Below are 56,455 nucleotides of genomic sequence, written 5' to 3' on the forward strand. Positions count from 1 at the left end.
GGTTGGTGGAGATCTTGTAGCGGACGTTGTCGCCGCCGCCGAAGTATTCGTAGGTCATCATCCAGCGGCCGTCGGTGGTGGGCACGACGTTGGGCATGCCGGGGCGGCCGCCGCCGATCTGGGTGACGCCGCCGGTGTTGTGGGTGAGGCCGGCGACGTCGACGACGGGTGGGCTCCATGGGCTGGTGAGGGTGCCGTTCCAGGTGCGGTGGGCGATGACCTGGCCGTGGGAGTCGCCGGCCGTGGCGTTGTCGCCGCGTGGGATGAGCACGCCGGTGGAGGGGTGGTAGCCGGTGAAGTCGTTCTCGTCGGAGTAGTAGGCGATGAGCTGGTTGTCGTACACCATCAGGAACGGTTCCCAGACGGGGTCGACCTGGCGGTGGGTGTTGGCGTGGGCGATGCGCCCGCCGATGGCGCCGGCGCTGCCGCCCTGCCAGCCGCCGGTGGTGATGATGTTGCGGAAGGTCCAGCTCGCGCCTTGGTCGGTGCTGGAGTAGAGGGCGATCGCCATGTCGCGGCGGTCGCCGTCGTTGGTGGGTGTCCAGCCGGGGTTGGCGGCCTTCTGCTCGGTGTAGTAGACGTCCTCGCCGGTGACCACGGTGGCCAGCAGCAGCGTGCCCGCGGCCAGGTCGCCGACCCTTTGCGGCAGGACGTAGAAGAACGGGCTGGCCCAGTTGCTGGTGTATCGGGCGTGGGCCGGGTCGTTGGACAGGTAGGCCGGCGCCCGGACGTCGGACAGCCATTGCCAGGTGGTGCCGTCGTCGTCGCTCTTGTAGACCGGGATGACCTGCCCGGCCGCCGTGCCGGACGGGCCGATGGTGGCCTTTTCGAAGCCGGCGACCAGGCGGCCGCCCGGCAGCGCCTCGGCTTTCGGGACCGCCACGCAATTGCCGAAGCCCTTGGTGCACTGCGCGTCGCCGGGAAGCTGGTAGAGCGTGCGCGGCGTCGGGCTCACCGCCTCGGCGGGGGTGACCGGCAGGAGTAACAGCACGGTCCCGATCGCCGCGGCGAGGATCCGTCCAAGCCACTTTCTCTTGTTCATGGGCTCTCCTGCCGGGCGTCGCCCGGATCCCGGCCACGCTCTCCGACTTCGGATCACGATGACCCCTCTCGTATGGGTTCGAAGTGGCCTGTGGCCACCGGCTCTGCGCTGGTGCTCCTGTCCGGGTGGCGTGGCACGCCGACGGCGGCGGTCGGCGGCGTGCGCCCGTGGTCGCCGGGCAGGTGGTGTCCGCCGACCGCAGAGACGTCGACGGGACGATCGGTCATCAGCGCGCCTCGGAAGCGCGCGAAGGGACGGTAATGGGCCGTGGGGATGTGAAACCTGCCATATGACCGCGTGGTCATAGTGCGCGGCCGGGGGCTGCCGTCAAGACCCAGGTCCGCAAACCTGGCGCTCCCGGCGGGACGACCAGCGCCGACCCTGGGGTAGGCCGCGCGGCTCCGGCTCTTGACGGCGACTGCTCTAGGGCGTCAACATGACCACGCGGTCATACGGCGAGCAGGATGATCCAGCCGACGGGAGACACCATGACGCGACCGGTGGGACGGACCGGAGCCCCCGTGCCGAGCAGCGCGGACGTCGCCCGGCTTGCCGGGGTCTCCAGAAAGACCGTCTCCCGGGTCTTCAACGACGAGCCCTACGTGACCCCCGAGGTTCGCCGGCGAGTCCTCGAGGCGGCGCAGATGCTCGGCTATCGGCCCAACCACGCCGCCCGGACCCTCGCCTCCGGACGGACCCGCACGATCGGTGTGGTGACGCTGGGGACGGCGGGCTTCGGGCCCGCATCCCTGCTCGTGAGCATCGAGCGGGCGGTGCGGGACACGGGCTACGCCCTGCGCGTGGTCAGCACGGTCGACGGTGACCCGGCCGGCGTCGCAGGCGCGGTGCAGTCTCTGCTGGAGCAGGGCGTGGACGGGATCGTCATCTCCGAACCGGTCGACGAGGGGAAGGCCCCGATCCACGTCGACGTCCCGGTGCTCTTCGTCGAAGCGCCACCGCTCTTCACCGGCCCGCGGACGGTGACCACGGGAGTCGGCGCCTACCAGCTGGCACGGGTGGCGACCGAACACCTGCTTGACCTGGGACACGCCACCGTCCACCACGTCGCCGGCCCCCAACGGTGGTACGCCGCAAGAGAACGCCTCGCGGGATGGCGAGCGGCGTTGGCCGCGCACGGCCGGAGCGCACCGCCGGCACTCGACGGTGACTGGTCCGCCGATTCCGGGTACAGAGCCGGCCGGGCGCTGGCCGCGAACGACGACGTGACCGCGGTGTTCGCCGCGGGCGACGAGATGGCGATCGGCGTGATCCACGCCCTGCTCGAAGCCGGCCGCCGCGTGCCGGCGGACGTCAGCGTCGTCGGCTTCGACGACATGCCGATCGCCGCGCACGTGACGCCGCCGTTGACCACCGTCCGCCAGCCGTTCGACCCGGTGGCGCGCGAAGGGCTGAAGCTCCTCGTCCAAGCCATCGAAAAGCCGGACGCGGACCTCCCGCCGGCACTCGACCCACCGGTCGAGCTCGTCGTCCGTGCCTCCACCGCACCCCCGCCCCCGTAGACCCCGGAAGGTGACGCCACGTAGGCGGCCCCGTCGGGCCGAGGATCTCCGTCGGCGGGGCGGGGCCGGCGCAGTCCCCCGGATCGGCATGGCGACCGGCCGCAGCCAGGCATCGTTCCGCATGCCGGACGATCACGAGAACCGACCTCACGAGAGGTGGCAAGCCATGACGACACATCCCTTCGCCCCCGGCCCGCCGGCCGGCCCCATCCCGTCGTCACCCCGGTCGGCGCTGCGCAGGGCGGCCGCCTGCCTGGCCGCCACGGTGCTGGCAACGACGGTGGCCCTGTTCGGCGTGCCCGGCACGGCGGCGCACGCGGACAACCCCATCGTGACCCGGTTCGCGGCCGACCCGTCGATGCTCGTGTCGGGCAACCGGATGTACATCTACGCCACCGACGACGCCATCAACAGCGGCACCTACTGGGACTCCACCGCGTGGCGGGTGTACTCCTCGACCGACCTGGTCAGCTGGACCGACCACGGCGCGCCGCTGTCCCTCGGCGCGTTCGGCTGGGCCCGCCAGTACGCGTGGGCGCCGGCGGCCGTGCAGCGCAACGGGTTCTTCTACCTCTACCTGCCGGTCGACCGGACGAAGATCGGTGTCGCCCGGAGCACCTCGCCCGTCAGCGGGTTCACCGACGCCCGCGGAAACCCGCTGATCGAGACAGGACGCGACGCCAACACCGGCGGGGAGCCCATCGATCCGGCGGTGTTCGTCGACGATGACGGGCAGGCCTACCTGTACTTCGGCGCCGGGGCACCGAAGGTGGTCCGGCTGAACCCCGACATGATCTCCACGTCGGGTGGCATCCAGAACGTCACGATCTCCGGCCCGACCACGTATGGCGAGGCCCCGCACCTTCACAAACGCAACGGCATCTACTACTTGTCCTACTCCACCGGCTGGCCAGGACAGATCCACTACGCCACGGCCGCCAACCCCTTGGGGCCCTTCACCTACCGCGGCGTCATCCTCGACTACACCAACGTCTCCACCAACCACCAGTCGATCGCCCAGTACAACGGCCAGTGGTACATCGCCTACCACCGCAACGGCCTGCCCGGCGGCGGCGACTTCCGCCGTTCCCTGGCGATGGAGTACCTCTCCTACAACGCCGACGGCACCATCGCGCGGGTGCCCCAGACCGCCGCCGGCGTGAGCAGTCCCGCAACCGGCGTCAGCCGGCTGCAGTCCTACAACTTCCCGGACCGGTACGTGCGCCACGCCAACTTCGACATGCGTATCGACCCGAATGTCAGCCCCGCCCAGGACGGGCAGTTCCGGCTGGTGCCCGGGCTGGCCAACACCTCCGGGTACCTGTCGTTGGAATCGGTCAACTACCCCGGCTACTACCTGCGCCACCGGGGGTTCGACTTCGTGCTGGCCGCCAACGACGGCACCGCCGCGTTCGCCGCCGATGCCACGTTCCGGCGGGTGCCCGGCCTCTCCGAGCCTTCTGCCGCCTCGTTCCAGTCGTACAACTACCCGGACCGGTACATCCGCCACTACGACTACCTGCTCCGCCTGGACCCGATCACGGACGCGGTGGGGCGCGCCGACGCGACCTTCCGCGTGCTGTGACACCGGCGACAGGTGCGCCGCGGCGAGCAGAGCGGTCACAGCCCACGCGACGACGGGCACGTCCGGCGGCCCCTCGATCGGGAGGCTGGCGATCAGGCGGCCACCGCTCCGGCGGCGCCGTGCCGCTTGCCCTGCCCGGCCCCTCGGCCGGCGCGTGGTGCCGGCTCCGATGTCGTTTCCGTTCAAGACGGTTGTCGGGGCCGTGGTCTACGGTGTAGCTGGCAATTCGCCCGAGTATGAGGAGACACGCCAGTGCGCAAGTTGGTCTACACCGGTTTCATGTCGCTCGACGGCGTCGTGGACTCGCCCGGCGGCGGGCCGGGGGAGGAGCACCGCAGCGGCGGGTGGGTGTTCAAGGACCTCGAGTTCGTCCCCGAAGCGTGGACGCTGAAGGGGGAGGAGCTCGCCGAGACGACGGCGCTGATGTTCGGCCGGCGCAGCTACGAGGCGTTCGCGGCGGTCTGGCCCGGCTCGCAGGACCACGCCGACTACAAGGAGCTGCCCAAATACGTGGTGTCGGGCACGCTGTCCGAGGACGCGATCGTGGGCGGGTGGGGGCCGACCACGATCCTGCGCTCGACCGAGGACGTCGCCGCGCTCAAGGAGAGCGAGGGCGGCGCGATCTTCATCCACGGCAGCGCGGAGCTGGCGCGGCGGCTGTCGGACGCGGGCCTGATCGACCAGTACAACCTGCTCGTCTTCCCCGTGCTGCTCGGGGCCGGGAAGAGCCTGTTCGGCCGGGCCGACCGGGACAAGTACCTGCTGACGCTGCGGGAGTCGGAGAGCTACTCGAACGGCATCCTGAAGCTGGTCTACGACGTCCGGCGCTGACCCGGGGGACTGACCCGGGGGGAGGGCGATCGCGCCGCCGTCGACCGGCGCCGGGGTGGGCACGGCCCGCAACGAGGTGCCCACGGCGAGTCCGGCTCGCGTGTCATGAACCGCAGCTCCACCGGACGGACGATACGTCGCCGCGCGGTCCGTCCGCACGCGGTCCGGCTGGGGAGGAAGGCGCCCGCTTCGTGAACCGCGCGCGTACCCACAGGTAGCCGAGCAGCAGGAGCCCGGCACACCCGGCGATCGCCAGGACGGCCGCGACCGGCGACGGCGGGCCGGTCAGCAGGCCGCGCAGGGTGTCGATGAGCGGGGTGAGCGACAGGTGCCGAGGTGACGGCCCCGTCCCCGGGCCCTTCCTGCCGGCGGGCACGAGCCCGATGGCGATCCCGATGGCGACGAGCTTTCCGAGCATGACGTCGTAGCGGGCCAGCGGGCCCCGCAGCGCGTGGCGGAAGCCGGCGCCGGTCAGGATGATCTCGCCCTCGTCCGCCCTGTGCGGCGTCGCGGCCGCGATCACTGATCCGTTCATGGTCGTTACGGTCGCGCACCGCTCTGACACCCGGCCGGTGTCGCGCTGACACGGCCGCTGACACGGCCACTGATACGGCCACGGCACGGCCACGGCACGGCCCGACACGGCCCGGCACGGCGGCGCGGACGCGGACCCCGGCCGCTCCCGGCGCGGGCACGGGCCTCGCCCCGGAGAGAACCGTCCTTTGCCGTTACCAGATCGGTGTGCTGAGCTTGATCGATAGCTGCTTCACCGCAGATCCCGGCAGACGGAGGACATGTTCGTGAAGGACACCGGCACCCGTCCGTTACCCCGCAGGACCTGGCGTCTCCGGCTGGCCGCGCTCGGCAGCGCGCTGGCCGTGGCCGTCACCGGCACCGTGGTGGCCGCGCCGCAGCCGGCCGCCGCGGCGGCGCCGAACTACGACGGCGATCCCACCCAGTACTGGAACCAGGTGCTGGTGGACATCTTCCGCCGGCTCAACGGCCCCGACGCGGCCCCCGGCAGGCTGGCCAGGGCCGCGGCGATGATGAACGCCGCGCTCTTCGACGCCGAGACGATGTACCGCGACCAGTGGCGTACCCGGCTCTACCAGCCCTACCTGCAGGCGGGCCGCTACTTCTCCCTCGGCGAGACCGACAACGAGGAGGAGCGGGTCATCGGCCGGACCGCCTACAACATCCTGCTCGACCTGTACGGCACCGCCACCCCGCACAGCCCGAGCATGACGAGCCTGCTCAACCAGCGTTTCACCCACCGCTTCGGCACCAGCCCCACCGACTTCGACTACCTCGACCTGCAGGTGGTCAGCTCGGTGGTGCAGCGGATGCGGCAGTTCCGCAGCGGCGACCGCTCCAACGACACCACCGTCTACACGCCCAGCACCGAGCGAGGCGCCTGGCGGCCCACCGGCGACCCGAACTGCACCGCCAACCAGCACGCGGTGACGCCGAACTGGGGCCTGGTCAAGCCGTTCTCGATGACGTCCGGCTCCCAGTTCAGGCGCCCCACGCCGCAGCAGGCCATCCGCTACGACCAGCTGCTGCAGACCGCCGAGTATCAGCGCCAGGTCGATCTGGTACGCCGTTTCGGCGGCGCGGCCGACACCGCCGCCACCCGGATCGAGCGCACCACCGAGCAGACCGCGGCGGCCCTGTTCTGGGCCAACGACGTGGACGACACCTATCGCCCGGTCGGCCAGTTGCTGGTGCACACCGGGCAGGTGGCGCGGCAGCTCAACATCGTCGACCGCTACGACAACGCCCGCCTGTACACGCTGGTCTCCCTCGCCCTGGCCGACGCCGCCATCGCGGCGTGGGACACCAAGTACCAGACGGTCATCGACCTGTGGCGGCCCGAGAGCGCCATCAGGGAGATCGATCCCGCCTGGCGGCCCTTGTCGGTGGACCGCGACGGCAACCGCTTCTCGCCCTGTTTCCCCTCCTGGGTGTCGGGCCACGCCACCTTCGCCGGAGCCTGGGCGGGCATCATGACCCGCTACTTCGGCGGTGACGCCACCTTCACGGTGGACACCGAGGACCCGACCAGCCCGGTCAAGAGCAAGACGTTCACCTCCTTCGAGCAGGCGGCCCAGGAGAACGCGCAGAGCCGTCTGTGGCTGGGCGTCCACTATCCGTGGGACGCCGATGACGGCATCGCCATCGGCGACGCCATCGCCGGGCATGTCTTCACCAACGAGCTGACCGAACTGCCCGCCACGCCCCGATGAGCGGCCGCGCGCCGGAGGCGGCTCCAGGCCGTGCCTCCGGTGCGCGACGGGCTCCCGGCTTCGGGGAACGCACGCTCCGTCCCGGCCCCGCCGGCGCCGGGACGGACGAAGCCGGACATGGTCATTCCGGCAGCAGGTGTGACACGAGGCCGCGTGCCCATTCGGGGGAGAGGGCCTGGTCGGTGAAGACGGCCCGGTAGTAGAGGGGGGCGAGCAGGGCCTCTACGGCGCGGTCGACGGTCGGAACCCGATTGCCCCGCGCCTGCTCCCGCTCGATGATGGCTTCGAGCTGTCGCTGGCGCTCCATGCGGCACACGCCGGCGCCTTCCCCGCCCGTGCCGACGATGGCGCGTACCAGCGCGAGGGTGTCCGGGTCGCTGAGGTCCTTGGCGAGGTCGTAGGCATAGCGTTCCAGGTCCTCGCGGAGGCTTCCGGTGTCGGGGACCACGACATCGCCGGAGAAGCGGCTGGTCGCGACGTCGGCGAGCAGCTCGCCGACGGAGCCCCAGCGGCGATAGACGGTGGTGGCGTGCACACCCGCGCGCGCGGCGATGACCGGGATCGTCAGCGCATCGCCGGCCTCGTCGGTGAGCAGTTCCTTGACCGCCTGGTGGACGGCCGCCCGGACCCGGGCCGAGCGGCCTCCGGGCCGGGTGTCGGTGCGCGGCGGGGAGCTCTGAGCTGGCATGTCTCCATTATTGCATCGATCACTGCTTTTAATTCGCAGTGATCGCTGCTTTTGTGGTACGTTCGCAGCCACTAACGCAACGATCACTGCGAGGTTTCCGTGTCTGCTGAATCCTCCGGTGCCGCGTCCTCCGGCACCGCACCACCTGTCGCCGGTGCGCACCGCCGGCCGTGGAGGGGCGCCTTCCCGGCCGTGGCCGCCGTCCTGGTGCTCTTCCTGGCCGCCTCCAGCGCGCCGTCACCGATCTACGTGATCTACCAGCAGCAGTGGCGGTTCACGGCCTGGGTGCTGACTGTGGTCTTCGCTCTCTACGTGGTCGGCCTGCTGGCCTCGTTGCTCGTCGTGGGAGCGCTGTCGGATCATCTCGGCCGCCGGCCGGTGCTCGCCGCGGCGATCGGGCTGGAGGCGGTCGCGCTGGTGCTGTTCCTGGTCGCGGGGGACGTGCTGGTGCTGTCCGCGGCCCGGGTGCTGCAGGGCGTCGCGACGGGGGCGGCGACGACCGCGCTGAGCGCCACCCTGGTCGATCTCGAACCGCGGCAGGCCCGCGTCCGGGCGGGCGTGGTCACGTCGGTGGCGCCCTTGACCGGGCTGGCTCTGGGCGCCGTCGGCAGCGGTGTGCTGGTGGAGTTCGGCCCGGCGCCGACCCGGCTGGTCTACGCGCTGCTGCTCGGAGGCGTGGCGCTGGCGGCGGTGGTCGTCGCCCTCCTGCCGGAGACGTCGCCGCGCCGGCCGGGAGCGCTGGCCTCCCTTCGCCCGCGGGTGGCGATGCCCGCACACCTGCGCGCGGACATCGTCCCGCTGGTGCCGGTGATGATCGCCACCTGGGCGCTGGCCGGCATGTATCTCTCCCTCGGCCCGTCGGTCGCCGCGGAGCTGCTGGGGCTGCGCAGCCATCTCATCGGCGGTGTCGTCGTGACGTCGCTGGCGGGCACCGCGGCGTTCGCGGTCGCCCTGCTCCGCTCCCGCCCGGCGTCCTCGCTGCTCGCCCCCGCCACGGCGATGCTCGGGCTGGGCACTTCGACGTCGCTCGCCGGGGTGGCGGGCGGGCTCGTCTGGCTCGCCGCGGCCGGCACCGTCGTCGCGGGCATCGGTTTCGGCGCGTCGGTGCTGGCCACGTTCGGCACCTTCGCCAGGATCGCCAGGCCGCACGAGCGCGGCGCGGTCTTCGCCCTGGCGAACATCATCAGCTATCTGGGCAACAGCGTGCCCGCCGTGCTCGGCGGCATCGCCGTCACCGCCCTGGGATTGAGGTCCGCCACCATGATCTACGCGCTGGTGATCGCGGTGATCACCTTCTCCGCCCTCGTCCTGCGCCTGAACCGGCCGCGGCCCCGGTGCCGCATGGCCGCGGTCGCCTGTGACTGAGGCCCCGGCGAAGACCTCCCTTCAGATGTCGAAATGAGGACTAATCATGGCAACTAACGGCAGGATCCGGCGGAACCGGGAGGTCCGGCGACCCGGCGGCACGACGATCCGCTACACGGCCAGCGGTCCGGCGGGAGGGCCGGCTCTGGCTCTCATCCATGGCTGGGCGTGCGACCGCGGCGACTTCGACGCGGTGACCGGCCATCTGCCCGACGGCCACCGCGTGCTGGCGATCGACCTCGCCGAGCACGGCGAGTCGCGGTCGGCGCGGGAGGCCTGGACCATCGAAGAGTTCGCCCGCGACGTGGCCGCGGTGCTGGCGGCCGAGTCGGTGGAGAAGGTGGTCGTGGCCGGGCACTCCCTCGGCGGGGCGGTCGCCGTCGAGGTGGGCCGGCTGCTGCCCGGCAGGGTCTCGCACGTGGTCGCGCTCGACGCCCTGCACTACCTGTCCCTGTTCCCGGCGATGAGCGAGGAGCAGGCCGAGGCGATGCTGCGGGTGTTCAGGGAGGACTTCGCCGCGGGGGTGCGGGGCCTGGTGGAGGCAGGCTCGCCGGCCGGGACCGACCCCGCCCGCAAGGATGCCTACGTCGAGAAGATGGCCGCCGTGCGACAGCCCGCCGGACTGCGTTCCCTCGAGGGCCTGCTGCGCTGGGACATGGACGCGGCGCTGCGCGAGACGAAGCAGCCGATCACCGTGTTCGCGATCCGGGACCTCATCACGCAGGAGGCGATCGACCGCTACGGCGACCGGCTCGGCATCGTGCTCGTCGACCTGGGCAGCCACCACTTCCCGGTGGAGTCGCCGGAGGAAACGGCGAAGCTCCTGGCCGGCGTCGCTCCCTGATCAGGCCTGCGGGCAGTCGGCGGGGCTCGTTCCGGTGGCGCGCCGGGGCCGCCGGTCGGCCCGGGTCTGCCCGAAGGCGTGCCTGTTGTCCTCGCACCACTCGCGGAAGGTCCGTGGCCCGGTGCCGGTGAGGTTGGCGATGTCCTGGGCGACCACCGCGGCGCGGCCGGTGCGCCGGAGCTCGTCGAGGCCGCGCATCGTCCGGGCCAGGTCCTCCGGGGTTCCGTACGCGACGCTGCGCCGGGCGAGCTGCCCGGGCGTGACCGGCACGAACTCGATGTCCCGCCCGAGCACGCCGGCGAGGATGCCCACCTGATCCCGCGCGGAGAGCGGGTGCGGGCCGTTGAGGATGTAGCTGTGGCCGGCGTGCCCGTCGTGGGTGAGGGCGAGCGCGGCGACCCGGGCGACGTCGTAGGGATCGACGGGCACGGCCAGGCCGGGGTCGCTCGCGTCGTAGACCCGGCCCTGATCGCGGATGGCGGGCAGCCACCACAGCGCGTCCGACATCAGGATGTTGGCGTGCAGGTAGGTGACCTCCAGCCCGGACCGGCGGAAGACGTCGTCGCGCGCGGCGGTCCGGGCCCCGATCGCGGGCTTGGGCTCCAGGACGGCGCCGATCGAGGAGAGCAGCACGATCCTGCTCACGCCGGCGGACCGGGCGGCATCCACCATCTTCCCGGCCTGCGCCGGCAGCGGGGTGATCTGCCGGTAGAAGACGCCTTTGACGCCGTAGGCGGCCGCGACGAGGCACTCGGTCTCGTCCAGGTCGCCGACGGCGACGTCGACGCCCGCCGGGAGCCGCTCGGCGCCGGAGGCGTCGCCGACCAGCGCGCGGACCTTGCGGCCCTGCTCCAGAAGCTGGGGTACGAGGGCGCCGCCGACGTCGCCCGTGGCTCCGATGACGAGGTAGCACATGAGAGGTTCCTGTCTCGAGAGGTTGAACGCCGGCTGTCTGTCATCAGGGTCGTCCAGCGGCGGCCGGCGGGCGTCGGCAGGAATCGCCTACTCGCCTACGTAAGAAGGCGACGGTTCACCCGCGAACCGCCCGGCCCGAAGTGACGCGGTCCGTGTAGCTTTGTCGTTGATCAAGGGACCGGCGGGCCAGGCCCGCGGCCCGTCGACGCCCTCGGGGGAGCCGGTGATGATTCGAGGTCGGCAGGCCGAGTACGTGACCGTTCAGCGGCTGCTCACGCGGGCGCGCGGCGGAGAGAGCGGCGCGCTCGTCGTGCGCGGCGAGGCCGGCATCGGCAAGACCGAGCTGCTGAGGCACGCCCGCGCCACCGCGTCGGGCTTCCGGGTGGTGAACACGGCCGGCGTGGAGTCCGAGATCGGCTTCGCGTTCGCCGGGCTGCACCAGCTCTGCGCGCCGCTGATGGATCGCCTCGCCGCCCTGCCCGAACCCCAGCAGGCCGCCCTGGCCGTGGCGTTCGGGCAGCGTTCCGGCGCGGCGCCGGACCCGTTCCTGGTCGGGGTGGCCACGCTCGGCCTGCTGGCCGAGGCCGCGGAGGACGAGCCGCTGCTGTGCCTGGTGGACGACGCGCACTGGCTGGACCTGGTCTCCGCGCAGGTCTTCGCCTTCGTGGCGCGGCGGGTGCAGGCCGAGCGGCTGGCGCTGGTGTTCGGGCTGCGCGACCAGGTGCCCGCCTTCGAGGCCGCCAAGGTCTTCGCCGGCCTGACCGAGTTACGCCTGGACGGGCTCACGGACGCCGACGCGCGGGCCCTGCTGGACTCGGCGGTCCACGCCCCGCTTGACGACAGGGTGCGCGAGCGGATCCTCGCCGAAGCGCGGGGCAACCCGCTGGCCCTGCTGGAGCTGTCCCGGCACGCCGCGCCGGCGGGGCTGGCGGGCGGGTTCGGAATGCCGGACGCGCGGAGCGTGCCCGGCCGGATCGAGGAGAGCTTCCGGCGCAGGGCGGCCGGCCTTCCCCCGTCCGCACAGACGATGATGCTGATCGCGGCCGCCGATCCGGTCGGCGACGCGGCGCTGCTGTGGCGGGCGGCCGAGCACCTCGGCATCGACGCCGGTGCGATCGCGCCGGCCGAAGCGGCGGGGCTGCTCGAAGTCGGCGCCACGGTGCGCTTCTCTCATCCGCTGGTGCGTTCGGCCGTCTACCGGGCCGCCACGCCGGCCGAGCGCCGCCGCGCGCACGGCGCGCTGGCCGAGGCCACCGACGAGCGGGCCGACCCCGACCGCCGGGCCTGGCACCGAGCGCGGGCGGCGCTGGGCACCGACGAGACGGTCGCGCTGGAGCTGGAGCGCTCGGCCGGGCGGGCCAGAGCCCGCGGTGGCCTGGGCGCCGCGGCGGCGTTCCTGGAACGGGCGGCCGCCCTCACTCCCGACCCCGCCGACCGGGCCTGCCGGGCGCTGTCCGCCGCGCAGGCCAAGCACGAGGCGGGCGCGTCCGACGCCGCCTTCGAGCTGCTGACCATCGCGGTGGCCGGCCCGCTGGACGGCCTGCATCGGGCCCGTGCCGAGCGGCTGCGCGCCCAGATCGAGTTCGCCCGGACGCGAAGCAGCGACGTGCCGGGGATGCTGCTCCACGCCGCCAAGACGCTCGCCCCGCTGGACCCCGCCCAGTCCAGGGACACCTACCTCCAGGCCCTCGAGGCGGCCATCCACGCAGGCCCGTTCGGGCACGGCCGCGGCGTGGTGGAGGTCGCCGAGGCGGCGCGCGACGCTCCCGCGCCGGCCGGACCGCCGAGCCCGGCCGATCTCCTGCTCGACGGGCTGGTGACCAGGTTCACCCGCGGGTACGAGGCGAGCGTGCCGGGCCTGCGGCGGGCGCTGCGGGCGTACCGCGACCACCTGGGCACCGACGACGCCAGCCGGCGGGGGCTGTGGGCGGCCTGCCGCGCCGCGTACATGCTGTGGGACGACGAGACCCTCTACGAGCTGACCACCCGCTTCATCCGGCTGGCCCGCGACGCCGGGGCGCTGTCCACGCTCGCCACGGCGCTCAACTTCCACTCGACCATCCTGGTGCAGATCGGCGACCTGGCCCAGGCCGCCGGCCTGGTCGCCGACGTGGCCGCGATCTCGCAGTCGACCGGAGCCCCGCCGCTGCCGCACGACATCGTCCTGCGCGCGTATGTCGGCCGGCGGGCCGAAGCGATGGAGCTGTTCGACGACATGGTCCAGGAGGCGACCCGGCGAGGCGAGGGCACGGTGGTCACCCTCGCCCACTCCTCGCTGTCCGTCCTGCACAACGGGCTGAGCGACTACCGCGCCGCACTGCTGGCCGCCTCGGTGACGTGCGACGCCGACGAGCTGACGCACAGCAGCGCCGCCCTGCCCGAGCTGGTCGAGGCCGCCGTCCGCGCCGGCGAGCCGTCGCGCGCCGCCGCCGCGCTGGAACGGCTCAGCTCCCGTGCCCGTGCCAGCGGCACCCCCCTGGCGCTCGGGGTGGAGGCCCGCTCACGCGCGCTGACCACCACCGGGCCCGCCGCCGAGGACCTGTACCGCGAGGCGATCGACCAGCTGTCCCGATGCCGGTACGCGACCTTTCTCGGCCGCGCCCACCTGCTCTACGGCGAGTGGCTGCGCCGTGAGGGCCGGCGCCAGGACGCCCGGGAACAGCTCCGCACCGCCTACGAGATGCTGTCGGGCATGGGCATGGAGGCGTTCGCCGGCCGCGCCGCCCGCGAGCTGCGGGCCACCGGCGAGCAGCCGCGCAAGCGGGTGACGCAGCCGGCCGACGCCCTGACGCCCCAGGAGCTGCGCATCGCGCGGCTCGTGGCCGCCGGGGCGACCTCCAGGGAGGCCGCGGCGCAACTCTTCCTGAGCCCGCGCACCATCGACGCGCACCTGCGCAACATCTTCGGCAAGCTGGGCATCGCCTCCCGCCGCGAGCTCAGGTCCGTGCGCCTGTCGTAGCCGGGCGGCCCTACTCGAACAGCCGCCGCGGGTTCGCGACGAGCAGCGTGTCCACGTCGTCGTCGGACAGCCCGCGCGCCTTCAGCGCCGGCAGGACGTCCTCGCTGATGTGCCGGAAGTGCCAGCGCGGAGCCACTCTCGCTGCGTCCTGCGGGGTGTACCAGTCGATGTGGCACGAGGCGTCGTGCGCGATCACCAGGTGGTCGCCGTACCCGCGCTCGAACAGCCGCACGATCGTGTCCACCCGCTGTTCGAACGGCAGCAGCTCGTCGAGCCCGAAGCGGTCCATGCCCAGCAGCGAGCCGGCGTCGGCGAGCTCGGCGAGGTGGTCGACGTCGGTCGAGTCGCCGCAGTGCGCGAGCAGCACCTTCGACGGATCCACGCCCTCCTCGGCGAGCACCCGCTGGACCACCAGCCCGGACTGCGTGTGCGGGTTGGTGTGCACCATGACCGGAGCGCCGGTGCGCACATGCGCCTGGCCCACCGCCCGCAGGACGCGCTCCACCCCGGGCGTCAGGCCGGGCGTGTCGATCGCGCACTTGAGGAACGCGGCCCTGACCCCCGTGTCCCCGATCCCCTCGGTCAGGTCCCTGACGAACAGCTCGGTGAGCGGTTCGGGCATGTCGAACAGCAGGCCGGGACCGTTGTAGTGGAACTGGAACGGCAGGTCGCAGAAGGTGTAGAGCCCGGTCGCGACCACGATGTTGAGGTCAACCTGCTCGGCGATGCGCCGCACGCGCGGCACGTACCGCCCGAGCCCCAGCACCGTCGGGTCGAGGATGCTGTCGATGCCGAGCGACTTCAGCTCGGCCAGGGCCGTGACGGCCTCGGCCACCCGAGTTTCCTCGTCCCAGTCCTGATAGTTCTGCTGATACTCGGTCCCGAGCACGAACACGTGCTCGTGGGCGAGGGTCCTGCCCAGCTCGGAGCTGTCGATGGTGCCGGCCGCGGTGGGAATCGTGGCCACGGTGCCTCCTCGCGTCGTTCAGCGATCAAGAGTGAATGAGGGCCCACGTCCTGTCAAGGTCCGGGCCCGGCGACCTCGCGCCGGTCGAGGACGCCGCGAGGTCGCCCGCGGGGCGGGGTCCGGGCCGGCCTGCCCGGCCGCCCGGCGCGCCCGCGTCACGGGCCGCCGCCGCGAAAGCCGGTCATCCGGAGTTCGGCCGTCTGCGCAAGGGGCGCGAGCTCGCGTCCGGCCCCGTCGGCGCTCAGGCGTCGACGAAGGCGCCCAGGGTGTCGGCGCCGAGGCGCCAGGTGAGGGTCAGGTGCTGCTTGAGCACCCGCCAGCCCTCGGAGGTGCGGACGAACTCCCAGTCGTAGAACCCGCCCATGTCGAAGTGATCTCCGGTCGCCGTCCCGTCGGGGACGCCGACGAAGAGCATGTAGCCGACACCGGTGGCGCGGTCGCCGTCGATCTCGAAGTGCGTGTTGTGCACGTAGTGCATCATCGCCGCGTACGGCGACTCCGCGTCCCGGACCGTCCGGAGGATCGCCTCGCGCCCCCGCAGCGGCTCCCAGGGGCCGAAGGCCAGCTCGGCCTCGGGGTGCCAGCAGCCGATCCAGGTCTGCCAGTCCTTCCGGTCGAGCGCGCGCCAGCCCTTGATGAGCAGGCCGCGGATGGCGTCCTTGTCCTCCAGGGTCTGGAGCCGGGTCTCGATGTCGTTCCTCGTGTTCATCACCACTCCCCGTGAAGGAGAAACCGTTCGTGCGCGCTGGTGTCGCGCTGCCGTCAACAGTGGCGCACATCGTGGATCTCCGGCAGGGCGCGGTTCACCCAGGAGCGGCGCTCCCAGGCTTACCGCGCCCGCGTCGATCAGCTCGGTGGACGCCCGCCTCCGGCTGCTGCCCGCCGCCGGGTGCCGGTCAGAGCGTGACGACGGCCTTGAAGCGCACCTCGCCGGCGGCGGCCCTGCGATAGGCGTCGTCGACGCGCTCCAGGGGGAACAGCTCGACCATCGGCTTGACCTGGCCGCGTGCCACGATGTCGAGGGCTTCGGCGAGGTACTCCAGGCCGTTGTGGGCCGAGCCGATGATCTGGTGGCTGTGCGTGGTCAGCGGCAGTGCCGGCAGGATCATCTCGTCCTCGGCCAGGCCCATCAGCACGAGCTTGCCCCAGGGCCGCAGGCCCGTCATCGCGTCGATGGCGGCGGCGTGCGAGCTGCTGGTGTGCAGCAGGACGTCGGCCCCGCCGATCTCCTTGAGCCCCGCGCCGTCGGTGACGACGTCGGCGGCGCCGAGCTCGCGGGCCAGATCGTGCTTGCCGGGCCGGGTCACCGCGATGACGTGGTAGCCGGCGGCCCTGGCGAACTGGATCGCGAAGTGGCCGATGCCGCCGACGCCGACGACGGCGACGCGGGCCCCCGGCCTGGCGTCGGCCCGGCGGATGCCGGCCCACGTCGTGTAGCCGGCGCACACCGTGGGCGCGGCGTCCTCGTAGGAGATCCCGTCCGGGAGCAGGACCGTCCCCCCGACGTCGGCGACGGCGTACTCGGCCAGGGCGCCGTCGACGTTGACGCCGGTCAGCGTCGGGCTCGCGCAGTTGCCGGCGGTGACGAAGCTGTTCGGGTGCTCCTCGCGGCAGAAGTCGCAGGCGCCGCAGCGCTTCTGCATCATCGGCAGCCCGACCCGGTCGCCGATCTTGCGCTCGGTGACGCCCGCGCCCAGCGCCACCACCTCGCCGACGCCCTCGTGCCCCATCAGCAGCGGGAACTCCCGGAACGACAGCACCCCGTGGGCCATCCACAGGTCGGTGCCGCAGATCCCGCACGCGTGGACGCGCACCAGCACCTCGCCCGGCCCCGGCTCCGGGACGGGCCGCTCCCGCACCTCCCAAGCGGCCTTCACGTCGGGGACGATGACGGCCTTCATCTGCTTCGTCATTGGCGAAACTCCTTCCAGGGGATCGGCGGAGCGGGTGGGAGAACAGCGGACCATCCCGCTCGGCCGTGTGGGGTGTCGCGGCCCGTCTCGGAACGCGTCTTCATCGTCACAGCCCGCGCACCGCCGACGCGTCGGCGAACATCGCCTAGGAACATCGCCTAGGAACATCACCTAGGACCACCGCCTAGGACCACCATCTGGACCCCCGAGCGCACCGGACGGGATCCGGCGTGAAGAAAACCTGCCGAGCGGCGAACACTGGGCGACAGTTGCCTTCGGAAGGACGCCATGACTGCACCACCTGACGCCAACGATGTGATGGAAGACGTCACGGTGGTCGAGCGGTCACTGGACAGTCCCGAACTTTTCGCCCTCCTGTACGACCGGTACTTCACGGAGGTCTACCGCTATCTGGCCGCCCGGCTCGGCAGCGAGCAGGCCGAGGACCTGGTCGCCGACGCCTTCCTGCTCGCGTTCAACGGCAGGCACGGCTTCGACCCGCAGCGGGGCACCGTGCGGTCGTGGTTGTTCGGCATCGCCACGAACGTGGTGGCCCGCCACCGCCGCAGGGAGGGCCGCCGCCTGAACGCGCTCAGCAAGGTGACGGCCGAGGACGCCGTCGACGGGCACGAGGATCGGGTCACCTCGCAGCTCGCGGCGCAGGCCAGCCGGCCGGAGCTCGTACGGGGGCTGAAGGGCCTGGCGAAGGGCGATCGCGACGTGGTGTTCCTGCTCGTCTTCGGCGGGCTGGGCTATGAGGAGATCGCCACCGCTCTGGACATACCGGTGGGGACCGTCGGGTCCCGGATCAACAGGGCGCGCAAGAAGCTGCGCAAGGCCCTGGGCGACGTCAACCCGATCGGGGAGTGGTGATGGACGAGCTGAAGCTGATCGAAGCCGTGTTCGCGGAGCCCGAGCCCTCGCCGGAGGCGGCGGCGAAGGGGCGTGACCGCCTCCTCCGCCTGACCCGGGCGTCCCGGCCGGATCGTCCGCGCCGCAGGTGGCTCGCCGCGCTGTCGATCCGGCGCGTGGCCCTGGCCGGCGCCATGGCGGTGCTGCTCACCGGCGGCATCATCGCCGCCCAGGTGAGCCTGGGCGGCTCCGACCCGGGTACCTCCGGGCATCTGCTCGCCGCCCCTCCGGCCGACGCCGAGGCGCTGCTCACCCTGGCCGCCCGGGCCGCCGCCGGCCGGCCCGACACGGTGCCGGCCCGCGGCCAGTACGTGCACACCAAGACGCTGGCCCAGCACAGCCTGCACACCAAGGACGAGTCGGGCCGGACGCTGGCCACCAAGGTGATGGTCAGCCAGGAGCGGTGGGAGGCCGCCGACGTGGGCAGGCCCTGGCTGAGCCGCAGCCGGAACCTGTCGGCCACGGGACCGGCGCCCCGCAAGTACTGGGACCGCGGCGTCGAGGACATCGTGTACGAGCCGGGAGCCTGTCCCGGCCGGCCGGCCTACGCGCGGCTGGGCGCCTGGCCGACGGACCCCGCCCGGGTGCGCGCGAAGATCGTGGCCGGCACGGGGGAGGAGCCGCTGCGCGTCTGGCACTCCCTGCAGAGCCTGGTCCGCGAGTCCGTGGTACGGCCCAGCCTGGGCGCCGCGCTGTACCAGGTCGCCGCCGGGCTGGACGGCATCACGCTCATCGGCGACGCCGTGGACGCCGCCGGCCGCCCCGGCCTGGCCGTCGCCATGGACGAGGGCAACGGCACCCGGTCGGAGCTGATCTTCGACCGGACGACCTACCACTATCTGGGCGAGCGCACCGTGACCACCAGGGACCGCACGGTGGAAACGCCCACCGGCGGCGACTACACCGAGAAGAAGGGCACGGTGACCGGCACCGCGGTGCTCACCGTCGATCTCGCCCCCGCCCTGCCCGAGGTGTCGCCTAAGGCGTCCCGGATGAAGATCCCCTGCTGAGACTTTCCCCCTGATCCGGCCTTTCCGGCCGTGAGTTCTGTTTCGCATGCCCTCGGCTCGATCGGCATGCCCTCAAGGAAGAAGGAGCACATCCATGTTCATCGCCAAGGCGATCGCGGCCACCCTGCTCGCCGGCTCGTTCGGCGGCCTCACCGCGCCGCCGTCGGGGGACGCCGCCGCGTACGAGAAGCAGACGCGGCTGGAGGCCGGGCGCGTCGCCTGCATGACGGAGCGGGGCTTGGCGTACGTGGCCTCCCCGGAGCCTCGGTACACGTGGCAGCCCGGGGAGAAGGAGCGGCTCGCGGGTGATCTGGAGGCGCTGCGGGCGTACCGGGCCAAGTACGGCTTCGGCGTCTGGTCGGCGAACGTCTATCCGAAGGACGAGGTCGTCAACCCGGTCCGGCACGAGAACCCGAACGACAAGACGCTGAGGTCGCTGCCGGCCGGCGAGCTGAAGAAGTGGCGCGCCGCCGACGAGTCCTGCTTCTCCCGGGCGGTCAAGGAGGTGCTGGGCAAGACCGTCACCTCCCAGGAGGACTACCACGACCGGCTCGAAGCGGCGGTGCGCAAGGCGCTGGGCGTCCTCGACCGGGACGAGCGGCTCGTCCGGTTGGGCAGGCAGTTCGCCGCGTGCCTGGGCGTCGGCCGGACCGAGCCGACCGCGCTGGACGGCCTGAGCCATGCGAAGGTCGTGCGGCAGGCTTCGGACGTCGCCAGGAAGGAGTGGAAGGGCGAGCTGCCCAAGGGCGAGACCGTCGTCCTCCGGCCGGACCTGAAGCCCGCGCAGGCCAGGCCGTACCTGGACAAGGAGATCAAGGCGGCGCTGAAGGACCTGGAGTGCGGTAAGGACTTCTACCCCGCCTACGCTCCCAAGGCCATGGAGATCACCTCGCGGGTCTACCAGGAGTTCGGCCGGGAGGGCGCGGCCCAGGCGATCCCGTCGCGGATCTACCGCAAGCTCGCCTGACCCCGGCACCCCGGCGCCGGCCCGTCGATCCCGGCCGGCGCCGGGCGCCGCGATGGTCCTCCTGTCAGGATCGGCTCGTGTAGCGCAGGATGTGCACGCCCTGGTTCTTGTCGGAGATGTAGATGTAGCCGCGCCGGTCCACCACGACGTCCTCCGTCTGCGTCACGAGCCGGCCTTCGGGCATGGGGCCGTACCTGCGGGTGGGGTCCGGTGGCAGGAACCAGCCCACCTCGCGCGGCAGCCGGGGGTTGGACACGTCGTAGATCCGCAGGCCGGCGTTGAAGTGCGCGATGTAGAACAGGTCGCCCTGGCGCTGCACGTCGGGATGGTGCTGGTGGTGGTTGATGTTGTGCGGCCCGCTCCAGCCGCCCCTGCTCGGGAAGTCCGGGTACGGCGCCCCGGGCGGCGGCTCGGGCGTGGGGAACAGGGACACCAGCCAGGGCCGGGCCGGGTCGGAGATGTCCACGATCGAGGCGTGCGGCGCGGGCCCCTTGCCGTAGGAGACGTCCTCGGAGTTGGCGAAGGCGAGGTTCCTGCCCGGGATCGGCAGCACGCCGTGCACGCCGAACCGGGAATGGAAGGGCGGGCTGAAGTTCAGGCCGCCGACGGGCCGGGGCGCGCTGACGTCGGAGATGTCGAGCACGACGAGCCCGGCCGCGCCGTACGGCAGGTAGACCAGGTCGCCCGCGACGTACGGCGGGCCGTGCAGGGACACGTCGGCGCCGTTGGCGCAGCAGAAGCCGTGCGTGTGCGGCCGCTCGGACGGCGGCGGGCGATCCTCGCCGTCACGCTGGCCCGGGACCCACCAGCGGCCCGCCTCCCTGGGCCGGGCCGGGTCCGCGATGTCGACGATGACGTAGATGTTGCCGCGGAATCCCGGCGCGCCCGCCGCCGCGTGCACGTAGCGCCCGCCGGGGTAGAGGTTGCGGTGGGTGCCCGTCCCGCCGGTCCGGTAGTGGCCGAGGCGGCGGGGGCGTACGGGGTCCTTGATGTCCCAGATGTAGAAGCCTTCCTCGAAGGCGGCCTGCGGGTCGCCGCCGAAGTTCGGGAAGATCTGCTCCAGTGCCGTGACCATGATGTCGCCGTGCAGGTCGACCTGGAGCGTCCAGGTGTCCGCCGGGCCCGGCACGAACGCCACCACCTCCGGCCGGCGGGGGTCGGTGACCTCCACGACACTCCAGCCCGAGTCCCAGAAGTGGCCGGTGTAGAGGAACCACCGGTCACCCACGCGCCGGACCGCCATCTTGAAGGCCGGCCGGTGGTCCAGGTCGGTGTAGCCGACGAGTTCGACGTTGTGGGCGTGCTGGCCCCTCGGGCCCGGCCGCGGGACGTCCGCCCGGGCCGGGGTGGCGGCCGCGTGAGCCGCCGCCAGCGCGGAGGCCGCGGTCAGCGAGGTGCGCAACGCCTGCCGCCGTGACGGGTGCCGGTCTTCCACGTCTCTCCTCACGTAGACGATCAAGAGCATGACCAGCCAAACGAACCGGGCGCAAAAGCACGCGAAAGATCATCTTTACGCGGGCGTCACAGGGATGACCCTCGCTCTGGCGCGCAGGTCCCGGCGCTGCCCCGGCCATGGAAATCTGCATTGTAAAGGCGTCGGCCTTGTATGCCCCGATCGTGCCTGTTGTCCATGACCGATGACGAAAGTCAACTTCCTCTGTCCAGGGCATTGAGCCTGTCCGGCCGGATGGGTGAGAGTGAAGGAAGAGATCACCTTGCACTGACGGCCGGCGCGTCCGCCGACGGACCCGGCCGTGGAATCAGTTCATCCCTCAGAGAGGAACTCGATCCATGAAAGTGCGCAGTGTCCTGCTCGTGAACGCCGGCAGTGACGCGGACGTCTCCTCCATCGCCAACGACGGCACGTTCCCGGCCCTGGGGGTGGTCTCGCTGGCGACGGTGCTCAAGCGCGACCACCCCGACGTGGACGTGATCGCCGTCGACGGGCAGATCACGCCGATGGAGGAGATCGAGCGGCTGCTCGCGGACTTCGACCCGGACGTGCTGGGCGTGGGGGTCCTGGCCACCTCGTACGGAAACGCGCTCCGCCTGGCCGAACTCGGCAAGCAGGCCGGCGCGGTCACGGTCTTCGGCAACGACCAGGCCACCGCCATGGGCGAGCGGATCCTCCGGCACCGCGAGGCCGTCGACTACGTCTGCGCCGCCGATGTCGGCGAGTTCGCGCTGTCGGCCCTGGTCGGCGCCCTGGACGGGGAGCGCCCGATCGAGTCGGTGCCGGAGCTGCTGTACCGCACGCCCGGCGGCATCGCCCGCAACCACCTCCCGGAGATCCCTCCCGAGGAGATCAAGGGCAGCGGGGGAGCGCTGCGCGCCGGGGTCCTGGACGCCATCCCGGTGCCCGACCGTACGCTGATGCCCGGCGCCAACTGGAGCAGCTACCTGGACAACTACCTCGGCCGCTACGGCGCCTTCCACGCCGGTGAGACCGTCACGGGCGTCACCACGATGAACCGCGCCCGTGGCTGCGCGCGGGTGAAGTCGCCGTGCCACTTCTGCGGCATCATGGACCTGAGCCTGCGCTTCTCCTCCCCGGAGATGTTCTGGGCCGACGTGCGCGCCGCGCAGGAGCAGATCTCCGCCTCGATCTTCTACGAGGCGTTCGACAGCATGAGCAGCTCTCCGCGCTGGGTGCAGGCCGTGGTCGAGGCCAGGCCGGACGACATCGGCGAGCCGAAGTTCTTCGTCTACACCCAGGCCGCGGAGACCACGCCCCGGCTGGTCGAGCTGTATCGCCGGCTCGGCGTCTACCGGGTCAACATGGGCCTGGAGGCGGGCGACACCCGCATGCTCAAGGTGCTCAAGGGGCCGCGCGACAGCCTGGAGAACAACCGGCGGGCCTGCCGCCTGTTCAAGGAGGCCGGCATCCTGATCCACGGCTCGCTGGTGCTGGGCGGCCCGGGGGAGACGCCGGAGAGCCTGGACAACACGGTCCGCTTCGGCCGGTGGCTGATCGACAACGAGATGATGGCCTCGCTGGAGGCCCAGCCGCTCTACCCGGACTTCGGCGCGCTGACCGGCACGTGGCTGATGAACCCCGACCTGGCCCGGCAGGTGGCCAAGGAGCGGGGGTTCGAGATCCTCGACGAGGAGCTGCTCGACCGCATGCCGGACAAGTACGGCTCGACCGACCTGGTGGACTTCGACGAGGTCTCCAAGGACTGGTGCACGATCTTCAGTCACGCGGGCTGGGACGAGCTGATCGACGCCACCCACGCGATCCGCTCCTACGCCGAACGGTGCGGCACCGTCACCGGGTCGGGCCGCATCACACAGAGCACGCTCGGCTCGCAGTAGTGCTCTCGCTCCTGGCCGCCACCGTCCTGTCCTGCGCCCTGGTCGTCCTGACCCCGGGGCCGGGCGTGCTGATGGTGCTGCACCTGGGAGCCGGCGGCGGCCGGCGCAGCAGTCTCGGCTTCGTGCTGGGACATCTGGCCGGCGACCTGCTCTGGGCCGCGCTCGCGCTGGTGGCGCTGCGCTGGGTGCAGCTCGTCTCGCCGGTGTTCTTCACCGCGCTGACCGTGGCGAGCGCCGGCTACCTGAGCTACCTGGGCGGGCGGGCGCTGGCGTCCGCGCGCGCCCCGCAGCGGGCCGCGATCCCGGACGGCCGGCGCGCGGTCCTGCGCGGCGCCGTGTTCGGCGTGACCAACCCGAAGAGCTACCCGGTCACCCTCGCGATCTTCACCGCGCTGCTCGGCGAGCGGATCGAGGTGCTGACGCCCGCCACGATCCCGCTGTTCCTCGCCGCGGCCCTCCTCGGCAGCCTCGCGTCGGGAGTGCTGCTGTCCTGGTTGTCGGGTCTGGGGATGGTACGGGAGACGTACCGGAGAGCGGCCCCGGTGATCAGCCGGATCGTCGCCGTGGTCTTCTTCGGCTTCGCGGCCTGGTCCCTGCTCCAGCTCCTCACGGCCCGGTAGCCGCGGGCCTCGAAGATCCGGCCGCGGCCTCGCTCCGGCCTTCCCGGTCCGCGGCTCGCCGGGTGGCGAGGACCCGGCGCCGGCCGATGGCCTTGGAGATCGACGCCGGGCTCGCCTGGACGCGCCGGACCAGCTCGGCGGCGGTGAGGCTGCCGCTGTCGGTGGCGTAGAGGCAGGCCAGCACCCTGGCCGTCATGCGGGAGAGCCCCGTCCTGACCATCAGCGTGGCGAAGCGCTCCTCGAAGTCGTGAACCGCTGCGGCGCCGCACCATGGGGCTGACCGGTATTCGGCAAGTCAGTGAAGCGTTACTTTCCTGGCGGGGGATGCCGGAAGAGGCTGGAGGTGCACGCATCGACGCAGGTGCGAATTCCGCAGGAGGATGGCGTGGCGACACACGCAGCCCCGAATGTCCCGTTCCTCGACGTCCTGGACCCCGCGTTCGACTTCGAGGCCCCCGAGGTCTACGCCGCGCAGGCGGAGAGCTGGTACGCCGACAGCCCCTTCGGCCTGCTCGTGCTCCGCTACGAGGAGGCCGGCGACCTGCTGCGCGACCGCCGGATGATCCACGACGGCCGGCGCTACATGGAGACGCACGGCATCACCGGCGGCCCGGTCTACGACTGGTTCGTGCCGATGATCGTCAACCATGACGGCGACGTGCACCGCCGCCTGCGCGGCCTGATGAACAAGGCGTTCACCGCCCGCCGGGTGGACCGGTTGCGGCCGTTCGTCCGGGAGCGGGCCGAGCGGCTCACCGACCCGCTGGACGACGGCGGCACGCACGACTTCGTCGCCGAGTTCGGCATCCGGCTGCCGCTCGCGGTCATGTGCCGGCTGCTCGGCGTGCGGCCCGAGGACTACGACCACTTCGGCACCTGGACCGCCGACCTCGGCCTGGTCTTCAGCCTGTCCGGCGGCGACGACGTCGTGGCCCGGCTGGAGAACGCGGTCAACGGCCTGAACGACTACGCCGACCACCTGATCGACGACAAGCTGGCGCGGCCGGGCGACGACCTCAGCTCCGACCTGGTCGCCGCCTACCGGGCCGGTGACGGCCAGGTCAGCCGGGACGAGCTGCGCAACCTCCTGGTCACCCTCGTGTTCGCCGCCCACGACACGACGCGCCACCAGCTCGCCAACGCCATGATCGCCTTCGCGGGGCATCCCGGGCAGTGGACGCTGCTCGGCCGGCAGCCGGAGCTCGCGAGCCAGGCCGTCGAGGAGGTGATGCGCTGGCAGCCCTCCTCGGGCAGCGTCTACCGCTTCGCCGGCGAGGACTTCGACTACAAGGGGCTGGCGATCGAGAAGGGGGCGTACCTCACCATGTGCGTCAAGGCCGCGCAGCGCGACCCCCGCGCGTACAAGAACGCCGACCGGTTCGACATCACCGTGGCCAGGGAGGCGCCTCCGCTGCAGTTCGGCGCGGGCCCGCACCACTGCCTGGGCGCCGCGCTGGCCCGCGTCGAGGTGGGCGAGGCGCTGTCCGTCCTCGCCACCCGGCTGGGCCCGCCGTCCGTGGCGGGAGCGGTGCCCCGGCCGGGGCCGCTCGGGATCCAGGGGCCGGAGACGCTCCCGCTGCGCTTCGGCTGACCCGGCCACGCGACGGCGGCCCCCGCTGCACTCACCCGGCCGGTCCGCTCGCCGCCCCGGTCCGCGGCGCCGGCTCGCGTACGTCCGCGCGCTCGCCCGGCCGGCGGGGCCGGGACGGCCACCAGTTGGCCCCGCCGAGCAGCCGCATCGCGGCGGGCACGACGATCGCGCGGACCAGGGTGGCGTCGATCACCACGGCGAAGGTGAGCCCGACCCCGATGGTGATCAGGAACAGCGAGGTCGCGGTGAAGCCCATCGTGGCCAGGACGACGACCATCAGCAGCCCGGCGCGGGTGATGAGGGAGCCGGTGCCGCGCAGGCCCGCGATGATCGCGTGCCGGTTGTCGCCGGTGGCCAGGTACTCCTCGCTGATGCGGCTCACCAGGAACATCTCGTAGTCGGTGACCAGGCCGAAGGCGATGGTGACGATGAGGCCCAGCGCCCACACGTCGGTGGTGCCCACCACGGGGAAGCCCATCAGCCCGGCCAGGCCGCCCTCCTGGAAGCCCCAGACGATGAGGCCGCAGGAGGCGGCCAGGGACAGGAAGGCGACGGCGACGGCCTTGAGCGGTACGAGCACGGACCGGAAGGCGAGGAAGAGCAGCACCAGGGTCGACAGGCCGATGAAGGCCAGCGCCCACGGCAGCGCCCTCGTGGTGGCGTCGCTGTTGTCGAGGCTGACCGCGGGCCCGCCGGGGCCGCCCACGAGGACCCCGGTGGCGCCGGCCGGGGGGTCGAGCGCCCTGATCCGCCGGACCAGCTCCAGGTTGGCCGCGTCGTCGGCCTCGCCCCGGTAGGCGACGGTGGCCCAGGTCAGCCCGGCGTCGGCGAGATGGACGCCGGCCGTACCCGCACCCTCAAGCGCTTCGACGGAGCGCAGGTAGCCGTCGAGGGCCGCCCGGTCCACCGGCCCCGCGACGGCGAGGTCCAGCCGCGTGCCGGCGGGGCCGTTCTGGGGGAAGTCCTCGCGCAGCATCGCGGGGACCACCTGGCCCTCGTTGCCGGCGGGCAGGTAGCGGTGGTTGGTCAGGCCCTGCTGGAGCGAGAGCAGCGGGGCGGCGGCGATCAGCAGCGCCAGCAGGCCGCCGGTCAGCCAGGGCAGCGGCCTTCGGGTGACGGAGGTGGCCAGCCACCGCCACGCCCGGTCCTCCCGGGTGACGGCACGGGCCCGGCGGCGCGGCCAGGGCAGGCTCAGCGCGTTGATCCGGGGGCCGAGCACCGCCAATACGGCGGGCAGCACGACGAGCGCGGCCAGCAGGTCGAACAGGACGACCGCGATGCCGCCGAAGCCGAACGCGCGGGAGATCGGCTGCGGGAAGAACAGCAGCCCGCACAGCCCGATGACGACGGTCAGGCCGGAGAAGGCGACCGTGTGCCCGGCCGTGTTCATCGTCGCCACCAGCGACCGCCGCACGTCACCGGCGGTGCGCGCCAGCTCCTCCCGGAACCGGCTGACCATGAAGAGCCCGTAGTCGATGGCCAGGCCCAGACCGAGCAGCATCGAGATCTCCATGGCGAAGATCGAGATGTCGGTGACGTACGTCAGGGCGCGCAGCAGCACCAGCGAGCCGAGGACGGCCACGATGCCCAGGGCGAGCGGGACGGCGGCGGCCACCACGCCCCGGAAGACGACCAGCAGCAGGAGCAGCAGGATCGGCAGCGAGATCATGTTGGCGGTGGCCAGGTTCTCGGTGGCGAGCCGCTGCAGGTGGAACACGCTGGTGGAGCCGCCGGCGACGTGGGTCTCCAGCCCCTGGGCGCGGACCTGCCGCTCGATCTCGCCGTACGCCGCCAGGCGCTCCTCGCTGTCCGCGCCGCGCAGCACGATCGTCGCCAGCGTGGCGTGCCGGTCCTTGGAGACGTAGCCGGCGCGCTGCTCCTCGGTGAGCCCCGCGCTCCAGTAACTGGTCCAGGAGGCGACCTTGGCCGCCGGCAGGCTGCCGAGCGCCGCCGTCACCGCCCGCTCGAAGGCCGGGTCGTCCACCGACAGCCTGCCGGTGGGGTCGCTGTAGACCGCCACCGCGTCCGCCTGCGCCGGCCGGTGCCCGAAGTGGCCCTCCAGCAGCTCGGTGGCCCGGTACGACTCCGCTTCCGGGGACTCCAGCCCGCCGGTGCTCAGGACGCCGAAGACGCCGCCTCCCCAGACCCCGGCGAGCACCACGAACAGGGCGGCCCCGGCGAGCAACGCGCGCCTGCGCGCGTAGCCGACGCGTCCCAGCCACGAGAACACGGCGCTTCCTCCCGCGCGCTCCCGGACCGGCCGCGCCTCCCCGGCGCTCGCGGGCCGCCTGTCCTGCCCGCTCATCTCAGGCCGCCGTCCCGGATGCCCTCCGGGCCGTAGGTGGCGGCGCCGATGCCGCGGCTCGCGCCGGTGACGAAGGCGACCTTGCCGGCCAGCAGGCCCGTTCTCGTGTCATCAGTCATGGCGCCGAGCCTGGTGCCGGAGCGCGAGGCTCAGCCAGGCACCGGCGGTACCTGGCTGGGCCCGGCGCCGGCCCCGCATAGTGGAAGGGTGGACAGACAGGAACTGGCCGCCTTCCTGCGCAGCAGGCGAGAGCGGATCTCTTTCGCCGACGTGGGCCTGCCGGCCGGGCGGCGGCGCCGTACGCCCGGGTTGCGCCGCGAGGAGGTGGCCCAGCTCGCCTACATCTCGACCGAGTACTACACGCGCCTGGAGCAGGCCCGCGCCCCGCGCCCGTCCCGCGAGGTGCTGAGCGGGCTCGCCCGGGCGCTGCGCCTGTCGGACGCCGAGCGCGAGCACCTGCACCACCTGGCCGGCGAGCCGCCAGGACCGCCGCCGGGCCCGTGCCGTGAGGTGCGCCGCGACATCCTCGACCTGCTGGAGCGGCTGCCGCGGGCCGCCGCGTTCGTGCTGTCGGCCACCTACGAGGTGATCGCCTGGAACGACCTGGCGGCCGCCCTCATGGCGGACTTCTCCGCGCTGCCCCCGCGCGAGCGCAACCTGATCCGGTACGCCTTCCTGAACGGGTCCGGGCCGGTCCTGGCGGAATCGGACCGGGCCGGGTTCGCCCACGAGGCGGCCCGGCGGCTGCGCGCCGCCTCCGCCCGCTACCCCGGCGCCCGCGAGGTGACGGAGCTGGTGGCCGAGCTCCTGGCCGGCAGCGCGGAGTTCGCCCGCCTGTGGAGCTCCCACGACGTGTCCCCTGGGCCGAGCCTGCGCAAGACCCTGCACCACCCCCTGGTCGGCCCCATCACCCTGAACTGCCACGTGCTGGACATCGCCGACCGGGACCAGCAGATGGTGATCTACACGGCCGACCCCGGCTCCCCGGCTGAGGAGGCGCTGCGGCTGGTCTCGGTGATCGGCACCCAGCGGATGAACGTGCCCGGCTGACCGCCGCGCCCGCGTCCGGGGGAGCGCGGTTAGGGTGAGCCCGTGCGGTTCTTGGTGATCTTCTTGGCGGTGGCCGCCGGTGTGCTCGTCATCGCCCGGCGCCGGTTGGTGATCGTGCGGGTGACCGGGCCGAGCATGCTGCCGGTGTACCGATCCGGGGATCGGGTGCTCGTCCGCCGGGTGGCCGGGGCGAGGGTCAGGCGGGGGCAGGGGGTGCGGCCGCCGGTGCGTACGGCCCGCGCGATTCCCGCGCTGAACGCCAGCAGCACGGCGCCGGCCAGCACGAAGCCGGCCGGTGCCGCCGGCCGGACCGCCAGCAGCACGATGACGGACGCCTCGGAGAGGATCACCGCGGCGCTCACCACGGTGGCCCCGCCGGCCGGGATCGCCACCATGCCGAGCGGCCATGCCCCGGCGGCCCTGGGGTTTCCAGTGCGTCCCGCAGCCTTGTGCAACTGTCTTCTATTAGTAAAATTAACTAATAGTTACTGGTGAATCCGCAGGTGAGGAGAGTCATGAGGAGAGCAGTCTTACGTCTCGCGGTCGCGGGCCTCGGCCTGGCCGCGCTGTTCGGCACCACGACCCCGGCCGGCGCCACCGCTCCGGCCGCCACCGCCACCGCCACGTCCGCCATGGCCAGTATCTACGGCTATTACCCCAGCTCCGAGAGCTGCCACTCCGTCGGCCGGCGGGGCGTGAGCACCGGTCTGTGGCCCTGGTACACCTGCTTCCCGTCCAATCAGCTCTGGGCCCTGCAGATTCCCTGGTGAACGCGCTGTGAGCGACGAGCCCGGATGCCGTCGCACGCGGCTGCCCCGGTTCCGGAATCCCGAAATTCCGGAACCGTGAGGTAGACTGGAGACACCGAGGACTTTTCGAGCGCCGGCAGCCAGGTCGCGTCGCCCCCGGCGAACCACCGCTACCGGCCCCGTTCGGAGGGGCCCGGACAGGCCAGGCGACATGACGCCGACAGCTCTTCCTCAACCGGCACCCCACAACCCCGCGACCTCTCGATCCGATGCCACGCCGCGACTGAGCCTGCACCCGGCGCGGGATCTGCGGGCCGTGGTGGACGGCGCCTGGTGGCCCGGCTCCCGCGACGCCGCGGCGGAACTGCCGGCCCTCGTCGCCGCCGTCGACCAGCGGCTGGGCCGCACCACGTTACGGGTGGGCGTGCACCAGGACGCCTGGCGGCGCATTCCGCGCCGGCTCCCGGCACGGGGGCGGCAGGTCCGCGTCGGCTGGTTCCGCCACACCGACCCGCGCGTGATCACTCTCAGCTTCGCCGGGGGCGAGCCGGTCGTCCTGCTGGTCATCCCGCCGGGCACCGCCGCCGGCGCCGCCGAGGCCGCGCTCAGGCTCACCGTCCAGGACACCGCCGGCCTGACGCCCGAGGGCATCCTGACCCTGGCGAGCCTGCCGGCGCATCCGCCGCGGCGAGCGCCGGCAGCCCGGCCCGCCGGATGAACCGGGACGATCCCGGCCGCCGGAGGGCAGGGGCCTCTCACGTGTCGGCCGGCAGGCGACCTCGTCACGTACCGGACGGTCCGCGCCGGCGTGACCCGCTTACCGCCTGCCGGCCGGATCGAGCGGCCCAGACGCCACCCTCACTGGTGGCGGGCCGATCTCCGGCCGGCAGGCCTCTCATCACCGTTCAGCTTCTCCCTTAAGGAGACTTCCATGACCGTCATCGGCAACGCCCCGCTCAGCGGGACGAGCGCCCGCGCGCCCACCGTCGTGCGCCTGTCGGGAGACATCGACCTCTTCACCACGCCCCGGCTCCGCCGGCGGCTGACCAGCGCGCTGGCCTTCAGCACCGGCCTGCTCGTGCTGGACCTGTCGCGGGTCACCTTCTGCGGCGCCGACGGGCTCGGCGTGCTGGTCGGCGTGCAGGAACGCGCGAGGATCCGGGGCATCACGCTGGCCCTGACCGGCGTTCCCCCGCGCGTGGCCCGGTTGCTGCGCGTCAGCGGCCTGGACCACCGATTCCCGATCATGGCGTGACCGGCCTTCCCCCGCGCGTCCACCCTGGTCAGCACGCCTGGAAGAAGCGCGTTGCGCGGGGGCGACGACCTAGTGTGAGGGGGAGGGCGTCAAGGTGACGGGTGATGGTGAGCGGATGCTGGGCGGCCTGCTGGACGGCACCCGGTTGTCGGCGATGGAGGGTCTGCCCGGCCTGGTCGCCCGGTACGGCCGGTCGGCCGGCTGACCTGGGTCAACCGGGGGCACCACCCGCCCCTGGTCCTCCGGGGAGGCCGGCAGGTCGCCAGCTTGACCGGCGTGCCCGGCCCGCCGATGGCGCTCGGCTGCGGGATGTCCACTTCGTCATCCGCCGCGAGGCCGACGGCGTGCCGGCCCCGGAGACGCTGCGCCGCCTGATCCAGCGCATCCTGGAGCACCGGCGCGGCCGGCTGCAGGACGACGCGACCGTGCTGACCGTCGAGTGGCGCGCCAAGCAGCAGGAGCCCCTCAATCCGGCCGGGCGGCCAGGTCGGTGACCTCTCCGGTGGTGCTGGTGGCCGCCAGCGCGGTGGCGAACAGGATGAGCTGATTGAGCACCTTGAGGAAGAGCAGCATCGCCACCGCCCCGGTGACGACCTGGTAGGCGGGGTTGGCGGCGGTGAGGTTGAGCAGGGCCTGGCCGAGGGTCTTGAGCAGTTCCAGGCCGATCGTGATGACGAGCGCCGGGCCGATGACCCGGCGCAGCGGCAGACGCAGCCGTGGCGGCGCGGTCAGCAGCGCCATGGCCAGCAAGGTGTTGACCGCGATCCTGAGCACGAAGGCCGCCACTAAGAGCATCCAGCGGGTGGGGGTGGCGTCCACGCCCATGGTGTGCACCGCGAGCCAGGTCAGCGTCCACTCGGCGGCGAAGGCGACGGTGAGCGACAGGGAGAGCAGCACCCCGAGGCCGGCCACGATGCCCAGGTCGATGAGCTGGCGCAGGAAGAAGGAGCCCGGATACTCCTCCAGCCGCCAGATCGCCCTGGTCGCCGAGCGGAGCGTGTCCATCCAGAACAGGCCGGTCAGCGGGAGCGCCACACAGGCCACCAGCCCGGCCGTCCCGCCGGCGTCACGGAGCGCCTGCACGTCCAGGCGCGGGAAGGTGTCGCTCAGGTAGCGTTGCATCTCCGTCAGCACCGCCGGATTGCCCAGCACGCGGCTGAGGATGGCGAACCCCAGCAGGGCCAGGGCGAAGGTGGCGAAGAAGGCGTAGTAGGTGAGGGCGGCCGACAGCCGGCCGCCGTCGGCCTGGTCGTAGCGGACCAGGGCGCGCACCGCGTGGTCCAGCCAGCCGTGCCGGTTCCTCGCGTTCTTCCAGCCCGCCGTCATCCGGCCGGCCCAGCGCCGGGCGGCGCTCATGACCGGGCCCGGTACGCCGGCGGAAGGTGGTCGGGATCGCGCGCCGCAGTCGTTCCACAGAAAATGGCTCACCGTGCCGTCGTGAGAAGCTGGTCGGGCGGACGACCTACCCGTGGTGCGAAGTTTATTCTTCCTTGTCCCTGCCTCGAAGCCTGAACCCGCGCCTATTTCCGGCGGGTGGGGCAGGCTTCGTACATGAACCCACCTCAGGAGCGCCTGTTGCGGTTAGTGCCTGCCACCTTGGCGAGGATGGCCGCGTGGTGCGCCTGCCTGATCGTCATCGGCATCGTGGCCAACTACGTGTTCGGCTTCGTGGCGGCGATGCGCATCGTCGCCCTGCCGGTCGCGGTCGCCCTGCTGCTGACCGCGCTGCTGTTCCCGCTCACCCGCCGCCTGCGCGCGTCGGGCCTGCGGCCGATCTACGCCACCTGGGTCACCATGCTCGTCGCGCTGGCCGTGCTGAGCGGGACGGGCTGGATCATCGGCGTCCGGGCCGGCGCGGAGTTCCCCGGCCTGGTGACACAGGTAAGGAAGACGGCCGAGACGGTGGAGAACTGGCTCTACACCGGCCCGCTGCACCTGGAGCCCCTCCAGCTCAGCCGCTGGGTGGACGAGATCGCCAAGCTGATCAGCGAGCGGCAGCAGCAGATCACCTCGACCGTTCTCGCGGGCACCGTGGTGGTGGTGGAGGTCCTGGCCTCGATCGTGCTCCTGCTGTTCGTGACGTTCTTCCTGCTCAAGGACGGTGACCGGATCTGGTCCTGGTTCCTCAAGGGGTTCGGCCGGATGGCGCCGCGGGTGGACCGCGCCGGCCGCACAGCCTGGGCCACGTTGTCCCACTATGTGCACGGCACTGTGGCCGTGGCCGCGGTGCACGGCGTGCTCATGGGTCTGGTGCTGGCCGTCATGGGCGTCCCGCTCTGGGCGGCGCTGGCCGTGCTGATCTTCCTGGCGAGCTTCATCCCGATCGTCGGCATCCTGTTCGCCGGTGCGGTCGCGACGCTGGTCACACTCGGCGCGAAGGGCCCGATCTACGCGCTGATCTTCGTCGGCATCCTGGTCGTCGAGCAGCAGCTGGAGAACCACGTGCTCCAGCCGCTGATCGTCGGCCGGGTGCTGCACTTCCACCCGCTGGCGATCATCATCGTGCTGGCCGTCGGGGGCATCCTGGCCGGGATCGCGGGCGCCGTCGTGGCCGTGCCGATCACCGCCATCCTCTACCGGGCCGTGCCCGAGCTCTTCAAGGACGATCCGATCCCCCTCCCGGCAGGGCCGGCCCGGGAACCACGGGCGGGGGCCGTACCGGCTGGGAAGGAGCCCGAGCAGAATCCCGGACGGTGATTCACCGGCGGTGACGCGGACCCGAATGCCGGCGCTGGAAATCCTCGGTGTCGCGAACCGCCGGTCCAGACACCGTCCGGCAGGCCGGGAACGGGCGGCTGCCGTTTCCCTGATCAATGATCTGCGGGGGAGCGGCGGCCGGCATCGAGGCCCGAATGACGTCCGGGCTAGTAACGGTGCGGTCCGACGTGCCCTTCGAACAGCAGGCACGGCGCCGGTTCGTCACCGTAGGGGGAGCGTGGGTCGGGGTCGGGGTCGGCGCGTTCGGCCGGGCAGGGCGGCAGCGTGACCAGTTCGCGGGCGCGGATGTCCCAGCGGATCCAGATGAACCGGTCCGGCCCGGGCAGCACCTGGACGTGCGCCGCGTGCGGGCCCGGGTGGCCGGGCTGCAGCTCGCACCCGTAGACGGCCCTGCGCCCGTGCCGGCCTCCATCGGCCAGCGGAGCCCACTCCGCGTCGGTGAGCACGTTGTAGTGGGGACAGTCCTGCTCGCCGGTGTGCCGTTGCAGCCCGGTGGCGAGCGCGCCCGCCAGCCCCGCCGCGGTGAAGACCTGATGCACCGCACCGTGGACCCGCTCGACGTCGTCGTCGCTCAACTCCACCGCACCGAGCTGGTCGGCCAGCAACCGGACGTGGGTGGCGAAGTGGCGGCAGGCGTCGACGAGCGCGGTCACCGGAGCCACCGCCTCATGCGGCGGGCCGGCCGGCACATCACGATCCGTCACGACTCCCACACTACGCCGCCCGCCGGCCAGGCACGGCGGCGGCCCCGTAGCGGAAGCATGACCACCGACACGCCGACGCTGACCGGACGCGTGGCCCTGGTCGCCGGAGGCGCGGTGGCGGCGGGCGCGGCCTCGCGGTCGAGCTGAGGCCGTACGGGATCGCGGCCGTCGCCATCACGCCCGGCTTCCTGCGCTCGGAGGCCGTGCCGGACCGCTTCGGCGTCACCGAGGCGGGGCGGGGACTGCGCGCCGGTCGCGAGCGGGGTACCGTACACGTTCATGATCGACCTCGCTGGGGGGCGGCGACTCGCATGGTGTCCGGGCTCATGAGGAAGGCGTCTCCTCTCGTCATCGCCCTCGCCGGGTGGGCCGCGGTGCCCGTCATGGCGGTTCTCGCCTTCGCCGGGCAGTCGCGGCGGCTCGCCCCCACCGACGTGTTCGGCGACCCCGTGTCCGGGGTGACGGGCGGGCGTGGGCCCTGGCCACGGTGGCGATGACCGCCGTGACCGGGGCCATGATGGTGGCGGCCGCGCTCGACCTCCGGCGTGCCCGGCACGCCGGCGGCCCGGAGCGTGCACGGTCGCAGGAGAACGCCCATGTGGCCGGCGTCCTGGCCGGCGCGTTCGTGTGGTTCTTCGGCGGGTTGGTGACCATCGGCCTGCTCATCAACATCGGGGACTGCGGCGTGGGCGCCGCCGCGCCCTGCCTGGACCGTCCCGGCTGGACGCTCTCCGCGCTCTCCACCGTGTGCCTGCTGTCGCCGGCCGTGCTGCTGGTGGCGGTGCTCTGGCTGGGGCGGCGCTCGCGGGTGTGCGCGCTGCTCGCGCCGCCCCTGCTGTGCTGCCTGTATCTGCTGGGGATTCATCTGCGGCTGCCGCACGTGGGTCTCGGCTGAGCCGCACGCCGTCCGTTCGCGGTGGGAAGCCTCAGACCGGGCGGGCGGAGCAGCCCAGGCGGCGTCCCACCCGGGCGAGCCTGTCGGCGAACGCCGCGCGGGTGTCCCCGGCCAGGCCGAGGAACAGGCGGTTGGCCAGCGGTACGGCCCAGCGCCCCCGCCGCGCCACGTTGAAGACGCGGTGGACCAGCAGCGCGCCCTTGGCGTGCGGGACGACGCTCCACTCGCCCCGGTACCACCAGCCGCCCTGGATGGCGATGGTGTGACCGGCCACCTCCACGGTGGAGGTGTGGCCGGGGGCGTCCTGGATGGTGAAACGGCCCGAGCGCCCGCCCTCCGGCAGCAGCTCCTCGGCCAGCGCGTTCCAGACCGCGGCGACGGGCGCCTCCAGGACGCCCGCGACCTCGGCCAGCGGCTTCTTCCTCATCGCGGCGACACCCGGGTGTTCTGGAAGGAGGCCAGGCGCCACCCCTCCGGGGTGCGGACGGCGGTGAAGGAGACGGTCGAGTCGCGCTGCCGGCCGTCGACGGCGGTGCCGCCCGCCGAGATCACCAGCACGGCGCCGTCGGCCAGCCTCTTGAACCGGGTGCCGGCCGGGGCGGACATGGTGGAGCCCTTGAGCGGCCCCTCGAAGAGCCATCGGTGCGAGGACTCGATGCTCTCGCGGCCCTGGCTGTGGGCGCCGTCGAAGGAGATGTAGTCGGCGTCCTCGGTGAAGACGGCGGCGTAGGCGGCGGCGTCGCCCGCGTTCCACGCCTCGGCCAGGCGGGTGAGCAGGGCGGAGACCTCCGCGTTCTCGGACGCGGTGCGGTCGTCGGACATGGCGCGACTCCTCGTCGTTGTTATTGCAGTTTGCACTATAGCGCGACCGCACTCCTTTAGTGCAAACTGCAGTATAGCTGGTCGCCTGAGAAGTGCTGGCCGCCCGAGTCGGCCCGGCCGTGGTTGAGGCCTGTCGGGGGCGGCGGGCCGTCGCCGGCCGTTTCCCGCGATGCCGTCAATGCCGTCTCCGGGCCTGGCCGGCGACGGCGTCACCGTGCCACCGGGCGGGCCGGCCGGGTCAGTGGGAGGAGAAGAAGAGGCGCTGCTGGATCTCCCTGCGGTAGTCGTCGAGGGTGTTGTCGATGTGGGCGGCCGCGGCCCGGGCGGCCGCCTCGGGGTCGCCGGCGCGGATGGCCTGGTAGATGGCGTCGTGCTCCTCCACGGCCTGGGCGGCGTGCCCGCCGACGGAGCCGCGCAGGCCGATGAGGCTCGACTGGGCCTGCAGCCTGCGGGCCTCCCGCACGGCGACCTGGAGGAACATGTTGTGCGAGGCGGCGGCGACGGCGGTGTGGAAGGCGTCGTCGCCCTCGTTGAACAGCTCCTCGCGTCCGCTCTCGTAGCCCTGGCGGCACAGGCCGGCCGCTTCCTCGACGGCCCTCAGCTCGGCCGGGGTGGCGCGGCGGGCGGCCAGCCGGCTGGTCTCCATCTCCTGCGCCCGGCGGAACTCGAACAGCATGTAGACGTGGTCGAGGTCGGCCGGCAGGAAGAAGGGCCCCCAGCGCCCGGCGCCGAACATGCCCTCGCCGTCGGCCACGTACAGGCCGCGGCCCTTCTGGGCGCGCACCCGGCCGAGCGCGGACAGGATCTTCACGGCCTCGCGCACGACGGTGCGGCTGGTGCCCAGCTGCCGGGCCAGTTCGTGCTCGGTCGGCATGCGGTCGCCCGGACGCAGCCCGAGCCTGACGATCAACTCCAGCACCTGCTCGGCCGCCACCTCGTAGCCCGGCCGGTATCCGCTCTCGCGCGGGGCGTCGGTCACCGTGCTTCCTCCTCGCCGTTGCCCAGAGTATGACGGACGTGCCGTCTTCCCGGCCTGATGAGTACGACTCATGTGAAAGGTTCATCGGTCCGAGGCTGACCCGAACATGGGCGGAGTCCGACATCGCCCCAGCTCGCTCCGGAGAATTCCGGGCACCACGCCAGCGCCTCCAGGGGCGAATGACGAAATAAGCAGGCTTACATTCTTGACGGTCATTCATACTCCACGGGTAATGGGGGCGAGGCCGGCGCCCCTACCTCCCGAAGGAACGACTGTGCCCTTACCTTCGCCCGTCACGATGCCGAGACCGTTCCTGGCCGGTGTCGCCGCCGCCACGCTGGCCGCGGCGTCCGTCCTCGCCGCCCCCACCCCCGCCACCGCGGCGTCCGCCCCCGCCACCGCGGCCCGGGCGGCCACCACGACCCTGTACGCCGCCCCCGCCGGCACCGGCACCGCCTGCACCGCCGCCCAGCCGTGCTCGCTGGCCGCGGCCCAGACCGCGGTGCGGTCGCTGAACGACGCGATGTCCGGCGACATCGTCGTGGAGCTGGCCGGCGGGGTCTACCGGTTGCCGGCGCCGCTCCGGCTGACCGCCGCCGACTCCGGCGGCGACGGCCACTTCGTCAGATGGCAGGCCGCGCCGGGGGCCACCCCGGTCATCAGCGGAGCCAGGGCGGTCACCGGGTGGACCCTGGCCGACGCGGGCAAGAACATCTGGCGCGCCCACGTCCCCGCCGGGACCGACACCCGGCAGCTGTACGTCGATGGCGCGCTCGCCACCCGGGCCCGCACCACCGTCAACCGGTCCGACTTCACCGCGAGCGGCACCGGGATGAGGTTCACCAGCGGCGCGCTGAGCTACCTGAACGACCTCGCCGACCCGGGCAGGGTGGAGATGGAGAGCGTCGGCTCCTTCACCGACCGGTACGCCCCGGTGCGCGGCATCAGCGGCAACCTCATCACGATGCGGCAGCCCGCCTGGAGCAACAACAACTTCGGCTACGACACCTTCACCAGCCCCCACCGGGCGGGGCCGCTCTACCTGGTCAACGCCTACGAGTTCCTCGACGCGCCGGGGGAGTGGCACCTCGCCCCGGCGACCGGCGCCCTGTCCTACATCCCGCTGCCCGGGCAGGACATGGGCAAGGCCGGCGTGGAGCTGCCGGTGCTCCAGTCGCTGGTGCACGTGGGAGGCACCTATGACGCGCCCGCGCACCACATCTCGTTCAGCGGGATCACCTTCACCGGCACGAGCTGGCTCGGCCCCGGCGGCGACCAGGGCTACGTGGACCAGCAGACCGGCGCGTACATCGCCGGCGACTGGAGCCGGCCCGCCTTCGCCTCCTGCCACCAGGGCTGCCGGGAGTTCGAGGCGACCCGGCCGCACTGGTACCAGATGCCGGCCGCCGTGCAGGTCTCCGCGGCCGACGCCATCACCTTCTCCGACTCGCGCTTCGTCAACCTGGGACAGACGGCCATCGGCATCGGCAACGACGCCAACGCGCACGCCGGCGGCGTCGGCCTGGGCGCCTCGCGCATCACGGTCACCCGGTCGGAGATCGCCCACAGCGCGGCCGGCGGCATCGTGGCCGGCGGCGTGCGCGCCGACGCGCACCACCCGGGCGACCCGCGGATGGTCAACCGGGACATCACCATCAGCGACAACCGCATCCACGACCTCGGCCTGGACCACCGGGGCGTCGTCTCGGTCCTGACCACGTACGTCACCGGCGCCGACGTGTCCCACAACGAGGTCTACAACCTGCCCTACACCGGCATGTCGATCGGGTACGGCTGGGGCGCCAACGAGCCGGGCGGCAGCGCCCACTACGCCGGCCGCGGCCTGTACGACTTCCAGCCGCGCTACACCACCCCCACCACCGCCTCCGGCAACCGGCTCGTCGGCAACTACGTGCACGACGTCATGCGGCAGATGACCGACGGCGGCTGCATCTACACGCTGTCGTGGAACCCGGGCGCGGTGATCAGCGACAACCACTGCCTGCGCACCAACGGCTGGTTCGGCGTCTACTTCGACGAGGGCTCCCGGTACTACACGGTCAGGAACAACGTGCTGTCGAACACCGGCACCTGGGCCACCGCCAACTACTGGTACGGCGAGAACATGGGCGACTTCACCGTCACCGGCAACTGGTCCACCAACGGCGCCACCAACGTGACCGACGGCGACCGCGGCAACGTGGTGAACGGCAACGTCACGGTCGCCGACGGCGCCTGGCCGGCGGCCGCGCGGGCCGTGATGGCCGCCGCCGGCCCCCGGAACCGCCCCCCGGCGGCCACGGGCCCGGTCGAGCACGTGGGGTCGGGCCGCTGCCTGGACGTCAACGGCGCCTCGCAGGCCGACGGCGCGGCGGCGCAGCTGTGGGACTGCCACGGCCAGGCGAACCAGCAGTGGACCTCGACCGGCGCCGGTGAGCTGCGCGTGTACGGCGGCAAGTGCCTGGACGTGACCGGCGCCGGCACGGCGGACGGCACCGCGGTGATCATCTGGACCTGCAACGGCCAGGACAACCAGAAGTGGCGCCACAACGCCGACGGCACCATCACGGCCGTAGGGGCCGGCAAATGCCTGGACGCCGCCGGCACCGCCAACGGCGCCCGGGCGCGCATCTGGACCTGCACCGGCGCGGCCGGCCAGAAGTGGGCCCGCCCCTGATCCTCCAACGACACCCGGACCGACGGCCGCGCGCGAAAGGCCGCCCGCGCGGCTCCGGGGACCGGCCACGACGTACGCAGGAAGGCAGGCGAGATGTCCGATCCGTCGAGAAGGCACGTGCTGAAGTTCGGCGCGGCGGGAGCCGGCGCCGCGGTGCTACCGGGGTGGACGGCCTCCCCCCGGCCCGCCTCGGCGCTGCCTCCCGAGGTGGGCGAGCTGGCCCTGTGGTACGACGAGAGCGCCGGCACGGACTGGCTGCGCGCGCTGCCGATCGGCAACGGCCGCCTGGGCGCCATGGTGTTCGGCAACGTCGACACCGAGCGGCTGCAGCTCAACGAGGACACCGTGTGGGCCGGCGGGCCGTACGACCAGAGCAACCCGCGGGGGCCGGCGGCGCTGGGGCAGATCCGGCAACTGGTCTTCCAGAACCAGTGGAGCCAGGCCCAGACCCTGATCGACCAGAACCTGCTGGGCAAACCGGCGGGCCAGCTCGCCTACCAGCCCGTCGGCGAGCTGCGGCTCGGCTTCGGCGACGCCGCCGGCGTCTCGGAGTACCTCCGCCTGCTCGACCTGGCCACGGCGACCACGTCCGTGTCCTACCTGCGGAACGGCGTGCGCCACCGGCGCGAGGCGTTCGCGAGCGCGCCCGACCAGGTGATCGTCATCCGCCTGACCGCCGACCGGCCCGGCTCGGTCACGTTCTCCGCGACGTTCGCCAGCCCGCAGCGGACCACCCGCTCCAGCCCGGACGGCGCCACCGTCGCGCTCGACGGCATCTCGGGCGACATGGAGGGAGTGGCCGGATCCGTCCGGTTCCTGGCGCTGGCCCGGGCCGTCGCCGAGGGCGGCGCCGTCAGCAGCTCCGGCGGCACCCTGCAGGTCAGGGCGGCCGACAGCGTGACGGTGCTGGTCTCCATCGGCTCCAGCCACCGGAACTTCCGCGACGCCGGCGGCGACCACCAGGGCATCGCGCGGCGCCATCTCGACGCCGCCGCCGGCCGGGCCTACGACGACCTGCGCGGCCGGCACGTCGCCGACCACCAGCGGCTGTTCGGGCGCACGACGCTCGACCTCGGCCGCACCCCGGCGGCCGACCAGCCGACCGACGTGCGGATCGCCCGGCACGCGAGCACCGACGATCCGCAGTTCTCGGCGCTGCTGTTCCAGTACGGCCGCTACCTGCTGATCTCCTCCTCACGGCCGGGCACCCAGCCGGCCAACCTCCAGGGCATCTGGAACGACTCGCTCACCCCGGCCTGGGACTCCAAATACACCATCAACGCGAACCTGCCGATGAACTACTGGCCGGCCGACACGACGAACCTGCCGGAGTGCTACGAGCCGGTGTTCGCCATGATCGAGGAGCTCGCGGTCAGCGGCGCCCGGACGGCCCGCGCGCAGTACGGCGCCGGCGGCTGGGTGACCCACCACAACACCGACCTGTGGCGGGGGACGTCCGTCGTGGACGGCGCGTTCTGGGGCATGTGGCCGACCGGCGGCGCCTGGCTGGCCACCCTCGTCTGGGACCACTACCGCTTCACCGGCGACCTGGAGTTCCTCCGGCGGCACTACCCCGCGATGCGCGGCGCCGCGCAGTTCTTCCTCGACACCCTCGTGCCGGAACCCGCGCTCGGCTACCTGGTCACCAACCCGTCGAACTCCCCGGAACTCGCCCACCACGCCGGCGTCAGCGTCTGCGCCGGCCCCACCATGGACAACCAGATCCTGCGCGACCTGTTCGACGGCTGCGCCCGGGCCGCCGAGACGCTCGGCCTCGACGCCGACTTCCGGGCGCGGGTCCTGGCCGCCCGCGACCGGCTCCCGCCGACCCGGATCGGCGCGCGCGGCAACATCCAGGAATGGCTGTACGACTGGGTCGAGACCGAGCCCGCCCACCGGCACATCTCCCATCTGTACGGACTGCATCCCGGCAACCAGATCACCAGGCGCGGCACCCCGGCGCTGTTCACCGCCGCGCGGCGCACCCTCGAACTGCGCGGTGACGACGGGACCGGCTGGTCACTGGCCTGGAAGGTCAACTACTGGGCGCGGATGGAGGAGGGCGAGCGCGCGCACGCGCTGCTGCGCCTCCTGGTCAGGACGGACCGGCTGGCGCCGAACATGTTCGACCTGCATCCGCCGTTCCAGATCGACGGCAACTTCGGCGCCACGTCCGGCATCGCCGAGATGCTGCTGCACAGCCACGACGGCGAGCTGCACGTGCTGCCGGCGCTGCCGCCGGCCTGGCCGGCCGGGCGGGTGCGGGGCCTGCGCGGGCGCGGCGGCCACACCGTCGACATCACGTGGAGCGCCGGCGGGGCCACCGAGATCGTCATCGGGTTCGACCGTGACGGGACGGCGGACGTGCGCGGCCGCATCTTCGCCGGAACCTACGAGGTGGTCGACACCACGACCGGCGACCCGGTCACCGTCGCCGAGCCGGAGAGCGACGTCATCAGGCTGACCGGCCGGGGCGGGCGGGCGTACCGCGTGACCGGGTCGGGCCCGGCGCCGGTGAGCCACGTGCGGATCGCCAACGCGGCGACCGGCCTGGTGCTGGACAGCGGCGGGAACGTCGCCTCCGGCGCCAACCTCAAGCAGTGGAACTGGGACGGCAGCACCAACCTGCAGTGGCGGCTGGTGGACCTGGGCGGCGGCTGGCACCGCATCGTCAACCGCACCAACGGCATGGTCGCCGACAGCTGGGGCGACGCCGCCAACGGCGCCCGCGCCCGGCAGGCGGCCTGGAACGGCGGCGTCAACCAGCAGTGGCGGCTGGCCGGCACGGGCAATGGCCGCCACCAGATCGTCAACCGGGGCACCGGCACCGCCCTGGACGGCATGGGCAACGGCACCGCGGGCTCCACCGTCGCCCTGTGGGCGCCGAACGGCAGCGCCAACAACCAGTGGACGATCACGAACGTGTGACCGCCGGGCCGCCTCGCCCCGGTGCGCGGGCGAGGCCCGGCCGCACGGCGACGGCGGTCCTGCCGTCGGGGAGAGCCGCATGGGCCTCTCCTCTCACCCGGAGTTTCGAATATATTTCGCAACTTGTTCGGCGTTGCGAGCACCCTAGGTGGCGCTTCCGCCGCGTGTCAACGGCGGGACGGAAGAGCCGGCCCGGCGGGCGGGCGCCCGTGGTAGGTTTTCGAAATAATTTCGAAGACCCGGAGGGAGCCCTGATGCGACCGCGCGGCCGTTCCGGCCGGGTCACGCTGGCGGACGTCGCCCGGCTGGCCGGCGTCTCGCCGACGACCGCCTCGAAGGTGCTCAACGGGCGCAGCGACGTGGGGGCGAAGACCCGCGAGCTGGTCCTCGGCGTCATGGCCGAGACCGGCTACCGGCCGACGGCGGCCCGGCACGAGCGGACCCGGCGGCGCACCCTGGTCACCGTGCTCGACATCGTGGAGTCCCGCTACGCCGGCACGGTGCTGCAGGGCATCCTCGTGGCCGCGACCTCGGCCGGGGCCGAGCTGCTGATCCGCCTGCCGCCCGGGGAGCCGGCCGGCGCCGGCCGCGCGGCGGCCCGCTCCTGGCTGGAGCGGGAGCAGGCGTGCGGGGCCGTCGGCGTCATCGCCCTGGCCGTCGCCGTGCCCGACCCGGTGCTTCTCGCCGCGGAGGACCTCGGGCTGCCCCTCGTGGCCATCGATCCGATCGACACGACCGAGTCACGGGTGGTCAGCATCGGCGCCACCAACTGGGCGGGCGGCCGCTCCGCGACCGAGCACCTCGTCAGGCTCGGCCATCGCCGGATCGGCTGGATCGGCGGGCCGCCCGGCTCCGCCCCCTCGCAGGAGCGCTTCCACGGCTACCGGGCCGCGCTCGACTCGGCCGGTCTCGCGCCGGAGCGGGCGCTCATCCGCCACGAGGCGTTCTCCGTCGAGGCGGGGCGGCGGCACGGCCATGACCTCCTCTCGGACCTCCTGTCGCGCGACCGGCGGCCGACCGCGATCGTGGCGGGCAACGACGAGATCGCCGTCGGCGTCCTCGCCGCGGCCCGGGAGCTCGGCATCGCGGTCCCGGGCGAGCTGTCGGTCACCGGGTTCGACGACACGCCGCAGGCCGAGTGGACCACGCCCCGGCTCACCTCCGTCCGCCAGCCGCTCGTCGGCATGGGCCGGATGGCGGTCGAGACCGTCCTCGGCATGGCGGACGGTGTCCAGCCCGCCTCGCGGCATCTGCAACTGGCGACGTCCCTCAGCGTGCGTGACTCGACGGGCCCCGCCCCGTCCTCCTGACCGCCCCGTGCTCCTGACCGCTCAGCGAACGCCCAGCTCAGCAGGGGTGCCCGGGCCGGCGGCGGCAGGCGGCCCGGCCGCGGCCGGATGATCCGGTCAGGTCTGCGCCCGCGCAGCGGCCGGCCGGAAAGGTCTTGTCTCCGGGATCGCCATCGCTTACGTTTGCGGCTGCAAACGTAACCGATAACGATTGCAACGTGTGAGGCGGCATGGCCAGAGGCGGTGCGCCGGTGACGATGAGCGATGTCGCGCGATTGGCGGGCGTCTCCACCGCGACCGTGTCGCGGGTGGTCAACGGGCGTTACGGCGTCAGCGTGAGCACCATCGAGCAGGTCCGCTCGGCCATCGAGCAGCTCGGCTACGAGTCGAGCCTGGTGGCGACGAGCCTGCGGCGCAGCCGCACCAACGTCCTGGGGCTGGTGACGCACAGCTTCCAGTCCTACACGGCCGAGGTGCTCAAGGGAGTGATGGACGCGCTGAGCCAGTCGGGCTTCGATCTGATCATCTACGCCAACAGCGACCTGTACGGCACCTACTCCGACGGCTGGGAGCAGCGGCACCTGGCGCGGCTCTCGGGCACGCTCACCGACGGCTGCATCGTGATCACCCCCTCGGGCGAGGTGCGCAGCGGCACCCCGGTCGTGGTCATCGACCCGGCGAGGGGCTCGGCCGCGCCGTCGGTGACCGCGGACAACTTCGCGGGCGCCACCGCGGTGGTCGGGCACCTGCTCGGCCTGGGGCATCGGCGCATCGGCTGCATCGCCGGCCGGGCCGGCCTGGAGGCCGCGTGGTCGCGCGAGGAGGGCTACCGCACGGCGCTGGCCGAGGCCGGCGTTCCCTTCGACCCGGGGCTGATCGCCCGGGGGAGCTTCAATCCCGAGTCCGCGGCGCCGCTCGCGCGGGCGCTGCTGGACCGGCCGGACCGGCCGACGGCGATCTTCGCGGCGAGCGACGGAATGGCGCTGAAGACGCTGCAGGTCGCCAAGGAGCTGGGGCTCGACGTCCCCGGCGACCTGTCGGTGGCCGGCTTCGACAACATCCCGGAATCCGCGCTGGCGGAGCCCGGGCTGACCACCGTGGACCAGTCGGTGTACCGGCTCGGGTACGAGGCCGCGCGCATGCTCAAGGGGCTGGTGCGGGGCGAGTGGGAGGGCCCGGTGCGGACCGTGCTGCCGACCCGCCTGGTGGTGCGCGGCTCCACCGCGCCGCCGGGGAGCCCTTGGTGACCGGGATGCGGCCGGTGACCGGGAGGCCACCCACAGGCGCGGCCCCATCGCGCGCCTGACGTTCGCGGCAACGAACGTCAGGTGGGCAAGCGACCCTACGACGGAGGGAGGTGCGAACACCCACCCGAACGATCCACCGCATGAATCAGGCCGGCCAGTCGGGCAGCAAACCGTGGCCGGCCATCAAGGGAGTTTACGCATGCCTTTTTTACTCTATCACGGCAGGTCACAACCGCAGGGCCGGCGCCGGCTCATGGCGGCGATCACCGCCGCGCTGACGATGCTCGCGACGTTGTCGCTCACCCCGCGACCGGCGGCGGCCGACACGCCGTGGCTGACCGTCTCCGAGGACGGCTACGCGTCCTTCGCCGTCCCGGCGGCCGCCGTCGAGGCGGCGGTGGGCCCGGTGTCGCAGGTCGTCATCGAGGGGAACTTCGGCCCCTCCTCCGCCTGGGCGGAGTTCGGCCTGACCCGCCGGGGCGACCTCTGGTCGGGGGTCCTCGGCCCGCTCAGGCCGGGCCTGTACTCCTACCAGGTCACCGGCGACGACACCAAGGGCCTGAAGGACCCGACGAACCCCGCCGCCGTGGCCTCCAAGCCGCTCTGGAGCACCTTCCTCGTGCCGGGTGACGCGGCGCGCCTGCTGGCGGACGCGCCCCCGGGGCAGGGCGGCAAGGTCGAGACCCTGACCTACCGGGGCGGCCGCCAGGCCCTGGTGTGGACGCCGCCGGGGTACGCGACCCAGGGCCGCACGGCCTATCCGGTGCTGTTCCTGCAGTCCGGAGCCGGCCGGAGCGCCACCGACTGGCTCGACCTCGGCCGGGCCGGGCAGATCCTCGACAACCTGTCGATCCGGCGGGCCATGGCGCCCATGGTGGTCGTGATCGGCGGGGAGGACGTCCCGGCGGAACTGCGCAGGGCGGTCGAGAGCCGTTACCGCGTCCACCGCGACCCGGCGCACCGGGCCATCGCCGGCGTGGCCGAGGGCGGGACGCGGGCGCTGCGCGAGGCGCTGGCCCGCCGGTACGCCTACGCCGGCTCCTTCTCCGGCCTGCTGGAAGACGCCCCCGGCGGGGCGGCCGCGAACGCGGTCAACCGCCACGTCAAGCTGCTGCGCCTGTACACCGGGAACGTGACCGACCCCGCGTACAACGCGGCCGTCCGCCTGACGAAGGCGCTGGACCGCGCCGGTGTCAGGTACGAGTTCGACGGGGTCAACCCCGACGCCGGCGCCAACTGGAACGCCTGGCAGGAGAACCTGATCGACTTCCTGCCCCGGTTGTTCCGCAGGGTGCCGGAGCACGGCCCGAGCGCCGGGCACGGCCGGCTCAAGGGCGAGTTCGCCCCGCCGGCGCCCGGCACCACGCCGACCCCGTTCGTGACCGAGGACGGCTTCGTCACCTTCGAGACCACGACCGCCTTCACCGGCGCCCAGCGCGTCAAGGTGTGGGCGAACTGGGCCCCCAACGGAAGCTGGCTGCGCATCCCGCTGTCGCGGGAGGGAGACCGGTGGCGGGGGACCGTGGGCCCGCTGGACCCGTGGTTCTACTACTACCGGCTGATGGTGGACGGCGTCTCGGTCAAGGACGCGTCGAACCCGACGAAGGTGACCACCGAGCCGACCTGGAGCACCTTCCTCGTCGACGGGGACGAGGCGCGCCTGCTCACCGACGTGCCCGCCGGCCGTGGCGGCAAGGTCGAGAGCATGACGTATCGGAGCGGCGTCGCGGGCCAGGACCGGGCCGCGCTGGTCTGGACCCCGCCCGGCTACGACCCGGACCGCGCGCAGCCGTACCCCGTGCTCTACCTCCAGCACGGCGGCGGCCAGAGCTACACGGACTGGGTCGAGATGGGGCGCGCCAAACAGATCCTCGACCACCACTTCCTCGACGGGAACCTGGTGCCGATGGTGGTGGTGATGGGCAACGGCAACGTGCCCGACTTCAACAGGGAGCTGCTGGAGCACCTCGACCCGGCGGCCCGCGCCCGCTACAACGTCTCCGGCGACCCGTCGCGGCAGGCCCTGGCCGGCCTGTCGATGGGCGGCGGGCAGACGTTCGGCATGCTCAAGGCGCATCCGGGCCGGTTCGCGTACGTGGCGGCGTTCTCGGCCGGATTCGGCAGCGGCGCCGGCGTCGACGCGGAGGCGATCAACAACGGCACCACGATGCTGCGGCTGTACGTCGGGGACCGGACGGACTTCGTGTACCCGTCGTTCATGACGTCCCTGACCACCTTGAACACCCTCGGCATCCGCTACGAGTTCGACGGCGTGACCCCCGGGCCGCACGGCTGGGACGTGTGGCAGAAGAACCTCATCGACCTGGCGCCACGCCTGTTCAAGCGCTAGCCGTACGGCCCGCGTCCCTCCGCCCGGCCGCCGGCCGCGGGCTCTGTTAGCGCTCACACGAGGGTCGGGCCGCAGGGCGGGGCGCGGGTCGCGTGACCCGGGTCCCGCCCCGGCCGGGCCCCTCGGTTCCGACGGCGGCGCGGGAACCTCCGTGCGCCGCGATCCCCAAGGGAACGATGTCATGAACAACAAACGGCTCTCCGTGGCGGCCCTGCTCGCCGCCGTCTCCGTCCTCGCCGTCTCCGTCCTCACCGCCTGCTCCCCCGGCGGCGGGGGAGGGGGCGCGACCACCGCGACCGGCGGCGGCGCGAGCAACTGCACCAACACCATCCCCAAGAAGAACCTGCCGGTCGTGACGATGTGGGGCTGGTACCCCAACATGCAGCTCGTCGTCGACAACTTCAACAAGCTCAACGGCGAGGTGCAGGTCTGCTGGACCAACGTCGGCCAGGGCAGCGACGAGTACGACAAGTTCCAGACGGCCATCTCGGCGGGCACCGGCGCGCCCGACGTGATCATGATCGAGATGGACCGCATCCCCACCTTCCAGATCCAGAACGCGCTCGTCGACATCAGGAAGTACGGCTTCGACGCCGTCAAGGACGACTACGGCCCGGGCGCCTGGAAGGACGTCTCGGTCGGCGACGCGATCTACGGTGTGCCGGTCGACGGCGGCCCGCTGGCGATGATCTACCGCAAGGACCTCTTCGAGAAGTACGACATCACACCGCCCAAGACGTGGGCCGAGTACGAGCAGGCGGCCCAGAAGATGAAGGACGCCGGCGGTCCCGCCTTCGGCGACTTCGCCGCGAACGTGTCGGCCCTGACCATGGCGCTGCAGATCCAGAAGGGCGCGGCCCCGTTCACCTACGACCCCGCGCAGCAGAGCAGGATCGGCGTGAAACTGAACGACCAGGCCTCCAAGGACGTGCTCGGCTACTGGGGCCGCCTGGCGCAGAAGGGGCTGGTCGGGACGCAGGACCAGTTCACCCCGGAGTACATCTCCGGCGTGATCAACGGCAAGTACGCCACGTACATCTCGGCGGCCTGGGCGCCCGGCTACCTCACCGGCGCCGGGGTCGGCAAGGGCGAGGACACCGGCACGTTCGCGGTGGCGCCGCTCCCGCAGTGGGACCCCGCCCGCCCGGTGCAGGTGAACTGGGGCGGGTCCGCCTTCTCCGTGACGAGCCAGGCCAAGAACCCCGAACTGGCCGCGAAAGTGGCCTACGGCCTCTACGCCGACCAGGAGTCGCTCACCCACGGCTGGACCAACCAGATCATCTTCCCGCTGAACCTCAAGGCGCTCGACGACCCCGCGTTCGTCAACCTCAAGGTCGCCTTCTTCGGCGGCCAGCAGGCGAACAAGGAGGTCTACGTCCCCGCCGCGAACGCCTACCGGGGCGTCACCTACAGCCCGTTCGGCCAGTACTACTTCGACGCCATGACCAAACAGGTCAGCGCGCTCATCGACGGCTCCGTCACCGGCGCGCAGGCCGCCGACCGGCTGCAGGAGGACGTGACGAAGTACGCCCGGGAGCAGGGTTTCACCGTCCAGTGACGCGCGGCGCGGGCCGTCCGCCACCGGCCGGCCCGCCCGCGACCTCCCTCCTCGACCTCCCTCCCCGACCTTCCCCTCGACCTCCCGGAGCCCAGGTTGACCCTCATGACCGAGAAAAGCGCGCCGGACGCCCAGGACGGGACGCGCGGACCCCGCGGCAAGGTGCGGCTGCGCGAGCACGTGATGGGATGGCTCTTCGTCGGGCCGTTCGGGATCGTCTTCCTGGCGCTGCTCATCGCGCCGCTGGCGTACGCGCTGTATCTCAGCCTCTTCCAGAAGAGGCTGATCGGCGGCACCGGCTTCGTCTTCCTCGACAACTACGTCAAGGCGTTCACCGACCCGAGTTTCCTGTCGGGGTCGTGGTTCGTCATCCGCTTCTCGCTCGTCTCCATCCCGCTGCAGATCATCGTCGCGCTCGCGATGGCCCTGATCCTGGACGCCGTGACCTCGCTGTTCACCCGCTTCTCCCGCCTCATGATCTTCCTGCCGTACGCGATCCCCACGGTCATCGGAGCCGTCATGTGGGGATTCCTGTACAGCAGGAGCTTCGGGCCGCTCACCGACCTCTTCACCCTGTTCGGCGCCACCCCGCCCGACCTCCTCGGCAGCAACCTGATCTTCTACGGCCTGGTCAACATCGTCACCTGGCAGTGGGCCGGCTACTACATGATCATCCTGTACGCGGCGCTCCAGGGCATCGACCCGGCGCTCTACGAGGCCGCCCGCATGGACGGCGCCGGCAAGTGGCAGGTCGCCCTGCGGATCAAGATCCCGCTGATCGCCCCCGCGCTCTTCCTGATCTTGGTCTTCTCGCTCATCGGCACCCTGCAGTTCTTCAACGAGCCGCAGATCCTGCGCTCCCTGGCGGCCGGCACGATCGGCCCCGACTTCACCCCCAACATGTACGCCTACCAGCAGGCGTTCGCCCTGGCGAACTTCAACTACGGATCGGCGATCTCCTTCGCGCTCGGCGGGATCGTCTTCGTCGGCGTCTACGCCTTCCTGTTCTTCACCCGCAAGCGGAGGAGCTTCCTGTGATCAGCGACCGTCCCCGCGCCGCCGCCCGCCCCCGGCCACAGCGCCGGCCACGGCACCGGCCACAGCGCCACCTTCCCCTCCAGGTGCTCCTCGGCTTCCTGGTCGTCTACTTCCTCCTGCCGTTCTGGTGGGTCGTCGTCAACAGCTCCAAGGACGCCCCCGGCCTGTTCGGCGGCGGTAACACTCTGTGGTTCGCCGACCGGATCGACTATCTCGGCAACCTCGGGCAGCTGTTCACCCACGACAACGGCATCTACGGCAGGTGGATACTCAACTCCACGCTGTACGCCTGCGCCGGCGGCGTCGGCGCCACGGTGCTGGCCGTCCTGGCGGGCTACGGATTCGCCAAGTACCGCTTCGCCGCCAGGCGCTTCAGCTTCTCGCTCGTGCTCGGCGCGCTGATGGTGCCGGCCACGGCCCTGGTGATCCCCACCTTCATGATGTTCTCCGAGTTCGGCCTGACCAACACGATCTGGGCGGTGATCCTGCCCTCGCTGCTCAACCCGTTCGGCGTCTACCTGATGCACGTCTACGCCCGCGACGCGGTGCCCGACGAGATCCTGGACGCGGCGCGGGCCGACGGCGCCGGCGAGCTGCGCACGTTCCTCCGGGTCGCCCTGCCCCTGATGCGGCCCGCGGTGGTGACCGTGCTGCTCCTGTCGGCCGTGGCGTCCTGGAACAACTACTTCCTGCCCCTGGCCATGCTCTCCGACAACCGCCTCTTCCCCGTCACCGTCGGGCTCGGCCTCTGGCAGGGCATCGCCTCGGCGAACAACGCGGGCGGCACCTCCCTGTGGAGCCTCATCATCATGGGCGCGCTCGTGTCGGTCGTCCCCCTCGTCATCGCCTTCTTCACGCTGCAGCGGCACTGGCGCGGCGGCCTGTCCGTCGGCGGCCTGAGATAGGCCGGTTGCCGCCGTGGCCGAAGGACATGTACGACCTCGCCGACCAGGTGCAGGCCGACACCCTGTCCGCGCTGCTGCCCCGGGCCGGCCTGGCGCTCGCCGTGGTGACCGCCCTGGCCGCCGTGCTGAGCTGGCTGGTGGCCGGACGGGTGCTGCGGCCGATCCGCGTCGGTCACGATCCGCTCCCGGCTCCGGCCGGCCCCCGCCACCGGCGAGCCCGTCCTGCGCGGGGAAGGCGACAGCGGGCAGGTGGCCAGGATGCGCGAGATCCTCGCACTCGCACCCGGCCCGGCGGCCCCGCAGCCGCAGGAGTGGCCGGCGCTGCGCCCGCATCCGCGCCCCGACACCGCCACGACGGTGATGCGTCGCCCGTGACCGCCTCCGCCAGAACACGCTGCTCACCGGGATCGTCACCGTCCTGCGCGAGGAGAACGGCTTCGTCGAGGTCCGCGCGGCGACGCGGGCGGAGTCCGCACGGATGATCGCCGCCGAGCGGTCGCGCGGCTGACGCCGCCGGCTTGGCCCTGATCAGCAGCGCAGCGCCGTCATGGGTGGCCCGCCGGGGTTCCAGGCGCGCAGGAACTCCGGCTGGACGGAGACGTCCACCAGCTCCAGCCGCACCCCCGTGCCCGTCATGCGGTGGTAGGTGAAGGGGCGGCCGTACGGGCGGGCGTCGAAGTCCAGCGGCCACCCCCGCGCGGCGAGACGTCCGGCGCACTCGTCGATGCCGGCGGCCCAGAACCCGAGGTGGTCGCAGCGGGCTCCCCGGCCGGGTTCCCACGGGCTGCCGGCGGGCCCCTCGATCAGCTCCGTGTACGGCGGGCCGTGCCGGGAGAAGACGATGCGGTAGTCCCAGCCGCCCAGCCGTCCTTCCCGCACCGGGTTCCACGCGGTGCCCGCGGCGCGGGTGAAGTCGCGCATGGCGGCCTCGATGTCCGGCACGACGTAGCCGATGTGGTACGGGCCGGGGCATGCCACCTGGCCGTCCTCCGGTCCTGTGCCCGCCGTTTCCCCCGCGGGCGGATGCGCCGGGGTCTCGCCGGCGCGGCCCCGCTCGTGCTGGATGCTCATCGCGTCCCTTCTCCCGAAGACAGGGGGATCACAGCACGGCCCGCAGCCCGATGACCAATGACCGGGCTTGGGGTGAGCCATCGGTTCGCTGATGGCTCTGCGGGAGGCGGGCACACCCCTCTCGGGCTCGCCCTGGACGGCGCTTCGGCTACGGCCGGTGCTGTCGCCCGATCTGGACCGCGGCGCCGTCCAGCAGGAGCCGCAGCCCGGCCTCGAAGAACGCGGTCAGGTCGAAGTCCAGCCGGTCGTCGATCGGCGCCGCGCGGGTCGAGAGCGCGGACTGGAGGGACGGCAGGTGGGCGGTGTACCACTGGTCGGGCGACAGCCCCGTGTGCTGTTCCGCGTCGCGTTGCGCCTCCAGATTCGTGGCCGTTCCCCTGACGTGGTTGGCCACCGCCCACCACATGATCCGGGCCGTCCCGGGGTCGAGACCGAGCCCGAGTATGCCGCTCATGCCCCACCTGCCGAACGCGAGCATGTTGGGCAGCGGCTGCGGGTGGGTGAGCGACATGAGACGGGGCAGCCAGGGGTGGCGCAGACAGAGGCGCCATTGCAGACGCGCCGCGAGCTCCAGGTGGGCCCGCCAGCCCGGCGGAGGCGTCCGGGGCAGCTCCAGCTCGCCGAACACGGTGTCGGCCATGAGCGCGGCCAGCTCCTCCTTGCCGCGCAGCACGCCGTACAGCGACATGGTGGGGATGCCGAGCGTCGCCGCGATGCCGCGCATGGACACCGCCTCGAAGCCCTGCGCGTCGGCGAGGACGATCGCGGCGCGCACGACGCGCTCGCGCTCGTCGTTCCGGCCGGTCGCCGCCGCGCGCCGCTCCCTGCGCGCCCGCCCGGCCCCGGTCCCAGCCCTCGCCCCAGCCCCAGCCCCAGCCCCAGCCCCGGCCCCAGCCCCGGCTCCGGCTCCGGATCGGGGCGCGGGGGCGGGGGCGGGTTCGGTGACGACGGTGCCGACGCGGGGGACGGCCACCACCCGGCCCTGCCGGCGCAGCGTGTCCAGCGCCTTGGCGGCGGTCGCGGTGGCGACCCCCCATTGCGCGGCGGCCTGCCTGATGGAGGGGACGCGGTCGCCGGGCTGCAGCGCCCCCGACTCGATGCGCCGCTCGATCTCCCGCACGATCCGCAGGTAGGGCGGGGCGGAGCCGCTCCCGGTTCGCCGCATGGTCGATCGCGCTCCCTTCTGTACTAGGGCAGTGGCAGGCCCGCCGCGGTGGCCGGGCCGTCGCCGTCCCGTCCCTGTTGAACGGCGCTTTTACTGGCCTAGCACATCGCCGCCGGTCGCCCGTGCCGTGCCTCGGGCCGGTGTACCGTCTCGCTCCGTACACCGTACAACGAAACTCCCGAGGTGAGCATGGACCACGACGACCGCTACCTGCGCGGGCCCTTCGCGCCTGTGAAGGAGGAGGTCACCGCCTACGACCTGCCGGTGACCGGGCGGCTGCCCGCCGACCTGAACGGCCGCTACCTGCGGCTGGGCCCGAACCCGCTCGGCGTGGAGGACCCGGTCACGCACTTCTGGGCCTTCGGCGCGGGGATGGTGCACGGCGTGCGGATCCGCGACGGCCGGGCCGAGTGGTACCGCAACCGCTGGGTCCGCTCGGCGGAGGTCTCCGACGCGCTGGACAGGATGGCACGCGGGCTGGAGCCGCCCGCGTTCCTGCCGCCCTCCCCGAACATCCACGTGCTCCGTCACGCCGGGCGCACCCTGGCCCTGTCGGAGGCCGGCGGGCTGCCGCACGAACTCGGCTACGAGCTCGACACGATCGGGGAGTGCCCCATGGGGGCCACGCCCGAGGGGTCCAGCGCCAACGCCCACTCCAAGGTCGATCCGCGCACCGGCGACCTGCACTCGGTGGCGTACGTGCTCGGCCGCCCGTACGCCCAGCACGTCGTCACCGGCCCGGCGGGGACGGTCACCCGGGTCACCGACCTCCCGCTGCCCGGGGACCTGCCGTTCCTGCACGACTTCGGGCTGTCGGAGAACTTCGTGGTCGTCTTCGACATCCCGCTCACCTTCGACATGGAGGCGATGCGCTTCCGCTGGAACCCCGAGCACCAGGCCCACGTGGGCGTCCTGCCCCGGGCGGGCGGCCAGGTCCGCTGGTTCCCCGCCGAGTCCTTCTACGTCAGCCACGTCCTCAACGCCTACGACGACGGCTCCACCATCACCGTGGACCTGATCGCCGCCGAGGGGCCCGTGGACGTCGCCGACCCCGGGGGCATCAGGCCCAGGCTCGACCGCTGGCGCATCGACCTGCGCGCGGGCAGGCTGGAGCAGCGGTGCGTGGACGACCGGGCGCAGGACTTCCCGCGCGTGAACGACGCCTACGCCTCCCGCCCGCACCGCTACGGCTACTCCGCCGTGACCCCCGTGTACGGCATGCGGTTCGTCCCCGAGGGCCCGCACCCCGACGACGCGTTCACCAACGCACTGGTCAAGCACGACCTGGTGCGGGGCACGACGGAGGTGCACGGGTTCGCGCGGGACGCCGCCGTCGGCGAGGCCGCCTTCGCCGCGGACCCGAGCGCGGGCGGGCACGAGGCCGCGGAGGACGCCGGGTACCTGATGGCCTACGTCGCCGATCCCGGGCGCGGCGCCTCGGACCTGGTGATCCTGTCCGCGCAGGACTTCACCGGGCCACCCGTGGCCCGCGTCCACCTGCCCGTACGCGTGCCCCTCGGCTTCCACGGCAACTGGATCCCGGACGCCTGAGAGACGGCGGCCGGGCACGCCCCCGGGCCCGGCCCGCTGCCCGACGGCTTCACAGCACTCTGCACCTCTTGAACGAAGGAAAACCGATGATCGAAGTGGTACGCGCCGCCGAACTGGGCGAAAGCTACCGCCGGGGCATCGCCGAGGTCTTCATCGACGGGTTCGGCCCCGACTTCTCCTACTTCTCCAAGGACCCCGCGAAGCTCACCGACGCGCTGGAGCACGCGCTGGTGCTCGACCTGTTCTACGTCGCCCTCCTCGAAGGGCGGCCCGCCGGCATCACCGCCTGCACCGACGGCAGGCAACCGTCCTTCAGGCACGACAAGCGCGAGTTGCGCCGGCATCTCGGGCTCTACAAGGGGACCGTCGCCGACTTCGGCTTCAGGCGCGAGTTCTCCAAGTCCCTCCCCTACGCCAGGGAGGGGATGGCCTCCCTCGAGTTCGTGGCCACCGGCGCCGCGTACAGGGGCCGGGGCGTCGCGACGGCCCTGCTGACCCACCTGCTCGCGCTGCCCCAGTACGACGAGTACGTGCTGGCGGAGATCTCCGACATCAACACCCCGGCTCTGCGCCTGTACGAGAAGCTCGGCTTCCGTGAGTTCGAGCGCACGAAAGTGCGCCACACCCAGCAGACAGGGATCAACTACTACATATCTATGCGCCTCGTTCAAGCTTGAGCCATCCGGCCTGCCCGGGAGAGCCGTCGCCGCAGCGGTGGCCGCCGCCCCGGGACGAACGCCGGGAAGACGGGGCGTGCCGGAGCGGCGGTCATGGGGCGGTCTCCTCGGGCCGCAGGAGCAGGACGCCGCCGTCGCCGTTCGCGGCGATGACCAGGGCGCCGTCCGCCGTGGCCGCGATTCCGGCGAACGGCCCCGGCATGCCGGGCAGGCGCGGCATGCCGGGCAGGCGGGGCGGGATGAACAGGCCGGGTTCGGGGCCGGCCGGGGCGGGCGCGATCGGGAGGGCGTCGGCCTCGACCGTGACGGCGCCGGTGGCCAGGTCGATGGCGAGCAGGCGGCGGTGGGCGGTCTCGATGACGTACGCGATGCCGCCGTGGACGGCGATGCCCTGCGGGGTGCCGAGCCCGCCGGCGACCGGCACCGGTTCGCCGTTCCCGACCCGGTACACCGCCGCGCGCTGCTCGTCGGTGACGTAGCAGCCCTGGCTGACCATGCCGCCGGGCCGGTCCTCCAGCGCGGGGTCCACCGCCACGCCGGCCGGGCGGCCGAGCCCCTCGGCCAGCACGCTGACCTGGTCGTCGGGGCCGATGGCGAGGACGCGGCCGGCGCCGGACTCGGCGACCAGCAGGGCGCCGTCGGCGCGTACGGCGATGCCCAGCGGGCGGTCCAGGCCGTCGGCCCGGGTGCGCACCGCGCCGGTGCGGCGGTCGTGGGTGCGGACCTGGCCGTACTGGGAGGTGGTGTGCAGCAGGTCGCCGTCGGCGGCGACGCCGTGCGCGAAGGCCAGCAGCTCGGTGGTGGCGACGTCACCGTCCGGCCGGTCGGAGGGGCGGCCGGTGAGCCGGTCGGCGGGCTGATCGGCGGGTCGGGCGAGGCGGTAGTGGTCGGCCAGGTGGATGCCGCCGCCGCCGCCGAGGTCGATGGTCACCCCGAAGGGGCCGGCGAGGCCGCGGGGCACGATCTGGCGGGTGCGCCCGTCGGGCGCCAGCTCGGCGATGCCGCCATGGGCGTAGCTGGAGACGTACATGCGGTTGTCGGCGTCGAAGGCGGCGTTGTCCAGGGCGTTGAGCTCGCTGACCACGACGGACCGGTCGCCGGAGCCGGCCCGGTCGAAACGGGTGACGGTCCCCGCCTCCCCGAGGGACAGGACCACCAGCGCGCCCGCGCGGTCGAACCGTACGGCGACCGGGTCGGGCACGCCGGCGGCCACCGGCTCCGGCCCGCCGCCG

51 protein-coding genes are annotated in these 56,455 nt (G+C 72.6%); 31 read left to right on the forward strand and 20 right to left on the reverse strand.

Annotated features, from left to right (window positions below):
* Nucleotides 1–1,042: hypothetical protein (locus tag IO39_RS35745; RefSeq protein ID WP_043633151.1), on the reverse strand; the 1,042-nt coding region annotated here is incomplete at its 3' end.
* 464 nt (nt 1,043–1,506) lie between these two features.
* On the opposite strand from IO39_RS35745, the gene IO39_RS35750 reads away from it, so the two are divergent.
* From IO39_RS35750 to IO39_RS35760, 3 genes are all read left to right on the forward strand, one after another.
* On the forward strand, nt 1,507–2,562 hold the full coding sequence (locus tag IO39_RS35750; RefSeq protein ID WP_043633154.1) for a LacI family DNA-binding transcriptional regulator: 1,056 nt from the start codon (nt 1,507–1,509) through the stop codon (nt 2,560–2,562).
* Nucleotides 2,563–2,728: 166 nt separating this feature from the next.
* On the forward strand, nt 2,729–4,147 hold the full coding sequence (locus tag IO39_RS35755) for an AbfB domain-containing protein (protein WP_084774046.1): 1,419 nt from the start codon (nt 2,729–2,731) through the stop codon (nt 4,145–4,147).
* Between the two features lie 252 nt (nt 4,148–4,399).
* Nucleotides 4,400–4,978, forward strand: coding sequence for a dihydrofolate reductase family protein (locus IO39_RS35760; protein ID WP_043633156.1), 579 nt, complete (start codon nt 4,400–4,402; stop codon nt 4,976–4,978).
* Nucleotides 4,979–5,081: 103 nt separating this feature from the next.
* Here the strand turns inward: IO39_RS35760 and IO39_RS35765 are convergent, their stop codons facing one another.
* On the reverse strand, nt 5,082–5,513 hold the full coding sequence (locus IO39_RS35765; protein WP_157549351.1) for a hypothetical protein: 432 nt from the start codon (nt 5,511–5,513) through the stop codon (nt 5,082–5,084).
* A gap of 259 nt (nt 5,514–5,772) precedes the next feature.
* Between IO39_RS35765 and IO39_RS35770 the strand changes: the two genes are divergently transcribed.
* Nucleotides 5,773–7,224 (forward strand): vanadium-dependent haloperoxidase, encoded by a 1,452-nt coding sequence (locus tag IO39_RS35770; protein ID WP_084774048.1) that lies wholly within the window; start codon nt 5,773–5,775, stop codon nt 7,222–7,224.
* A 121-nt stretch (nt 7,225–7,345) separates the two neighbouring features.
* Here the strand turns inward: IO39_RS35770 and IO39_RS35775 are convergent, their stop codons facing one another.
* A complete protein-coding gene (locus IO39_RS35775) occupies nt 7,346–7,912 on the reverse strand; it encodes a TetR/AcrR family transcriptional regulator (protein ID WP_043633162.1) in 567 nt (188 codons plus the stop codon).
* Between the two features lie 192 nt (nt 7,913–8,104).
* On the opposite strand from IO39_RS35775, the gene IO39_RS35780 reads away from it, so the two are divergent.
* Both IO39_RS35780 and IO39_RS35785 read left to right on the forward strand, forming a co-directional pair.
* Nucleotides 8,105–9,277: an MFS transporter gene (locus tag IO39_RS35780; RefSeq protein ID WP_211267287.1), complete on the forward strand. Its 1,173-nt coding sequence runs from the start codon at nt 8,105–8,107 to the stop codon at nt 9,275–9,277.
* A 46-nt stretch (nt 9,278–9,323) separates the two neighbouring features.
* Nucleotides 9,324–10,121, forward strand: a complete 798-nt coding sequence (locus tag IO39_RS35785; protein ID WP_043633165.1) for an alpha/beta fold hydrolase — start codon at nt 9,324–9,326, stop codon at nt 10,119–10,121.
* Here the strand turns inward: IO39_RS35785 and IO39_RS35790 are convergent, their stop codons facing one another.
* Complete coding sequence (locus IO39_RS35790) at nt 10,122–11,036, reverse strand: NAD(P)H-binding protein (RefSeq protein WP_052423798.1); 915 nt, start codon at nt 11,034–11,036, stop codon at nt 10,122–10,124. It lies immediately after the preceding gene.
* Between the two features lie 226 nt (nt 11,037–11,262).
* On the opposite strand from IO39_RS35790, the gene IO39_RS35795 reads away from it, so the two are divergent.
* Nucleotides 11,263–13,995, forward strand: a complete 2,733-nt coding sequence (locus IO39_RS35795; protein ID WP_043633169.1) for an ATP-binding protein — start codon at nt 11,263–11,265, stop codon at nt 13,993–13,995.
* Nucleotides 13,996–14,005: 10 nt separating this feature from the next.
* On the opposite strand, the gene IO39_RS35800 is transcribed toward IO39_RS35795, so the two are convergent.
* The 3 genes from IO39_RS35800 to IO39_RS35810 form a co-directional block, all read right to left on the reverse strand.
* Nucleotides 14,006–14,962 (reverse strand): phosphotriesterase family protein, encoded by a 957-nt coding sequence (locus IO39_RS35800; protein ID WP_043633172.1) that lies wholly within the window; start codon nt 14,960–14,962, stop codon nt 14,006–14,008.
* Between the two features lie 241 nt (nt 14,963–15,203).
* Entirely contained in the window at nt 15,204–15,671 is a 468-nt protein-coding gene (locus tag IO39_RS35805; protein WP_043633176.1) for a nuclear transport factor 2 family protein, read from the reverse strand.
* 187 nt (nt 15,672–15,858) lie between these two features.
* A complete protein-coding gene (locus IO39_RS35810) occupies nt 15,859–16,875 on the reverse strand; it encodes an alcohol dehydrogenase catalytic domain-containing protein (RefSeq protein ID WP_245642483.1) in 1,017 nt (338 codons plus the stop codon).
* A gap of 288 nt (nt 16,876–17,163) precedes the next feature.
* Here IO39_RS35810 and IO39_RS35815 point away from each other — a divergent pair, with 288 nt between their 5' ends.
* The 3 genes from IO39_RS35815 to IO39_RS35825 all read left to right on the forward strand — a co-directional run bounded on the left by IO39_RS35815 (nt 17,164) and on the right by IO39_RS35825 (nt 19,764).
* On the forward strand, nt 17,164–17,748 hold the full coding sequence (locus IO39_RS35815) for an RNA polymerase sigma factor (RefSeq protein ID WP_043633182.1): 585 nt from the start codon (nt 17,164–17,166) through the stop codon (nt 17,746–17,748).
* Complete coding sequence (locus IO39_RS51295; RefSeq protein ID WP_052423799.1) at nt 17,748–18,797, forward strand: CU044_5270 family protein; 1,050 nt, start codon at nt 17,748–17,750, stop codon at nt 18,795–18,797. Before IO39_RS35815 ends, IO39_RS51295 begins: the two co-directional genes overlap by 1 nt.
* Before the next feature lie 94 nt (nt 18,798–18,891).
* Nucleotides 18,892–19,764: a hypothetical protein gene (locus tag IO39_RS35825; RefSeq protein WP_043633185.1), complete on the forward strand. Its 873-nt coding sequence runs from the start codon at nt 18,892–18,894 to the stop codon at nt 19,762–19,764.
* Nucleotides 19,765–19,828: 64 nt separating this feature from the next.
* On the opposite strand, the gene IO39_RS35830 is transcribed toward IO39_RS35825, so the two are convergent.
* Nucleotides 19,829–21,199 carry an LVIVD repeat-containing protein gene (locus tag IO39_RS35830; protein WP_043633189.1) on the reverse strand — a complete coding sequence of 457 codons (1,371 nt, stop codon included), beginning with the start codon at nt 21,197–21,199 and terminating at the stop codon, nt 19,829–19,831.
* 356 nt (nt 21,200–21,555) lie between these two features.
* Here IO39_RS35830 and IO39_RS35835 point away from each other — a divergent pair, with 356 nt between their 5' ends.
* The gene (locus IO39_RS35835) at nt 21,556–23,079 is read left to right on the forward strand and encodes a B12-binding domain-containing radical SAM protein (RefSeq protein WP_084774050.1); all 1,524 of its coding nucleotides are present in this window, start codon (nt 21,556–21,558) and stop codon (nt 23,077–23,079) included.
* Nucleotides 23,079–23,699: a LysE family translocator gene (locus tag IO39_RS35840; protein ID WP_043633193.1), complete on the forward strand. Its 621-nt coding sequence runs from the start codon at nt 23,079–23,081 to the stop codon at nt 23,697–23,699. Before IO39_RS35835 ends, IO39_RS35840 begins: the two co-directional genes overlap by 1 nt.
* On the opposite strand, the gene IO39_RS59490 is transcribed toward IO39_RS35840, so the two are convergent.
* Entirely contained in the window at nt 23,686–23,919 is a 234-nt protein-coding gene (locus tag IO39_RS59490) for a MarR family transcriptional regulator (RefSeq protein ID WP_043633198.1), read from the reverse strand. The two genes, IO39_RS35840 and IO39_RS59490, sit on opposite strands and share 14 nt — an antisense overlap.
* Before the next feature lie 165 nt (nt 23,920–24,084).
* Here IO39_RS59490 and IO39_RS35850 point away from each other — a divergent pair, with 165 nt between their 5' ends.
* Complete coding sequence (locus IO39_RS35850) at nt 24,085–25,290, forward strand: cytochrome P450 (protein WP_043633199.1); 1,206 nt, start codon at nt 24,085–24,087, stop codon at nt 25,288–25,290.
* A gap of 31 nt (nt 25,291–25,321) precedes the next feature.
* Here the strand turns inward: IO39_RS35850 and IO39_RS35855 are convergent, their stop codons facing one another.
* A complete protein-coding gene (locus IO39_RS35855; protein ID WP_043633200.1) occupies nt 25,322–27,520 on the reverse strand; it encodes an MMPL family transporter in 2,199 nt (732 codons plus the stop codon).
* Between the two features lie 71 nt (nt 27,521–27,591).
* Nucleotides 27,592–27,714 carry a hypothetical protein gene (locus IO39_RS59165; protein WP_281200327.1) on the reverse strand — a complete coding sequence of 41 codons (123 nt, stop codon included), beginning with the start codon at nt 27,712–27,714 and terminating at the stop codon, nt 27,592–27,594.
* A gap of 88 nt (nt 27,715–27,802) precedes the next feature.
* Between IO39_RS59165 and IO39_RS35860 the strand changes: the two genes are divergently transcribed.
* A complete protein-coding gene (locus IO39_RS35860) occupies nt 27,803–28,645 on the forward strand; it encodes a helix-turn-helix transcriptional regulator (protein WP_043633203.1) in 843 nt (280 codons plus the stop codon).
* A 29-nt stretch (nt 28,646–28,674) separates the two neighbouring features.
* On the opposite strand, the gene IO39_RS51300 is transcribed toward IO39_RS35860, so the two are convergent.
* Complete coding sequence (locus tag IO39_RS51300) at nt 28,675–29,040, reverse strand: MauE/DoxX family redox-associated membrane protein (protein ID WP_052423800.1); 366 nt, start codon at nt 29,038–29,040, stop codon at nt 28,675–28,677.
* A 120-nt stretch (nt 29,041–29,160) separates the two neighbouring features.
* Between IO39_RS51300 and IO39_RS35870 the strand changes: the two genes are divergently transcribed.
* The 4 genes from IO39_RS35870 to IO39_RS58205 all read left to right on the forward strand — a co-directional run bounded on the left by IO39_RS35870 (nt 29,161) and on the right by IO39_RS58205 (nt 31,143).
* A complete protein-coding gene (locus tag IO39_RS35870) occupies nt 29,161–29,415 on the forward strand; it encodes a hypothetical protein (RefSeq protein ID WP_043633213.1) in 255 nt (84 codons plus the stop codon).
* A gap of 190 nt (nt 29,416–29,605) precedes the next feature.
* Complete coding sequence (locus IO39_RS35875; protein WP_281200329.1) at nt 29,606–30,112, forward strand: DUF5994 family protein; 507 nt, start codon at nt 29,606–29,608, stop codon at nt 30,110–30,112.
* Nucleotides 30,113–30,325: 213 nt separating this feature from the next.
* On the forward strand, nt 30,326–30,649 hold the full coding sequence (locus IO39_RS35880; protein WP_084774052.1) for an STAS domain-containing protein: 324 nt from the start codon (nt 30,326–30,328) through the stop codon (nt 30,647–30,649).
* Nucleotides 30,650–30,993: 344 nt separating this feature from the next.
* Nucleotides 30,994–31,143, forward strand: coding sequence for a serine/threonine-protein phosphatase (locus tag IO39_RS58205; RefSeq protein WP_245642484.1), 150 nt, complete (start codon nt 30,994–30,996; stop codon nt 31,141–31,143).
* Here IO39_RS58205 and IO39_RS35885 read toward each other — a convergent pair.
* Nucleotides 31,115–32,005 (reverse strand): YihY/virulence factor BrkB family protein, encoded by an 891-nt coding sequence (locus tag IO39_RS35885; protein WP_052423802.1) that lies wholly within the window; start codon nt 32,003–32,005, stop codon nt 31,115–31,117. The genes IO39_RS58205 and IO39_RS35885 overlap by 29 nt on opposite strands.
* Before the next feature lie 249 nt (nt 32,006–32,254).
* Between IO39_RS35885 and IO39_RS35890 the strand changes: the two genes are divergently transcribed.
* Complete coding sequence (locus IO39_RS35890) at nt 32,255–33,346, forward strand: AI-2E family transporter (RefSeq protein ID WP_245642485.1); 1,092 nt, start codon at nt 32,255–32,257, stop codon at nt 33,344–33,346.
* Between the two features lie 167 nt (nt 33,347–33,513).
* Here IO39_RS35890 and IO39_RS35895 read toward each other — a convergent pair whose 3' ends face one another.
* On the reverse strand, nt 33,514–34,071 hold the full coding sequence (locus IO39_RS35895) for a hypothetical protein (RefSeq protein ID WP_157549358.1): 558 nt from the start codon (nt 34,069–34,071) through the stop codon (nt 33,514–33,516).
* A gap of 326 nt (nt 34,072–34,397) precedes the next feature.
* Between IO39_RS35895 and IO39_RS55205 the strand changes: the two genes are divergently transcribed.
* Nucleotides 34,398–34,568 carry a hypothetical protein gene (locus tag IO39_RS55205; RefSeq protein WP_157549361.1) on the forward strand — a complete coding sequence of 57 codons (171 nt, stop codon included), beginning with the start codon at nt 34,398–34,400 and terminating at the stop codon, nt 34,566–34,568.
* Nucleotides 34,559–34,966, forward strand: a complete 408-nt coding sequence (locus IO39_RS35905; protein ID WP_084774056.1) for a hypothetical protein — start codon at nt 34,559–34,561, stop codon at nt 34,964–34,966. The genes IO39_RS55205 and IO39_RS35905 overlap by 10 nt, the downstream gene beginning before the upstream one ends.
* A gap of 31 nt (nt 34,967–34,997) precedes the next feature.
* Here the strand turns inward: IO39_RS35905 and IO39_RS51305 are convergent, their stop codons facing one another.
* The 3 genes from IO39_RS51305 to IO39_RS35920 form a co-directional block, all read right to left on the reverse strand.
* Entirely contained in the window at nt 34,998–35,393 is a 396-nt protein-coding gene (locus IO39_RS51305; RefSeq protein WP_052423803.1) for a hypothetical protein, read from the reverse strand.
* Nucleotides 35,390–35,788 carry an SgcJ/EcaC family oxidoreductase gene (locus tag IO39_RS35915; RefSeq protein WP_043633227.1) on the reverse strand — a complete coding sequence of 133 codons (399 nt, stop codon included), beginning with the start codon at nt 35,786–35,788 and terminating at the stop codon, nt 35,390–35,392. Before IO39_RS35915 ends, IO39_RS51305 begins: the two co-directional genes overlap by 4 nt.
* Nucleotides 35,789–36,026: 238 nt before the next feature.
* Complete coding sequence (locus tag IO39_RS35920) at nt 36,027–36,767, reverse strand: FadR/GntR family transcriptional regulator (RefSeq protein ID WP_043633229.1); 741 nt, start codon at nt 36,765–36,767, stop codon at nt 36,027–36,029.
* A 298-nt stretch (nt 36,768–37,065) separates the two neighbouring features.
* On the opposite strand from IO39_RS35920, the gene IO39_RS59170 reads away from it, so the two are divergent.
* The 8 genes from IO39_RS59170 (at nt 37,066) to IO39_RS35960 (ending at nt 50,759) form a co-directional block, all read left to right on the forward strand.
* Nucleotides 37,066–39,444: a ricin-type beta-trefoil lectin domain protein gene (locus tag IO39_RS59170; protein WP_043633231.1), complete on the forward strand. Its 2,379-nt coding sequence runs from the start codon at nt 37,066–37,068 to the stop codon at nt 39,442–39,444.
* Nucleotides 39,445–39,537: 93 nt separating this feature from the next.
* On the forward strand, nt 39,538–42,372 hold the full coding sequence (locus IO39_RS35930) for a glycosyl hydrolase family 95 catalytic domain-containing protein (protein ID WP_043633233.1): 2,835 nt from the start codon (nt 39,538–39,540) through the stop codon (nt 42,370–42,372).
* A gap of 254 nt (nt 42,373–42,626) precedes the next feature.
* A complete protein-coding gene (locus IO39_RS35935; RefSeq protein ID WP_043633235.1) occupies nt 42,627–43,682 on the forward strand; it encodes a LacI family DNA-binding transcriptional regulator in 1,056 nt (351 codons plus the stop codon).
* 236 nt (nt 43,683–43,918) lie between these two features.
* A complete protein-coding gene (locus IO39_RS35940) occupies nt 43,919–44,908 on the forward strand; it encodes a LacI family DNA-binding transcriptional regulator (protein ID WP_245642492.1) in 990 nt (329 codons plus the stop codon).
* A 199-nt stretch (nt 44,909–45,107) separates the two neighbouring features.
* Nucleotides 45,108–47,258, forward strand: coding sequence for an alpha/beta hydrolase (locus tag IO39_RS35945; protein WP_043633236.1), 2,151 nt, complete (start codon nt 45,108–45,110; stop codon nt 47,256–47,258).
* 181 nt (nt 47,259–47,439) lie between these two features.
* Nucleotides 47,440–48,816: an ABC transporter substrate-binding protein gene (locus IO39_RS35950; protein ID WP_043633238.1), complete on the forward strand. Its 1,377-nt coding sequence runs from the start codon at nt 47,440–47,442 to the stop codon at nt 48,814–48,816.
* Nucleotides 48,817–48,921: 105 nt separating this feature from the next.
* Nucleotides 48,922–49,854, forward strand: a complete 933-nt coding sequence (locus tag IO39_RS35955; protein WP_043633242.1) for a carbohydrate ABC transporter permease — start codon at nt 48,922–48,924, stop codon at nt 49,852–49,854.
* On the forward strand, nt 49,851–50,759 hold the full coding sequence (locus IO39_RS35960) for a carbohydrate ABC transporter permease (protein WP_211267288.1): 909 nt from the start codon (nt 49,851–49,853) through the stop codon (nt 50,757–50,759). The genes IO39_RS35955 and IO39_RS35960 overlap by 4 nt, the downstream gene beginning before the upstream one ends.
* Nucleotides 50,760–51,287: 528 nt before the next feature.
* On the opposite strand, the gene IO39_RS35965 is transcribed toward IO39_RS35960, so the two are convergent.
* Both IO39_RS35965 and IO39_RS35970 read right to left on the reverse strand, forming a co-directional pair.
* Nucleotides 51,288–51,830, reverse strand: a complete 543-nt coding sequence (locus IO39_RS35965) for a VOC family protein (RefSeq protein ID WP_084774063.1) — start codon at nt 51,828–51,830, stop codon at nt 51,288–51,290.
* A 148-nt stretch (nt 51,831–51,978) separates the two neighbouring features.
* Complete coding sequence (locus IO39_RS35970; protein ID WP_043633244.1) at nt 51,979–52,995, reverse strand: GntR family transcriptional regulator; 1,017 nt, start codon at nt 52,993–52,995, stop codon at nt 51,979–51,981.
* Between the two features lie 189 nt (nt 52,996–53,184).
* On the opposite strand from IO39_RS35970, the gene IO39_RS35975 reads away from it, so the two are divergent.
* Both IO39_RS35975 and IO39_RS35980 read left to right on the forward strand, forming a co-directional pair.
* Nucleotides 53,185–54,546, forward strand: a complete 1,362-nt coding sequence (locus IO39_RS35975) for a carotenoid oxygenase family protein (protein ID WP_043633427.1) — start codon at nt 53,185–53,187, stop codon at nt 54,544–54,546.
* Nucleotides 54,547–54,632: 86 nt separating this feature from the next.
* Nucleotides 54,633–55,223: a GNAT family N-acetyltransferase gene (locus IO39_RS35980; RefSeq protein WP_157549364.1), complete on the forward strand. Its 591-nt coding sequence runs from the start codon at nt 54,633–54,635 to the stop codon at nt 55,221–55,223.
* A gap of 91 nt (nt 55,224–55,314) precedes the next feature.
* Here IO39_RS35980 and IO39_RS35985 read toward each other — a convergent pair whose 3' ends face one another.
* The gene (locus IO39_RS35985; RefSeq protein WP_157549367.1) at nt 55,315–56,424 is read right to left on the reverse strand and encodes an NHL repeat-containing protein; all 1,110 of its coding nucleotides are present in this window, start codon (nt 56,422–56,424) and stop codon (nt 55,315–55,317) included.
* Nucleotides 56,425–56,455 lie beyond the last annotated feature (31 nt).

The organism is Nonomuraea candida (assembly GCF_000725485.1).
GTDB classification, from domain to species: domain Bacteria; phylum Actinomycetota; class Actinomycetes; order Streptosporangiales; family Streptosporangiaceae; genus Nonomuraea; species Nonomuraea candida.

Bases quoted from the DNA above. Each gene is read 5' to 3' on its own strand.
- IO39_RS35750 (WP_043633154.1), top strand. From the start codon at position 1,507: ATGATCCAGCCGACGGGAGACACCATGACGCGACCGGTGGGACGGACC.
- IO39_RS35755 (WP_084774046.1), top strand. From the start codon at position 2,729: ATGACGACACATCCCTTCGCCCCCGGCCCGCCGGCCGGCCCCATCCCG.
- IO39_RS35765 (WP_157549351.1), bottom strand. From the start codon at position 5,513: ATGAACGGATCAGTGATCGCGGCCGCGACGCCGCACAGGGCGGACGAG.
- IO39_RS35770 (WP_084774048.1), top strand. From the start codon at position 5,773: ATGTTCGTGAAGGACACCGGCACCCGTCCGTTACCCCGCAGGACCTGG.
- IO39_RS35775 (WP_043633162.1), bottom strand. From the start codon at position 7,912: ATGCCAGCTCAGAGCTCCCCGCCGCGCACCGACACCCGGCCCGGAGGC.
- IO39_RS35785 (WP_043633165.1), top strand. From the start codon at position 9,324: ATGGCAACTAACGGCAGGATCCGGCGGAACCGGGAGGTCCGGCGACCC.
- IO39_RS35790 (WP_052423798.1), bottom strand. From the start codon at position 11,036: ATGTGCTACCTCGTCATCGGAGCCACGGGCGACGTCGGCGGCGCCCTC.
- IO39_RS35795 (WP_043633169.1), top strand. From the start codon at position 11,263: ATGATTCGAGGTCGGCAGGCCGAGTACGTGACCGTTCAGCGGCTGCTC.
- IO39_RS35805 (WP_043633176.1), bottom strand. From the start codon at position 15,671: ATGAACACGAGGAACGACATCGAGACCCGGCTCCAGACCCTGGAGGAC.
- IO39_RS35810 (WP_245642483.1), bottom strand. From the start codon at position 16,875: ATGACGAAGCAGATGAAGGCCGTCATCGTCCCCGACGTGAAGGCCGCT.
- IO39_RS35815 (WP_043633182.1), top strand. From the start codon at position 17,164: ATGACTGCACCACCTGACGCCAACGATGTGATGGAAGACGTCACGGTG.
- IO39_RS51295 (WP_052423799.1), top strand. From the start codon at position 17,748: ATGGACGAGCTGAAGCTGATCGAAGCCGTGTTCGCGGAGCCCGAGCCC.
- IO39_RS35825 (WP_043633185.1), top strand. From the start codon at position 18,892: ATGTTCATCGCCAAGGCGATCGCGGCCACCCTGCTCGCCGGCTCGTTC.
- IO39_RS35835 (WP_084774050.1), top strand. From the start codon at position 21,556: ATGAAAGTGCGCAGTGTCCTGCTCGTGAACGCCGGCAGTGACGCGGAC.
- IO39_RS59490 (WP_043633198.1), bottom strand. From the start codon at position 23,919: ATGGTCAGGACGGGGCTCTCCCGCATGACGGCCAGGGTGCTGGCCTGC.
- IO39_RS59165 (WP_281200327.1), bottom strand. From the start codon at position 27,714: ATGACTGATGACACGAGAACGGGCCTGCTGGCCGGCAAGGTCGCCTTC.
- IO39_RS51300 (WP_052423800.1), bottom strand. From the start codon at position 29,040: ATGGTGGCGATCCCGGCCGGCGGGGCCACCGTGGTGAGCGCCGCGGTG.
- IO39_RS35870 (WP_043633213.1), top strand. From the start codon at position 29,161: ATGAGGAGAGCAGTCTTACGTCTCGCGGTCGCGGGCCTCGGCCTGGCC.
- IO39_RS35875 (WP_281200329.1), top strand. From the start codon at position 29,606: ATGACGCCGACAGCTCTTCCTCAACCGGCACCCCACAACCCCGCGACC.
- IO39_RS35880 (WP_084774052.1), top strand. From the start codon at position 30,326: ATGACCGTCATCGGCAACGCCCCGCTCAGCGGGACGAGCGCCCGCGCG.
- IO39_RS35885 (WP_052423802.1), bottom strand. From the start codon at position 32,005: ATGAGCGCCGCCCGGCGCTGGGCCGGCCGGATGACGGCGGGCTGGAAG.
- IO39_RS35890 (WP_245642485.1), top strand. From the start codon at position 32,255: ATGGCCGCGTGGTGCGCCTGCCTGATCGTCATCGGCATCGTGGCCAAC.
- IO39_RS55205 (WP_157549361.1), top strand. From the start codon at position 34,398: ATGAGGAAGGCGTCTCCTCTCGTCATCGCCCTCGCCGGGTGGGCCGCG.
- IO39_RS51305 (WP_052423803.1), bottom strand. From the start codon at position 35,393: ATGAGGAAGAAGCCGCTGGCCGAGGTCGCGGGCGTCCTGGAGGCGCCC.
- IO39_RS35915 (WP_043633227.1), bottom strand. From the start codon at position 35,788: ATGTCCGACGACCGCACCGCGTCCGAGAACGCGGAGGTCTCCGCCCTG.
- IO39_RS59170 (WP_043633231.1), top strand. From the start codon at position 37,066: ATGCCGAGACCGTTCCTGGCCGGTGTCGCCGCCGCCACGCTGGCCGCG.
- IO39_RS35930 (WP_043633233.1), top strand. From the start codon at position 39,538: ATGTCCGATCCGTCGAGAAGGCACGTGCTGAAGTTCGGCGCGGCGGGA.
- IO39_RS35935 (WP_043633235.1), top strand. From the start codon at position 42,627: ATGCGACCGCGCGGCCGTTCCGGCCGGGTCACGCTGGCGGACGTCGCC.
- IO39_RS35940 (WP_245642492.1), top strand. From the start codon at position 43,919: ATGAGCGATGTCGCGCGATTGGCGGGCGTCTCCACCGCGACCGTGTCG.
- IO39_RS35945 (WP_043633236.1), top strand. From the start codon at position 45,108: ATGCCTTTTTTACTCTATCACGGCAGGTCACAACCGCAGGGCCGGCGC.
- IO39_RS35950 (WP_043633238.1), top strand. From the start codon at position 47,440: ATGAACAACAAACGGCTCTCCGTGGCGGCCCTGCTCGCCGCCGTCTCC.
- IO39_RS35955 (WP_043633242.1), top strand. From the start codon at position 48,922: ATGACCGAGAAAAGCGCGCCGGACGCCCAGGACGGGACGCGCGGACCC.
- IO39_RS35965 (WP_084774063.1), bottom strand. From the start codon at position 51,830: ATGAGCATCCAGCACGAGCGGGGCCGCGCCGGCGAGACCCCGGCGCAT.
- IO39_RS35970 (WP_043633244.1), bottom strand. From the start codon at position 52,995: ATGCGGCGAACCGGGAGCGGCTCCGCCCCGCCCTACCTGCGGATCGTG.
- IO39_RS35975 (WP_043633427.1), top strand. From the start codon at position 53,185: ATGGACCACGACGACCGCTACCTGCGCGGGCCCTTCGCGCCTGTGAAG.
- IO39_RS35980 (WP_157549364.1), top strand. From the start codon at position 54,633: ATGATCGAAGTGGTACGCGCCGCCGAACTGGGCGAAAGCTACCGCCGG.